Source organism: Schauerella aestuarii (assembly GCF_009866805.1).
Classification (GTDB): domain Bacteria; phylum Pseudomonadota; class Gammaproteobacteria; order Burkholderiales; family Burkholderiaceae_B; genus Schauerella; species Schauerella aestuarii.
Window position 1 is genome coordinate 1 of sequence record NZ_SIZW01000036.1, and the last position, 48099, is coordinate 48099.

The 48099-nt window shown below is 62.5% G+C and carries 40 protein-coding genes and 1 tRNA gene; 32 read left to right on the forward strand and 9 right to left on the reverse strand.

The annotated features are described in order from the left end of the window. The 10 genes from EYW45_RS00500 to rpoC form a co-directional block, all read left to right on the forward strand. Nucleotides 1–202, forward strand: a 202-nt coding sequence (locus tag EYW45_RS00500; RefSeq protein WP_202444523.1) for an EF-Tu C-terminal domain-related protein, incomplete at its 5' end; no start/stop codon positions are given. Nucleotides 203–360: 158 nt separating this feature from the next. After that, a tRNA-Trp gene (locus tag EYW45_RS00505) sits at nucleotides 361–436 on the forward strand. A gap of 52 nt (nucleotides 437–488) precedes the next feature. Then, a complete protein-coding gene (secE, locus tag EYW45_RS00510) occupies nucleotides 489–869 on the forward strand; it encodes a preprotein translocase subunit SecE (protein WP_161133421.1) in 381 nt (126 codons plus the stop codon). 9 nt (nucleotides 870–878) lie between these two features. After that, nucleotides 879–1412 carry a transcription termination/antitermination protein NusG gene (gene nusG, locus EYW45_RS00515; RefSeq protein WP_161133422.1) on the forward strand — a complete coding sequence of 178 codons (534 nt, stop codon included), beginning with the start codon at nucleotides 879–881 and terminating at the stop codon, nucleotides 1410–1412. 61 nt (nucleotides 1413–1473) lie between these two features. Continuing rightward, on the forward strand, nucleotides 1474–1905 hold the full coding sequence (gene rplK, locus EYW45_RS00520) for a 50S ribosomal protein L11 (RefSeq protein WP_161133423.1): 432 nt from the start codon (nucleotides 1474–1476) through the stop codon (nucleotides 1903–1905). Nucleotides 1906–1907: 2 nt separating this feature from the next. Then, nucleotides 1908–2603 (forward strand): 50S ribosomal protein L1, encoded by a 696-nt coding sequence (gene rplA / locus EYW45_RS00525; RefSeq protein WP_161133424.1) that lies wholly within the window; start codon nucleotides 1908–1910, stop codon nucleotides 2601–2603. A gap of 299 nt (nucleotides 2604–2902) precedes the next feature. Continuing rightward, nucleotides 2903–3427 carry a 50S ribosomal protein L10 gene (gene rplJ / locus EYW45_RS00530; protein WP_161133425.1) on the forward strand — a complete coding sequence of 175 codons (525 nt, stop codon included), beginning with the start codon at nucleotides 2903–2905 and terminating at the stop codon, nucleotides 3425–3427. Between the two features lie 83 nt (nucleotides 3428–3510). Further along, complete coding sequence (rplL, locus tag EYW45_RS00535) at nucleotides 3511–3885, forward strand: 50S ribosomal protein L7/L12 (protein WP_161133426.1); 375 nt, start codon at nucleotides 3511–3513, stop codon at nucleotides 3883–3885. A gap of 164 nt (nucleotides 3886–4049) precedes the next feature. Continuing rightward, complete coding sequence (gene rpoB / locus EYW45_RS00540; RefSeq protein ID WP_161133427.1) at nucleotides 4050–8162, forward strand: DNA-directed RNA polymerase subunit beta; 4113 nt, start codon at nucleotides 4050–4052, stop codon at nucleotides 8160–8162. Further along, on the forward strand, nucleotides 8162–12424 hold the full coding sequence (rpoC, locus tag EYW45_RS00545) for a DNA-directed RNA polymerase subunit beta' (RefSeq protein WP_161133428.1): 4263 nt from the start codon (nucleotides 8162–8164) through the stop codon (nucleotides 12422–12424). Before rpoB ends, rpoC begins: the two co-directional genes overlap by 1 nt. Nucleotides 12425–12618: 194 nt before the next feature. Here rpoC and EYW45_RS00550 read toward each other — a convergent pair whose 3' ends face one another. Genes EYW45_RS00550 through EYW45_RS00580 form a run of 7 tightly spaced genes read right to left on the reverse strand, consistent with a single transcriptional unit; the run spans nucleotide 12619 to nucleotide 19724 of the window. Next, entirely contained in the window at nucleotides 12619–13692 is a 1074-nt protein-coding gene (locus tag EYW45_RS00550; protein ID WP_161133429.1) for an ABC transporter substrate-binding protein, read from the reverse strand. Beyond that, nucleotides 13689–14858 (reverse strand): NAD(P)/FAD-dependent oxidoreductase, encoded by a 1170-nt coding sequence (locus EYW45_RS00555; RefSeq protein WP_161133430.1) that lies wholly within the window; start codon nucleotides 14856–14858, stop codon nucleotides 13689–13691. The genes EYW45_RS00550 and EYW45_RS00555 overlap by 4 nt, the downstream gene beginning before the upstream one ends. Next, nucleotides 14855–16531 (reverse strand): FAD/NAD(P)-dependent oxidoreductase, encoded by a 1677-nt coding sequence (locus EYW45_RS24395; RefSeq protein WP_161133431.1) that lies wholly within the window; start codon nucleotides 16529–16531, stop codon nucleotides 14855–14857. The genes EYW45_RS00555 and EYW45_RS24395 overlap by 4 nt, the downstream gene beginning before the upstream one ends. A 5-nt stretch (nucleotides 16532–16536) precedes the next feature. Next, nucleotides 16537–16938 carry a (2Fe-2S)-binding protein gene (locus tag EYW45_RS00565; RefSeq protein ID WP_161133432.1) on the reverse strand — a complete coding sequence of 134 codons (402 nt, stop codon included), beginning with the start codon at nucleotides 16936–16938 and terminating at the stop codon, nucleotides 16537–16539. A gap of 15 nt (nucleotides 16939–16953) precedes the next feature. After that, nucleotides 16954–17748 (reverse strand): ABC transporter permease, encoded by a 795-nt coding sequence (locus EYW45_RS00570; protein WP_161133433.1) that lies wholly within the window; start codon nucleotides 17746–17748, stop codon nucleotides 16954–16956. Between the two features lie 27 nt (nucleotides 17749–17775). Then, on the reverse strand, nucleotides 17776–18636 hold the full coding sequence (locus EYW45_RS00575; RefSeq protein WP_161133434.1) for an ABC transporter permease: 861 nt from the start codon (nucleotides 18634–18636) through the stop codon (nucleotides 17776–17778). A 14-nt stretch (nucleotides 18637–18650) separates the two neighbouring features. Beyond that, nucleotides 18651–19724, reverse strand: a complete 1074-nt coding sequence (locus EYW45_RS00580; RefSeq protein ID WP_161133435.1) for an ABC transporter ATP-binding protein — start codon at nucleotides 19722–19724, stop codon at nucleotides 18651–18653. Between the two features lie 162 nt (nucleotides 19725–19886). Between EYW45_RS00580 and EYW45_RS00585 the strand changes: the two genes are divergently transcribed. The 12 genes from EYW45_RS00585 to EYW45_RS00640 all read left to right on the forward strand — a co-directional run bounded on the left by EYW45_RS00585 (nucleotide 19887) and on the right by EYW45_RS00640 (nucleotide 32915). Then, nucleotides 19887–20762: an IclR family transcriptional regulator gene (locus EYW45_RS00585; protein ID WP_202444524.1), complete on the forward strand. Its 876-nt coding sequence runs from the start codon at nucleotides 19887–19889 to the stop codon at nucleotides 20760–20762. A gap of 232 nt (nucleotides 20763–20994) precedes the next feature. After that, nucleotides 20995–22071 carry a type VI secretion system protein TssA gene (tssA, locus tag EYW45_RS00590; protein ID WP_161133437.1) on the forward strand — a complete coding sequence of 359 codons (1077 nt, stop codon included), beginning with the start codon at nucleotides 20995–20997 and terminating at the stop codon, nucleotides 22069–22071. Nucleotides 22072–22109: 38 nt separating this feature from the next. Then, complete coding sequence (gene tssB, locus EYW45_RS00595; protein WP_161133438.1) at nucleotides 22110–22661, forward strand: type VI secretion system contractile sheath small subunit; 552 nt, start codon at nucleotides 22110–22112, stop codon at nucleotides 22659–22661. 33 nt (nucleotides 22662–22694) lie between these two features. Beyond that, nucleotides 22695–24191 (forward strand): type VI secretion system contractile sheath large subunit, encoded by a 1497-nt coding sequence (tssC, locus tag EYW45_RS00600; RefSeq protein WP_161133439.1) that lies wholly within the window; start codon nucleotides 22695–22697, stop codon nucleotides 24189–24191. A 61-nt stretch (nucleotides 24192–24252) separates the two neighbouring features. Continuing rightward, the gene (locus EYW45_RS00605) at nucleotides 24253–24735 is read left to right on the forward strand and encodes an Hcp family type VI secretion system effector (protein WP_161133440.1); all 483 of its coding nucleotides are present in this window, start codon (nucleotides 24253–24255) and stop codon (nucleotides 24733–24735) included. Nucleotides 24736–24817: 82 nt separating this feature from the next. After that, the gene (locus EYW45_RS00610; protein WP_161133441.1) at nucleotides 24818–25699 is read left to right on the forward strand and encodes a type VI secretion system accessory protein TagJ; all 882 of its coding nucleotides are present in this window, start codon (nucleotides 24818–24820) and stop codon (nucleotides 25697–25699) included. Further along, nucleotides 25699–26259, forward strand: a complete 561-nt coding sequence (gene tssE / locus EYW45_RS00615; protein WP_161133442.1) for a type VI secretion system baseplate subunit TssE — start codon at nucleotides 25699–25701, stop codon at nucleotides 26257–26259. Before EYW45_RS00610 ends, tssE begins: the two co-directional genes overlap by 1 nt. Then, a complete protein-coding gene (gene tssF / locus EYW45_RS00620) occupies nucleotides 26259–28157 on the forward strand; it encodes a type VI secretion system baseplate subunit TssF (protein ID WP_161133443.1) in 1899 nt (632 codons plus the stop codon). The genes tssE and tssF overlap by 1 nt, the downstream gene beginning before the upstream one ends. Before the next feature lie 54 nt (nucleotides 28158–28211). Beyond that, complete coding sequence (locus EYW45_RS00625; RefSeq protein ID WP_161133455.1) at nucleotides 28212–28865, forward strand: DUF3540 domain-containing protein; 654 nt, start codon at nucleotides 28212–28214, stop codon at nucleotides 28863–28865. Between the two features lie 16 nt (nucleotides 28866–28881). Next, a complete protein-coding gene (gene tssG, locus EYW45_RS00630) occupies nucleotides 28882–29964 on the forward strand; it encodes a type VI secretion system baseplate subunit TssG (RefSeq protein ID WP_161133444.1) in 1083 nt (360 codons plus the stop codon). Between the two features lie 11 nt (nucleotides 29965–29975). Further along, on the forward strand, nucleotides 29976–32600 hold the full coding sequence (gene tssH, locus EYW45_RS00635; protein ID WP_161133445.1) for a type VI secretion system ATPase TssH: 2625 nt from the start codon (nucleotides 29976–29978) through the stop codon (nucleotides 32598–32600). Nucleotides 32601–32615: 15 nt separating this feature from the next. After that, nucleotides 32616–32915, forward strand: coding sequence for a YrhB domain-containing protein (locus EYW45_RS00640; protein WP_161133446.1), 300 nt, complete (start codon nucleotides 32616–32618; stop codon nucleotides 32913–32915). A gap of 110 nt (nucleotides 32916–33025) precedes the next feature. Here the strand turns inward: EYW45_RS00640 and EYW45_RS00645 are convergent, their stop codons facing one another. Beyond that, entirely contained in the window at nucleotides 33026–34063 is a 1038-nt protein-coding gene (locus EYW45_RS00645) for an FHA domain-containing protein (protein ID WP_161133447.1), read from the reverse strand. 59 nt (nucleotides 34064–34122) lie between these two features. Further along, a complete protein-coding gene (locus EYW45_RS00650) occupies nucleotides 34123–34530 on the reverse strand; it encodes a TssQ family T6SS-associated lipoprotein (protein WP_161133448.1) in 408 nt (135 codons plus the stop codon). Between the two features lie 254 nt (nucleotides 34531–34784). Between EYW45_RS00650 and tssJ the strand changes: the two genes are divergently transcribed. From tssJ to EYW45_RS00700, 10 genes are all read left to right on the forward strand, one after another. Next, a complete protein-coding gene (tssJ, locus tag EYW45_RS00655) occupies nucleotides 34785–35336 on the forward strand; it encodes a type VI secretion system lipoprotein TssJ (RefSeq protein WP_235938736.1) in 552 nt (183 codons plus the stop codon). A gap of 16 nt (nucleotides 35337–35352) precedes the next feature. Beyond that, a complete protein-coding gene (gene tssK / locus EYW45_RS00660) occupies nucleotides 35353–36687 on the forward strand; it encodes a type VI secretion system baseplate subunit TssK (protein WP_161133449.1) in 1335 nt (444 codons plus the stop codon). A 19-nt stretch (nucleotides 36688–36706) separates the two neighbouring features. Then, nucleotides 36707–37999, forward strand: coding sequence for a DotU family type VI secretion system protein (locus EYW45_RS00665; protein ID WP_407924889.1), 1293 nt, complete (start codon nucleotides 36707–36709; stop codon nucleotides 37997–37999). Beyond that, nucleotides 37996–41610, forward strand: coding sequence for a type VI secretion system membrane subunit TssM (gene tssM / locus EYW45_RS00670; RefSeq protein WP_161133450.1), 3615 nt, complete (start codon nucleotides 37996–37998; stop codon nucleotides 41608–41610). The genes EYW45_RS00665 and tssM overlap by 4 nt, the downstream gene beginning before the upstream one ends. Nucleotides 41611–41618: 8 nt before the next feature. Then, nucleotides 41619–42371 carry a type VI secretion system-associated protein TagF gene (gene tagF / locus EYW45_RS00675; protein ID WP_161133451.1) on the forward strand — a complete coding sequence of 251 codons (753 nt, stop codon included), beginning with the start codon at nucleotides 41619–41621 and terminating at the stop codon, nucleotides 42369–42371. Nucleotides 42372–42396: 25 nt separating this feature from the next. After that, complete coding sequence (locus EYW45_RS00680; RefSeq protein WP_161133452.1) at nucleotides 42397–44229, forward strand: serine/threonine-protein kinase; 1833 nt, start codon at nucleotides 42397–42399, stop codon at nucleotides 44227–44229. A 446-nt stretch (nucleotides 44230–44675) separates the two neighbouring features. Then, the gene (rpsL, locus tag EYW45_RS00685) at nucleotides 44676–45053 is read left to right on the forward strand and encodes a 30S ribosomal protein S12 (protein ID WP_161133458.1); all 378 of its coding nucleotides are present in this window, start codon (nucleotides 44676–44678) and stop codon (nucleotides 45051–45053) included. Between the two features lie 157 nt (nucleotides 45054–45210). Further along, on the forward strand, nucleotides 45211–45681 hold the full coding sequence (rpsG, locus tag EYW45_RS00690; protein ID WP_161133453.1) for a 30S ribosomal protein S7: 471 nt from the start codon (nucleotides 45211–45213) through the stop codon (nucleotides 45679–45681). Between the two features lie 18 nt (nucleotides 45682–45699). Continuing rightward, the gene (gene fusA / locus EYW45_RS00695) at nucleotides 45700–47805 is read left to right on the forward strand and encodes an elongation factor G (protein ID WP_161133454.1); all 2106 of its coding nucleotides are present in this window, start codon (nucleotides 45700–45702) and stop codon (nucleotides 47803–47805) included. 75 nt (nucleotides 47806–47880) lie between these two features. Next, nucleotides 47881–48099 (forward strand): GTP-binding protein (locus EYW45_RS00700; protein WP_235938738.1); only part of this gene is annotated, 219 nt, incomplete at its 3' end.

Sequence of the window (48099 nt, forward strand, 5' to 3'; positions counted from 1 at the left end):
TCCCCAGTTCTACTTCCGCACGACGGACGTGACGGGCACGATCGAACTGCCGAAGGACAAGGAAATGGTTCTGCCGGGCGACAACGTGTCGATCACGGTCAAGCTGTTGGCGCCGATCGCCATGGAAGACGGTCTGCGCTTCGCCATTCGTGAAGGCGGTCGTACCGTCGGCGCCGGCGTCGTGGCGACCATCATCGCCTAAGTAAAAAGGAAGAACGCAGGCGTTCGTCAAGACGTCTGCTGCATTTCTTTTGAAAAAGTAGTATCATGGATGGTTCCGCGAGGGCCATCCAATTTTTGTCAACAGATGCCTGGATGTCGCGGGTCTGTTTTAGAACGATTGAAGTTCATTGAAGTTTTAGGGGCATAGCTCAATTGGCAGAGCGTCGGTCTCCAAAACCGAAGGTTGTAGGTTCGATTCCTACTGCCCCTGCCACCCGCCGGAGAACATCGCGAGCTACGCATTCACGGCGGGCACGTGTCGCAATATGTCGAATACCAGTGTTGAAACCGTAACCAGTACCGCCGATAAGCTCAAGCTTGCGTTGGCCGTACTTGTCATTATCGCGGGTATCGTCGCTTTCTCGATGCTTTCGGCGCAGCCCATGGCGGCTCGCGTAGGCGTCTTCATCGGCAGCCTGATCGTTGCGGCGCTGCTGGCATGGATCAGTGAGCCGGGCCGTCGCACCCTGAGCTTCGGTCAAGAATCGTATAACGAAGTCAAACGCGTGTCGTGGCCGACGCGCAAAGAAACGACCCAGATGACGGGGATCGTTTTCGCATTCGTCGCCGTCATGGGATTGTTCATGTGGGTGCTCGACAAGGGCATCGAATGGGTGATCTACGGCGTATTGCTGGGTTGGAAATAAGGACGGCTGATGAGTAAACGTTGGTATGTCGTCCATGTGTATTCCGGCATGGAAAAAAGTGTGCATAAGGCGTTGGTCGAGCGTATCGATCGTGCCGGACTGCAAACCTCGTTCGGCCAGATCCTGGTCCCGTCCGAGGAAGTCGTCGAAGTGAAGGGTGGTCAGAAGTCGATTACCGAACGTCGGATTTTCCCGGGCTACGTCCTGGTTGAAATGGATCTGACGGACGAGACCTGGCACCTGGTCAAGAATACGAATCGGGTGACCGGCTTCCTGGGTACGAGCAACAACCGTCCCACGCCGATCTCCGCGAAGGAAGTCGAGAAGATCCTCAACCAGATGGAAGAGGGTGTCGAGAAGCCCCGCCCGAAGATTCTCTTCGAAGTTGGCGAGATGGTTCGGGTCAAGGAAGGTCCGTTTGCCGATTTCAATGGCAACGTCGAAGAAGTGAATTACGAAAAGAGCAAGGTGCGCGTGTCGGTGACCATTTTCGGTCGCGCCACGCCCGTCGAGCTCGATTTCAGCCAGGTCGAAAAGACCTGATTTCAACCCCGGGGAGCCGCCGCTTGCGAGCGTCGGCGTTTGTACCCGTTAGGAGCTAAGCATGGCGAAGAAAATCGTCGGCTTTATCAAGCTGCAAGTACCGGCTGGTAAGGCTAACCCCTCCCCCCCGATTGGCCCCGCACTGGGTCAGCGCGGTCTGAACATCATGGAATTCTGCAAGGCGTTCAACGCCAAGACGCAGGGCATGGAGCCCGGTCTGCCGATTCCCGTGGTGATCACGGCTTTCGCCGACAAGAGCTTCACCTTCATCATGAAGACGCCGCCGGCGACTATCCTGATCAAGAAAGCTGCCGGTATTACCAAGGGTTCGGCTACGCCGCACACTGCCAAGGTCGGCACGCTGACGCGCGCCCAGGCTGAAGAAATCGCCAAGACCAAGGAACCGGATCTGACGGCTGCCGATCTGGAAGCCGCCGTTCGCACGATCGCCGGTAGCGCCCGCAGCATGGGCATCACGGTTGAGGGGATCTAATCATGGCTAAATTGACCAAGCGTTCCGCCGCTCTGCGTGAAAAAATCGACCGCACCAAGCTGTACCCGGTGAGCGATGCCTTGACCCTGATCAAGGAAACGGCCACGGCCAAGTTTGACGAGTCGATCGACGTTGCCGTGCAACTCGGTATCGACCCCAAGAAATCGGACCAACTGGTTCGCGGTTCGGTGGTTCTGCCCGCCGGTACCGGCAAGACCGTCCGCGTTGCCGTGTTCGCCCAAGGCGACAAGGCTGAGGCGGCTCGCGCCGCCGGCGCCGACATCGTCGGTCTGGAAGATCTGGCTGAGCAAATCAAGGCCGGCAAGATGGACTTCGACATCGTCATCGCCTCGCCCGACACGATGCGTGTCGTCGGCGCCCTCGGTCAAGTGTTGGGCCCCCGTGGCCTGATGCCGAACCCGAAGGTCGGCACCGTGACGCCCGACGTCGCACAAGCTGTGAAGAACGCCAAGGCCGGTCAGGTTCAGTACCGTACCGACAAGGCAGGCATCATCCACGCAACGATCGGCCGTGCGTCGTTCGGCGTGGAACAGCTGCAATCGAACTTGACGGCTCTGGTCGACGCGCTGCAAAAAGCGCGTCCCGCCGCAGCCAAGGGCGTTTACCTGCGCAAGCTCGCCGTTTCGTCCACGATGGGCGGCGGTGCGCGCGTTGAAATCGCCTCGTTGACCGCCTGAGCCTGATGGCTCGGTGCCGTTGACGGCATAACGTACTTTGGGCCGTACCCATGATTTTATGGGTGCTGCTGTCAAAGACCGCTGGAGCAGCACCGTTTAGTCGTTGGAACATCCGCAGGACTTCATGTCGGGCGGCCAACACGGACGGGGCCACTTAATACCGGAAGTTGACGCTTTCGAATCCAGCGTAGACGGCGCCCAGGAAGAATTCTTTACCCTAAGAACTCGACCAGGTCGCCGCATTCGGTTGATGCAAAAGGGGATTTCCCCCAAGCATCTTTTGATGGAGTGTTCAAACCGTGAGTCTCAATCGTCAAGAGAAAGCGGTGGTGATCGAGGAAGTGTCGAAGCAGGTTTCGACAGCACAATCGATCGTTATCGCCGAGTACCGTGGTCTGGACGTCGCCTCTGTCACCGTACTGCGCAAAACTGCGCGTGAACAGGGTGTGTATCTGCGGGTTCTGAAGAACTCGCTGGCACGCCGCGCTGTTGCCGGCACGGCTTTCGAGCCGTTGTCGGAACAACTGACCGGTCCGCTGATCTATGGTATCAGCACCGACCCGGTCAATGCGGCCAAGGTTCTCGCAACTTTCGCAAAAACCAACGACAAGCTGGTCATCAAGGGCGGTTCGCTGCCCAACAGCTTGCTGACCGCTGATGGTGTCAAGGCCCTGGCCACGATGCCCTCGCGCGAAGAGTTGTTGTCGAAGTTGCTGGGCACCATGCAAGCCCCGATCGCGCAATTCGTGCGTACGCTCAACGAAGTTCCGACCAAGTTCGTCCGCGGCCTCGCAGCCGTGCGCGACCAAAAGGCCGAGGCTTAAGGCCTTCGTCTCGTCGGAGCCGGTTGAACGACCGAGCGACACCCAACCCTGGTTTTATCCCAAATATTTTGGAGTTCTTTTAAATGGCACTGAACAAAGCTGAAATCCTCGACGCCGTTGCTGGCATGACCGTTCTCGAATTGTCCGAACTGATCAAGGACATGGAAGAGAAGTTTGGCGTGTCGGCTGCTGCCGCCGCCGTGGCTGTTGCCGCACCCGCCGGCGCTGCCGCCGTTGCTGAAGAGCAAACCGAATTCAACGTCATGCTGCTCGAAGCTGGCGCGAACAAGGTCAGCGTCATCAAGGCCGTGCGCGAACTGACGGGCCTCGGCCTGAAGGAAGCCAAGGATCTGGTTGACGGCGCTCCTAAGGCTGTCAAGGAAGCTGTGGCCAAGGCTGACGCCGAAGCCGCCAAGAAGAAGCTGGAAGAAGCCGGCGCCAAGGTCGAAGTTAAGTAAGACCTGGTGTCGACGCCCGGGGACAGCGCTGTTAGCCGTCCCCGGGCTTTTGCGTTTCCAGGAAACCCCTCTGACGGTGTCAACTTTCACCCCCAGAGATGTTTCCTGGAGTCGTACCCCAGGGCCGTGGTTGACGGCCTATGTAACCTCGAGTCGGAGTGCTCATGCCTTACTCGTACACCGAAAAAAAGCGCATCCGGAAAAGCTTTGCCAAGCGTGAGGACGTTCAGGACGTCCCCTTTCTTCTGGCAACTCAGCTTCAGTCATATCTCACCTTCCTGCAAGCCGATACCGCGCCTTCCCAACGCGAAAGCGATGGTCTACAGGCCGCTTTTTCGTCCATTTTCCCCATTTCCAGCCATAACGGTATGGCGCGCTTGGAATTCGTCAGCTACGTGCTCGGCGAACCGGTGTTCGACGTCAAGGAATGTCAACAGCGCGGCCTGACCTACGCGTCGCCTTTGCGCGCCAAGGTTCGCCTGGTGCTGCTTGACCGCGAAGTCAGCAAGCCCACCGTCAAGGAAGTCAAAGAGCAGGAAGTGTACATGGGCGAAATTCCGCTCATGACCAGCACGGGCTCTTTTGTCATCAATGGCACCGAGCGTGTGATCGTGTCCCAGCTGCACCGTTCGCCCGGCGTGTTCTTCGAACACGATCGCGGCAAGACGCACAGCTCGGGCAAGCTCTTGTTCTCGGCCCGCGTGATCCCTTACCGCGGTTCGTGGCTCGACTTCGAATTCGATCCGAAGGACGTCCTGTTCTTCCGTGTCGATCGTCGTCGCAAGATGCCCGTATCGATCCTGCTCAAGGCCATCGGCATGTCCGCCGAAGCCATCCTGGCGCACTTCTTCGAATTCGATAACTTCGAACTCAAAGACGAAGGCGCGATGATGGAATTCGTGTCCGAGCGTTGGAAGGGCGAAATGGCCCGTTTCGACATCTCGGATCGCGAAGGCAAGGTCCTGGTCGAGAAAGACAAGCGCATCAATGCCAAGCATTTGCGTGACGTGACCAATGCCGGTATCGAACGCATTTCGGTGCCGGAAGATTTCCTGATCGCCCGCATCCTGGCGAAGAATGTCGTCGACCCCGAAACGGGCGAAGTCATTGCCAACGCCAACGACGAAATCACCGAAGGCGTGCTGGCATCGCTGCGCACCGCCGGTGTACGTGAACTGCAAACGCTGTACACGAACGATCTGGATCGCGGTCCGTACATCTCTCAAACCTTGCGTACCGACGACACCGCCGACCAGCTGTCGGCGCGCGTGGCCATCTATCGCATGATGCGTCCCGGCGAACCCCCGACCGAAGAAGCGGTCGAGGCGTTGTTCAATCGTCTGTTCTACAGCGAAGAAACGTACGACCTGTCGCGCGTTGGCCGTATGAAGGTCAACAGCCGTCTGAACCGTGAGGAAACGACGGCCGGCGCCATGACGCTGACCAACGACGACATCGTCCAGACCATCCAGATTCTGGTTGAACTGCGTAACGGTCGCGGTCAGATCGACGACATCGATCACTTGGGTAATCGTCGCGTGCGCTGTGTGGGCGAACTGGCCGAAAACCAGTTCCGCGCCGGTCTCGTGCGCGTCGAGCGCGCCGTCAAGGAACGTCTGGGCCAGGCCGAGACGGAAAACCTGATGCCGCACGACCTGATCAATTCCAAGCCGATCTCGGCAGCCATCAAGGAATTCTTCGGTTCGAGCCAATTGTCGCAGTTCATGGACCAAACCAACCCGTTGTCGGAAATCACGCACAAGCGTCGCGTTTCCGCTTTGGGACCGGGCGGTCTGACGCGCGAACGTGCGGGCTTCGAAGTGCGCGACGTGCACCCGACCCACTACGGCCGTGTGTGCCCGATCGAAACGCCTGAAGGTCCGAACATCGGCCTGATCAACTCGATGGCGTTGTATGCGCGCCTGAACGAGTACGGCTTCCTCGAAACGCCTTATCGCAAGGTGATCGACGGCCGCGTGTCGGATCAGATCGAATACCTGTCGGCCATCGAAGAAAGCCACTACGTGATCGCTCAGGCGAACGCGGAGCTGGACGACGAAAAGCGTTTCACCGATGACCTCGTGGCTTGCCGCGAAGCCGGCGAAACCATGTTGACGGCCAACGCCAACGTGCACTACATGGACGTGGCGCCGTCGCAGATCGTATCGGTCGCGGCCTCGCTGATTCCGTTCCTTGAGCACGATGACGCGAACCGCGCACTGATGGGCGCCAACATGCAGCGTCAGGCTGTGCCTTGCCTGCGTCCCGAGAAGCCCGTCGTCGGTACGGGTATCGAGCGCACGGTGGCGGTCGACTCCGGTACGACCGTGCAGGCCCTGCGTGGCGGCATCGTCGATCATGTCGACGCCGAGCGTGTCGTTATCCGCGTCAACGACGAAGAGAACGTCGCCGGCGAAGTGGGTGTCGACATCTACAACATGATCAAGTACACGCGTTCGAACCAGAACACCAACATCAACCAACGTCCTATCGTCGCGCGCGGCGATAAGGTCGCCAAGGGTGACGTGCTCGCCGACGGCGCATCGACGGATCTGGGTGAGTTGGCGCTGGGTCAGAACATGCTGATCGCGTTCATGCCCTGGAACGGCTACAACTTCGAGGATTCGATTCTGATCTCCGAGAAGGTTGTTGCCGACGACCGCTACACCTCGATCCACATCGAGGAACTGACGGTTGTCGCGCGCGACACGAAGCTCGGACCTGAGGAAATCACGCGCGACATCAGCAACCTGGCCGAAACGCAACTGAATCGTCTCGACGATTCGGGCATCGTCTACATCGGCGCCGAAGTCAGCGCCGACGACGTGCTGGTCGGCAAGGTCACGCCCAAGGGCGAGACCCAGCTGACGCCGGAAGAAAAGCTGTTGCGCGCCATTTTCGGCGAGAAGGCTTCGGACGTGAAAGATACGTCGCTGCGCGTGCCCTCGGGCATGACCGGCACGGTGATCGACGTGCAAGTCTTCACCCGTGAAGGCATCGTGCGCGACAAGCGCGCCCAGTCCATCATCGACGATGAACTGCGCCGTTATCGCCAGGATTTGAACGACCAGTTGCGCATCGTCGAAAACGATCAGTTCGATCGTATCGAAAAGATGCTGGTGAACAAGACCGTCAATGGCGGTCCGCGCAAGCTCGCCAAGGGTGCCACGGTCACCAAGCCTTATCTGGCCGACATGGACCGCTGGCAGTGGTTCGACATCCGTCTGGCCGACGAGCAGCACGCCGTGGTGCTCGAGCAGGCCAAGGAGTCGCTCGAACAGAAGCGTCACCAGTTCGATCTGGCGTTTGAAGAAAAGCGCAAGAAGCTCACGCAAGGCGACGAATTGCCGCCGGGCGTGTTGAAGATGATCAAGGTTTACCTTGCCGTCAAACGCCGCCTGCAACCGGGCGACAAGATGGCCGGTCGTCACGGCAACAAGGGTGTGGTTTCGCGTATCACCCCGGTGGAAGATATGCCGCACATGGCCGACGGTACCCCCGCCGACATCGTGCTGAATCCGCTGGGTGTGCCGTCGCGGATGAACGTCGGGCAGGTGCTCGAGGTTCACCTGGGCTGGGCTGCCAAGGGCGTGGGCCATCGTATCGGCGACATGTTGCGCGACGAGCGTACGGCGCAGGTCAAGAACGTGCGTGCTTACCTCGACAAGGTCTATAACTCGACCGGTTCGAGCGCGCGCATCGACGAACTGACCGACACCGAAGTCATCGAGATGGCGCACAACCTGAAGAAGGGTGTGCCGTTCGCGACCCCCGTCTTCGACGGTGCGACCGAAGCTGAAATCACGAAGATGCTGGAGCTGGCCTACCCGGACGAGATCGCCACGCGATTGAATCTGACGGAAAGCCGCACGCAGGCTTGGCTGGTGGACGGCCGTACGGGCGAGCAGTTCGAGCGCCCCGTCACGATCGGCTACATGCACTACCTGAAGCTGCATCACCTGGTTGACGACAAAATGCACGCCCGTTCGACCGGACCTTACTCGCTCGTCACCCAACAGCCGTTGGGCGGTAAAGCGCAGTTCGGCGGCCAGCGTTTCGGGGAAATGGAAGTGTGGGCGCTGGAAGCTTATGGCGCCGCTTACACCCTGCAGGAAATGCTGACGGTGAAGTCCGATGACATCAACGGCCGTACCAAGGTATACGAAAACATCGTCAAGGGTGACCACGTGATCGATGCCGGTATGCCGGAATCGTTCAATGTGTTGGTGAAGGAAATCCGCTCACTGGCCCTGGACATGGATTTGGAGCGTAACTAATGAAAGCGCTACTCGACCTCTTCAAGCAAGTCTCGCAGGACGAACAGTTCGATGCCATCAAGATCGGCATCGCGTCCCCCGAGAAGATCCGTTCGTGGTCTTACGGCGAAGTCCGTAAGCCCGAGACGATCAATTACCGTACGTTCAAGCCCGAGCGCGACGGCCTGTTCTGCGCCAAGATTTTCGGTCCCATCAAGGACTACGAATGCTTGTGCGGCAAGTACAAGCGCCTGAAGCACCGTGGCGTGATCTGCGAAAAGTGCGGCGTCGAAGTGACGGTCGCCAAGGTGCGTCGCGAGCGCATGGGCCACATCGAGTTGGCCAGCCCGGTCGCGCACATCTGGTTCCTGAAGAGCCTGCCGTCCCGTTTGGGCATGGTGCTCGACATGACGCTGCGCGACATCGAACGCGTGCTGTACTTCGAAGCATGGTGCGTGATCGAACCCGGCATGACCCCGCTCAAGCGCGGTCAGATCATGTCGGACGACGATTTCCTCGCCAAGACCGAAGAGTACGGTGACGACTTCCGTGCCCTGATGGGCGCCGAGGCCGTGCGCGAACTGCTGCGCACCATCGACATCGATCGCGAAGTGGAAACGCTGCGCGGCGAGTTGAAGGCCACCAGCTCGGAAGCGAAGATCAAGAAGATCTCCAAGCGTCTGAAGGTGTTGGAAGGCTTCCAGAAGTCCGGCATCAAGGCCGAGTGGATGGTCATGGAAGTGCTGCCCGTGTTGCCGCCGGACTTGCGTCCGCTGGTGCCGCTGGACGGCGGCCGCTTCGCGACCTCCGACTTGAACGACCTGTACCGCCGCGTCATCAACCGCAACAACCGCTTGAAGCGCCTGCTCGAACTGAAGGCGCCCGAGATCATTCTGCGCAACGAAAAGCGCATGCTGCAGGAAGCTGTCGACTCGCTGCTCGACAACGGCCGTCGCGGCAAGGCCATGACGGGCGCAAACAAGCGTCAGTTGAAGTCGCTGGCCGACATGATCAAGGGCAAGAGCGGTCGTTTCCGTCAGAACTTGCTGGGTAAGCGCGTCGACTACTCGGGCCGTTCGGTCATCGTGGTGGGCCCGCAGCTCAAGCTGCATCAGTGCGGCTTGCCCAAGCTGATGGCGCTCGAACTGTTCAAGCCGTTCATCTTCAACCGCCTCGAAATGATGGGTCTCGCGACCACGATCAAGGCGGCGAAGAAGCTCGTCGAAAGCCAGGAACCGGTGGTCTGGGACATTCTCGAAGAAGTCATTCGCGAACACCCGGTCATGCTGAACCGCGCGCCGACGCTGCACCGTCTGGGCATCCAGGCGTTCGAGCCGGTCCTGATCGAAGGCAAGGCCATCCAGCTGCACCCGCTCGTCTGCGCGGCGTTCAACGCCGACTTCGACGGTGACCAGATGGCTGTGCACGTGCCGCTGTCGCTCGAAGCGCAGCTGGAAGCCCGCACGCTGATGCTGGCCTCCAACAACATCCTGTTCCCGGCCAACGGCGAACCGTCGATCGTGCCGTCGCAGGATATCGTGCTGGGTCTGTACTACACGACGCGCGAACGCATCAACGGCAAGGGCGAAGGCTTGTTCTTCACCGACGTGGCCGAAGTGCAACGTGCGTACGACAACCGTGAAGTCGAGCTGCAAAGCCGGATCACGGTGCGTCTGACCGAGTATGAACGCGACGAACAAGGCGAATGGCAACCGGTGATCCGTCGTCACGAGACGACGATCGGCCGTGCGCTGCTCTCCGAAATCCTGCCGCGTGGCCTGCCCTTCACCGTGCTGAACCGCGCGCTGAAGAAGAAGGAAATCTCGCGTCTGATCAACCAGTCGTTCCGCCGTTGCGGTCTGCGCGACACGGTGATTTTTGCCGACAAGCTGATGCAATCGGGTTTCCGTCTCGCCACGCGCGGCGGTATCTCGATCGCCATGGGCGACATGTTGATCCCGGCCGCCAAGGAAGGCATTCTTGCCGCCGCCGGCGCCGAAGTGAAAGAAATCGACAAGCAGTACTCGTCGGGTCTCGTCACGTCCCAGGAACGCTACAACAACGTGGTGGACATCTGGGGCAAGGCCGGCGACAAGGTCGGCAAGGCGATGATGGAACAGCTCGCAACCGAACCCGTGACCAACCGTCACGGCGAGGAAGTGCGCCAGGAATCGTTCAACTCCATCTACATGATGGCCGACTCGGGCGCGCGCGGTTCGGCCGCCCAGATTCGCCAGCTCGCAGGTATGCGTGGCCTGATGGCCAAGCCTGACGGCTCGATCATCGAGACGCCGATCACCGCGAACTTCCGCGAAGGCCTGAACGTTCTGCAGTACTTCATTTCCACCCACGGTGCACGTAAGGGTCTGGCCGACACGGCATTGAAAACGGCGAACTCGGGTTACCTGACCCGCCGTCTCGTGGACGTGACGCAGGATCTGGTGATCATCGAAAACGACTGCGGCACGTCGCTCGGTTACTCGATGAAAGCCCTGGTCGAAGGCGGTGAAGTCATCGAACCGTTGCGCGACCGCATTCTGGGTCGTGTGGCGGCGTTGGACATCATCAACCCGGACACGCAGGAAACCGCCATCACGGCCGGCACCTTGCTGGACGAAGACCTGGTCGAGCAGATCGATCGCATCGGTGTCGACGAAGTGCGCGTGCGCACGCCGCTCACCTGCGAAACGCGTCGCGGTTTGTGCGCCCATTGCTATGGCCGCGATCTCGGTCGTGGTTCGATGGTCAACGTCGGCGAAGCGGTCGGTGTTATCGCCGCGCAGTCGATCGGTGAACCGGGTACGCAGCTCACGATGCGGACGTTCCACATCGGTGGCGCGGCCTCGCGTGCAGCCATGGCCAGCGCCGTGGAAACGAAGTCCAACGGTACCGTTGGTTTCGCGAGCACGATGCGTTATGTGACCAACGCCAAGGGCGAGCGCGTCGCGATTTCCCGTTCCGGTGAAATCGTCATCAGCGACGATAGCGGCCGCGAACGCGAACGTCACAAGATCCCGTACGGCGCGACTGTGCTGGTCGGCGACGGCGATGCCGTCAAGGCCGGCGCCCGTCTGGCCACGTGGGATCCGCTGACGCGTCCGATCGTCTCGGAGTACGCCGGTTCCGTCCGCTTCGAGAATATCGAAGAAGGCGCAACGGTGGCCAAGCAGGTCGACGATGTGACCGGTCTGTCCACGCTGGTCGTGATCACGCCCAAGACGCGCGGTGGCAAGGTTGCCGCACGTCCGCAGATCAAACTGGTGGGCGAGAACGGCGAAGACGTCAAGATCGCCGGTACCGACCATGCCGTGAACATCACGTTCCCGGTGGGCGCACTGATCACGGTGCGTGACGGTATGAAGGTGTCGGTGGGTGAAGTGCTGGCGCGTATTCCGCAAGAATCGCAAAAGACGCGCGACATTACCGGCGGTCTGCCCCGCGTGGCCGAACTGTTCGAAGCCCGTTCGCCCAAGGATGCCGGCATGTTGGCCGACGTCACGGGTACGGTCTCGTTCGGTAAGGACACCAAGGGCAAACAGCGTTTGGTCATTACCGACCTCGACGGCCTGAGCCACGAGTTCCTGATTCCGAAGGAAAAGCAGGTACTGGTGCACGACGGCCAGGTGGTGAACAAGGGCGAAATGATCGTGGACGGCCCGGCCGATCCGCACGACATTCTGCGCTTGCAAGGCATCGAGAAGCTCGCGACATACATCGTGGACGAAGTCCAGGATGTGTACCGTCTGCAAGGCGTGAAGATCAACGACAAGCACATCGAAGTGATTGTTCGTCAGATGCTGCGCCGCGTGCACATCAGCGATGCGGGCGACAGCACGTTCATCACGGGTGAGCAGGTCGAGCGTTCAGAACTGTTGAACGAAAACGATCGCCTCGAAGCCGATGGCAAGATCCTGGCCGTGCACGACAACGTGCTGCTGGGTATTACCAAGGCCTCGCTGTCGACCGATTCGTTCATCTCCGCGGCGTCCTTCCAGGAAACCACGCGCGTGCTGACCGAAGCGGCCATCATGGGCAAGCGCGACGATCTGCGCGGTTTGAAGGAAAACGTCATCGTCGGTCGTCTGATTCCTGCCGGTACCGGTATGGCTTACCACCTCGCTCGCCGCGACAAGGAAGCCCTGGAAGCAGCCGAACGCGAAGCCGCTCGCCAGCTGGCCAATCCTTTCGAGGATGCGCCGGCCACGGTGGGCGCCGACGAACCGGCCGAGGACGACGTCGTGTCGCCCGCATCCGTGTTCCGCGACGACACCAGCCCCGAGTAATCGCGGTCATTGGGCGGCTCGCCGCCCAATGTTCGAGCGATGTGAAAAGGCCCCTTCGGGGGCCTTTTTCTTTTGGGTGTTCGGTAGGGAACGCCTATCTGCGGCGTGCGGCGAGTGCGTCGCGATCGACGCGGCCTGGGTGCGCGCGCAGGTATCGCGGCGACGAAAGTATCGTCACGGCGTTCCCACCATGCTTACTGCTCTACCGTGCGGTTCCAGCGCGTATTCAACGCCTGGCGCGTGCTGTTGATGACGTCCCAATCCAACACCTTGGCCGTCTTCATGTAGCCCTGAAACTGATCCAGATAGGGCTTCATGGTGTCGCTTGCCGTGACCTTGGTATTGGACGGGAAATGATTGCCGTATTCCAGCGCCTTGGCTTGCGCTTCCGGCGACAGCAGATAGTGCGCGAGCTTCTGCGACAGATCGGGCTCGGTGTTGTTGGCGATCACGCATTCCGCCACCATCAGGATGACGGAACCTTCCTTGGGCTGCGCATAGGCGACGGGGATGCCGCGCTTCTGCAGGCGGCCGATGGCCGTGGGCGTGAGCGGAAAGATCGCGGCTTCGTTGGTTTGCACCATCTCGGCCACCTTGGCCGAATTCGAGATGTACTCGAGCACGTTTTTGCCGATCGTATCCTGCCACTTCTTGAAGCCTGGATCGGTGTTCTTGTCGTCGCCGCCTTCGATGCGGTTGAACATCAGGAAACCATGCAGGCCGAACGTGCTGCTGGCAGCGGACTGGAACACGACCTTGCCCTTGTACTTGGGGTCGGCGAAGTCCATCCACGACGTGGGCGGCGCCCAGCCCTTTTCTTCGAACATCTTCGTGTTGTAGCCGATGCCGGTCATGCCCATGTCGATGCCCACGGCCATGTCGTCCTTCAAGCGCGACGTGGGATAGAGCTGATCGAGTACGGGCGAGGGCGCCATCTTCTGGCACAGGCCCATCGAGGCGGCGCGCACCATCACGCCGTCGTCGAGAAACATCACATGCATCTGCGGCTTCTCTTTGTACGCCTGCGCCTTGGCGAGGATGTCCGCCGAGGTGCCGGGAACCACCACGACTTTCACATCGTTGGCCTTTTCAAAATCCGGGAATACATGCTGTGTGAACGCGCGTTCCATGTCGCCACCGTTCATGCCGACGTAGAGCGTTTTCTGCTGCGCGAGGGCCGTGCCGCTGCATGCTGCAAGCAACGTCGCACCGGCCAACAACAGGCCTGCGTGACGCCGTGTGGCGTTGAAATGATGTTGACCGCTCATGTTGACTCCAGTGTGTGCCCGACGGGGAGTAAGGGCTCGACGGACGGCCGGGCAGGCGCCGTGAAGCGTGCGATGCCGAATGCATCGATGGGAATATCGGTGGTGCCGGTGGCGGCGAGCGAGGCGAGAACTTCGCCCACGGCCGGGCCGATCTGAAAGCCCGCGCCGGAAAAACCGAAGGCATGAAAGAGATTGGGCGTGGTCAGACTTGGACCCAGCACGGGATTGTGATCGGGCATATTGCCTTCGATACCGGACCAGAAGCGGATCACGCTGGCGTGTCGCAGACGCGGCAGCAGCGCGGCAGTGGCTGCCATCAACGCGTGCATGGCCGCGCTGCTGGGCCGCGCATACGTGCTCGTGTTATCGGCCACGCGGCCGCCACCGATGATGCAGTTGCCGCGATCGATCTGGCGGGCGTAGATGCCGCCGCCCTGAATGCCCAGGCTTGCGGTCATGAACACCGGCAACGGTTCGGTGACCATCATCAATGGGCGGATTACCGTTTCCGGTACGACTTCGCCAAACTGCGCAGCGAACTGCTTGCCCCAGGCACCCGCGCAGTTGAGCACGGTGCGAACGGTGACCTCGAGCGTATCGCCCACGCGCAACACGTAGCGGTCGCCATCCCGGGCCACTTGGGTAACGGCGGCGTGTTCGCGAATATCCGCGCCGAGCTCACGCGCACGTCGCGCGATGGCGGGGGTGACCAGACGCGGATTGGCGTGGCCATCCTGCGGGCAAAAGGAGCCGCCGATGACACCATCGGCCAGCCACGGAAAACGCGCGCGAAACGCCGCACCCGTGACGAGTTCGAGGTTCATGCCGAACCCGCGCGTCTGGTCGCGGTAAGCGGCAAGCGCGGCCATGTCGGCTTCGTTGCGCGCCAGCTTTAGATGACCCGAGCGCACGAACTCACCGTCGGTGCCGATAAGATTGGGCAGATCGTTCCACAGTTCGTGCGCGCGGCGTGTGAGCGGCATCTGGGCAAGCGCGCGCCCTTGGCGTCGCACACCGCCGTAATTCACGCCGCTCGCCCGCGACCCGCAGCGGTCGGCGTCGAGCAGCACCACTGGCACGCCGCGGCGCCGCAAAAAGAGCGCAGCGCTGGCCCCCACGATGCCGCCGCCGATGATGGCGACCTCGGTAGACAGCCGCGTGTTCATGGTGCGCTCCCATCAATGCGCACCGAGAGCGGTTTGACCGGCGGCTGCGCGCGGATGCGACCGATGCTGTCGATTGGAACGTACATGCTTGCCGCGACGACCTCTGCGGCGGCCGCACCGCACATCCGACCCTGGCAGCGGCCCATGCCCACGCGCGTCAGCGCCTTGAGCCGATTGAGTTCCGTCACGCCTTCGGCTGCTGCGGTGGCGCGCAGCGTACCCACGGTGATCTCTTCGCAGCGGCACAGCGTGACGCGGTCGTCGAGCGCGGCGGCCCAATCGTCCGGGAACGGGAAGGCGAGGGCGAGCGCGCGGCGCACGACCGCGGACTGCACGCGGGTGCGTTCGAGGGCCCGCACCCGTGCGGGATCGACGGCGACGCCAATGTCTGCGCAAAGGGCTAACGCAGCACGTTCGCCCGCGACTTCGGCGGCGTCGGCACCGGCAATGCCGGCACCGTCGCCGGCGAGGTAGACGCCCGGCACACTGCTGCGGCCGGCGGCATCGCGGCGCGGCAGCCACGCGCGATCTTGCGCATCGAAGTCGAAGGCGCAGCCGGCGAGGCTGGCGAGTTGCGTTTCGGAGCGCAGTGCCAGGCCGTAGCCCACGGCATCGCATTCGATGCGGTGCACGCGGCCATCGCGATGCCGCACATGAAGTGCGGTGACACGATCGGCAGCCACATGATCGGCAGCCACACGATCGGCAGCCACGCGATCGGCAGCCACACGATCGGCAGCCACGCGATCGGCAGCCACGCGATCGGCAGCCGCACGGCCGGCCGCGTGTGCGGTGGTTTCGGTGTCGATTATCGACGTGCCGCTTTCAGTGCCAGCATGAGCTCGGGCACCTGCTGCAACGCCGCCCTCGGTCGCGTCGTTAGCCCCGCTCTCGATTCGAACCGGGCGCACGTGCGTATGCAACGGCACGCCATGCGCACGCAGCCACGCCATGTAATACAGGCCCTGCGCCAGCAGACGCGGCGCGCGCAGCATGCCGGGCAGGGCACGCAGTCGATTGCTCAAGCCGGCCGTATCCAGGACGGCCACGACCTTGGCGCCTGCCTTGGCGTACTGATACGCCACGAGATACAGCAATGGCCCCGTACCGAGAAACGCCACGCGCGCGCCGATCGCACAGCCTTGATACTTGAGCGCCACCTGTGCGCCGCCCAACGTGTATACGCCGGGCGTGGTCCAGCCGTCGAAAGGCAGCACGCGATCGGTCGCGCCCGTGGCCAGGATCAGATGGCTGAACGGCACGGCGTCGGCCACGCCCGCGCGCACGACGTCGAGCATGCCGGATTCGCAATGCCAGGCGAGTGTGTCGGGCCGGTAGTCGATGTGCGGCAGGAGGTCCTGCATCGTGCGATGCAAGGCGTCGGCCTTGCCGGCTTCCGACCCGTAGCGCTCGCGCGATGTGCGCACGAATCCAGGCGGCGGCTGGCGATAGATCTGCCCGCCCGCACGAGGGGCTTCATCCAGCACCACTGGCCTCAAGCCGGCCGCGACCAGCGTTTGCGCGGCGCGTATGCCGGCCGGGCCTGCCCCGATGATGACGGGGGCGACGCCTGGGATGTTTGAAAGCAACGTCGGTGACGGTGCTTCAGACGCAGCCTGGCGCAAGTCATCCTGCGGTGCCAGCGGCGTGGCCGGTGACGAAACACTCGACATGACGCTCATGACCTACCGCCGTCGAGCAGGACGGGCTCAGCGCTGATTGCGTCGGTGGCATTCGCAACGGCATCAGGTCTCTCACCAGCACCGTGACTTGCCCCCGCACCCGTCTCTGCCGCATCGGTGATCGGCATGGTACGAATCCGCATGCCAGGTTCCACAAAAGTCGAACAGGCGCGCAGCCGTTCGCCAGCTTCGGTGTCGATCCAGCAGTCCTGGCACGCGCCCATGAGGCAGAAGCCGGCGCGGGCGCGATGTTCGAATTCGGACACACGCAAACGTTCGGTTTGCGTGAGGATGGCGGTGAGCAGGGTGTCGCCTTGCAGCGCGCGGCAGGCTTGGCCGTCGATCTCGAAATCGACGGTTGCACGCGCATGTTCGGCAAGGCGGATGAGCAACGGCATGATGCGTCCAGAAAATCAGTGTTGGCCGACCAGCACACGGTCGAGCCCATAAACGCGGTCGAGCAGCAGCATCGTGATGGCCGTCAACGCAATCACCAGCGCCGAGACGGCCGCCATCATCGGATCGATGGATTCGGTGGCGTACATGTACATGCGCACGGGCAGGGTGATCGTGGCAGGCGCCGTGATGAACACCGACATGGTGAGTTCGTCGAAGCTGTTGATGAACGCGAGCAGCCAGCCGCCCGAGATGCCCGGAATGATCAACGGCAGCGTGATCTGGAAGAACACGACCGCGCGGCTGGCGCCCAGCGATTGCGCGGCGTGTTCCACGCTTTCGTCGAGACCCGTGAGTGCGCCGATCACGAGCCGCATCACGTAGGGCGTAATGACCACCACGTGGCTGGCCACCAGCCACGTGAAGCTGCCGCTCGAGCCGATGAGCGCGAAGAAGCGCAGCAGCGCCACCCCCAGCACCAGATGCGGAATCATCAGGGGCGACAGGAACAGCGCGTTGAGTGCATCGCGACCGCGAAAGCGATAGCGCGTAAGCGCAATGCCGGCCGGTACGCCCAGGCACACGGCGATGGTGGCCGAGTAAAACGCGAGCCACAGACTGTTCTTGAACGACTGCATGAAATCGGCGTGCTCGAACACGGCATGGAACCACCGCAGCGAGAACTGCGTGGTGGGCACCGACAAGGTGGTTTCAGGGGTGAAGGCGACGAGGCAAACGATCACCAGGGGCGCCAACACAAAGGCGACGACGAAGGCGTTGAACGCCAGCGCGAAAGGTCCGTTCTTGAGCATGATGGGCAGATTCCGTGTGGGGGCGCGTCAGCCCAGGCTGCGCTTGTACGAACGTTCGACGATGCGGTTGTAGCCCAGCATGATGATCACGTTGGCGATCAAGAGCAGGATGGCGATGCTCGCACCGAGCGGCCAGTTCAACTCCGCCAGGAACTCGTCGTACACGATCGTGGCAACCATCTTCAGTCGTCTGCCGCCCAGGAGTGCCGGGATGGCGAACGAGCTCGCGCTCAAGCCGAACACGATCAGGCTGCCCGAGAGAATGCCGGGCATGGCCTGCGGCATCACCACGCGCGTCAGCGTCTGCAAACGCGACGCGTTGAGCGAGTACGCGGCATGCTCCACCGTGGGATCGAGCTTTTGCAGCGACGTCCACACCGGTATCACCATGAACGGCAGCATCACGTGCACCAGGCCGATGATGATGGCCGTGGGCGTATAGAGGAGCGGTCCCAGGCCGAGGGCATCGGCCGCACGACCCAGCACGCCGGCCGGTCCCAACAGCATGCTCCAGCCGAACGCGCGCACCACGAGCGACACCAGCAGCGGCGAGAGCACCACCAGCAGAAACACCGAGCGCCACGGCCGCTTCATGCGCGACAGAATGTAGGCTTCGGGTGCACCGATCACGATGCAGATCAAGGTGGTGAGCCCCGCGATCCAGAATGTGCGCCAAAAGATGTTGAGGAAATAGGGATCGGTAACGATCGACGCGTAATGCTCGAGCGTATAGCCGGGCTGCACACCGGTGGCGTAGTCGTAATTGCTGAACGACAGCACGAAGGTGAGGATCAACGGCGTCAGCACGAGCGTGAGGAAGACGATGGCCAGCGGCATCGATCCCAGAATCGCAGGCGTGCCGTTCTGGCGGGCGGTGGAGGTGCTCATCGTGGGTGCCCTCCTCAAGCCGAAGTCGCGTGGCTGACCGGCGGCAGCACGCGCACCACGTCCGGCGACCAGTCAAGGTCAACGGGCGATCCCGTATCGCTGGGGGCGGCGCCATCGTTGGGTACCACGACGATCATGCGACCGGCGGCGGTATCGATCTCATACATCCACTGGCTGCCGAGGAAAAAGCGCAACGCGACCGTACCGGGCAGCCGGCCGGTGCCGGCGGCGGCCAAGCGCAGTTTTTCAGGCCGCAGCGAGATCTGCACCCGATCGCCTGCCGCAAGGCCTGCGCTCGGCACGTCGAACGCCAGGCCTGTGGTCTGCACCGTCGCGCGGTCACCTGCGATCGCCCGCACATCGCCACCGAGCAGGTTTGTTTTGCCGACGAACCGCGAGATGAATTCGGTTTGCGGATGTTCGTACATGCGATAGGGCTGGTCGATCTGCGTGGCGCGGCCGTTCTGCATGACCACGACGCGATCGCTGATCGACAAGGCTTCGGCCTGATCGTGCGTCACCATGATGGTGGTGGTGCCCACATGGCGTTGAATGTTGCGCAGTTCGTACTGCATTTCCTCGCGCAACTGCGCGTCCAGATTGGACAGCGGCTCGTCCAGCAACAGCACGGGCGGCGAAATCACCAATGCGCGCGAGAGCGCAACCCGCTGGCGTTGACCGCCGGAAAGCTCACGCGGATAGCGCAGGGCATGCTGGTCGAGCTTCACCAGGGCCAAAGCCTCTTTCACGCGGCGGTCGCGTTCGCTGCGGCCCACGCGGCGCATCTTCAAGCCGAAGCCCACGTTGTCGGCCACCGTCATATGCGGGAAGAGCGCGTAGCTCTGGAACACGATGCCCAGGCCACGGGTATTGGGCTTGGCGCGGGTGATGTCGCGGCCATCCAGCTCCACCGTGCCGCGCGTCACATCGGCAAACCCCGCGATCATCTGCAGGGTCGTCGTCTTGCCGCAGCCGGAGGGGCCCAGCAGCGACACGAACTCGCCTTTGTCGACCGTCAGATCCAGGTCGGCGACCACACAGAGGTCGCCATAGTATTTGGACACGCCATTGAGTCGCAGGAACGCCATGATTTTCCGCCTTGGTATCGATTTTCTTGTGACTCAAGCATAAGAAGCACGCAAATTTGGCGTCAACGTGATTTTTCGCTAATCAGAATTTATTTATAACTAATTTCGGTAGTTGGAATTGTTTTAGAATTTGAGGCTATCGAATTCCAAATGGACGTAACCATGGCCAAAAAAACTCCGCTTTCGGACGACGCGGAAACCGGTTCGGGCGGCTTGCAGCGCGGCTTCGCCGTGATTCGCGCGCTGGCCACCGCCCAGGGGGAAGGGTTGCGGCTTACCGAGGTCGCTGCCGCCACCGGACTGGCCCAGGCCACGGTGCACCGGATTCTTCGGGCGTTGCTGGCCGAAGGCATGGTTGAGCAACCGGACGGCGGCAAGTCGTATCGCCTGGGCATCGATTTCTACGCCTTGGCCGCTCAGGCGGGCGGGCGTCATACCAGTCTGAAGGCGTTATGCCGACCGGCGCTGCTGCGCCTGTCGGGCATGCTCAACGACACGCTCTTTCTCCTGGTGCGCAGCGGCTTCGACGCGGTGTGCCTGGATCGCGTGGAAGGGCCGTTCCCGATCCGCTCGCACACGGGCGACATTGGCGGCCGCGTCCCGCTGGGCGTAGGCCAGGCAGGGTTGCTGATCCTGGCGCTGATGCCGGAGGCGGAGCGCGAAGAAGTCATCCGGTTCAATGTGCCGCGGCTTCTGAATCTGGGCTACTTCGACGAGGTGTTTCTGCGCACCGAGATCGATCGCACGCGCGCGGCCGGCTACGCGGCCACGTGCTCTCCGGGCATCATTCCCGGCATGGCCGGCGTATCGGTGCCGATCCTGGATGCGGACGGCATGCCGGTGGCGGCACTGAGCATCGGCACGCTGGCCGATCGCGTCAACGACGATCGACTGCCGCAGATCGTGCATATCCTGAAGAAGGAGGCCGCGGCCATCAGTGCGCGTCTCAATCCCTTCGATCCCGCGCTGCGGCGGCCCGCGCAGTTTCTGGGCGGCAATGCAGGGGGCGCTGTGCCGCCGGCGTTCGTGGCACTGTGACGCCCGCAGAGCGTCGCCAGACGGGTACTAGTACATCCCGTAAGCAATCGTGAAATTTCTGGTTTGAACGTGTGGAGACGTCACCCAAACGCAAGAAATCGTAAAAGTACAAATGAGTTGTTAGGCGTCCAACAATCGTAAAACCTCGTGCCTAGAATCTGCCCGTCTTAAACCGACCGACATTTTCGGCACATCCAGGCCACCTCATCCGGCCTGGGCGGGTCTTGCAATCATGGACGCTTCCGAACTTCTTTCGCCGCTGGATCACCACGCCCCGTGCGGCGTGGATCTTGAGTACGACCCCACGTTCCTTGCCTTGCAGCAAGCGGCAGTGGGCAAGAGCGAGCAGCAGTTCGGCAATACGATCATTCCGGCCGAGCCGCCCGATTGGCGCGAGGTCGAAAAGCTTTCGCTGGGGCTGATGCAGCGCACCTACGATATCCGGGTGATCGGATTTCTGGCGCAGGCGTGGACCGAGAGTCGTGGCCTTGCTGGTTACGCGGAAGGCTTGAACCTGGTGGCGGAGGCCCTTGCCCGCTATTGGGAAGAGGTGCATCCGCAAGTCGTGATCGACGGCGACGAAGATCCAATGCCGCGCGTGAATGCGCTCTCCGCCTTGGGCGATGTGCAAGGCGCCGGCCGCCGCGCCCGCTCGTCGCGCTTGCTCAATAGCGTGCATGGGCAACTCTCGCTGCGCGATGCCGAAGCCATCCTCGACGGTGGCCGAACCGACAGCGAGGCGTACCCTGGCGGACGTGCCCGCCTGCTCGAGAATCTCCGGCAAGGCTGGCTGGCACGCGATCCGGATCTGGTGGCGGTGAGCGACGCGTTGGCAGCCCTCAAACGCATCCAGTCCATCGTGGTCGATCGCGCCGGTGCGGCCTGGTCGCCCGATTTTCAATCCATCGAACGTACGCTGCAATGCGTGGCGCAGGGCCTGACCGATAGCGTCGACGATTCGGCTGCCGACGATACCGCGGCCATCCTGCTCGAGGCTGACACGCTGGCCTCGTCCGGTGCACAGACGCCGCACGCGGCCGCCGCCGGCAATACGCGTGCGGCTGCCAATGCGCGCAACTGGCTCGATGCAGAAATTCATACACGCGACGAGGCGGCAGCGATGCTCATCAAAGTCGCGAGCTATTTCGAAACGCACGAACCCAGCCACCCGGCCCCGTATTTGTTGCGCCGGGTTCAGCAACTGGTCTCACTCAATTTTCACGACATCGTCAAGAACCTGGCGCCGCAAGGCCTCGATCAATTCGAAGCCTGGTTGCCACGCGATGCCGACGGCCAGCCCATCCGCTGAATCCGGCCACTTAAAACATATCGACAGGAGAACCTTTTATGGCAACCGTTTCAAAGGGCAGCGGCCAGAAGTTCATCGCCCGTAATCGCGCACCGCGCGTGCAGATCGAATACGACGTCGAACTCTACGGCGCCGAACGCAAGGTTCAGTTGCCTTTCGTGATGGGCGTGATGGCCGATCTCGCCGGCAAGTCGGCCGATCAACTGCCCGAGATCGCCGAACGCAAGTTTCTCGACATCGACATCGACAACTTCGATGAGCGCATGAAGTCGATCAAGCCGCGCGTGGCGTTCCAGGTGCCCAACACTTTGACCGGTGAAGGCAATCTGAATGTGGACATCACGTTCGACAGCATCGACGACTTCTCGCCCGCCACGGTGGCGCGCAAAGTGGATGCGCTGAACTCGCTGCTGGATGCGCGCACGCAATTGTCCAATCTGCTGACCTACATGGACGGCAAGTCGGGCGCAGAAGAGTTGATCGGCAAAGTGCTTCAGAACCCTGCGCTGTTGAATTCGCTGGCGCTGGCACCCAATCCCGAAGCCGCCAAGCCCGCCGATGACGCGGCCAAGCCGGCTGGCGACGCATAACGCGTCCGGCGACCACGATTTCGGAGAACACACATGACCGCAGTGGCCAAACAGGGCGAACACGTCGCCCAGACCGCAGTAGGCGACGATCTATCCGCTTTGCTGCAGAAAGAATTCAAGCCCAAGACCGACCAGGCGCGCGAGGCCGTCGAGCACGCGGTGAAAACGCTTGCACACCAGGCCCTCGAAAACTCGGTGACGTTGTCGTCGGACGCTTACCGCACGATCCAGGCGATCATCGCCGAGATCGACCGCAAGCTTTCCGAGCAGATCAACCTGGTGATGCACAACGCCGAGTTTCAAAAGCTCGAAGGTGCGTGGCGCGGGCTGCACTACCTCGTGAACAACACCGAGACCGATGAGCTCTTGAAGATTCGCGTGATGTGCCTGTCCAAGAAGGAACTGGGCCGCACGCTCAAGCGCTACAAAGGTGTGGGCTGGGATCAAAGCCCGATCTTCAAGCGCGTGTACGAAGAAGAATACGGCCAGTTCGGGGGCGAGCCGATCGGCTGCCTGGTGGGCGACTATCACTTCGACCACAGCCCGCCGGATGTCGAGCTGCTGGGTGAAATCGCCAAGGTATCCGCCGCGGCGCACTGCCCGTTCATCTCGGGCGCAGCGCCCTCGGTGATGCAGATGGAATCGTGGCAGGAACTCGCCAATCCGCGCGACCTGACCAAGATTTTCACCAACACCGAATACGCTGCGTGGCGCAGCCTGCGTGAGTCGGAAGATTCGCGCTACATCGGCCTGGCCATGCCGCGTTTCCTGGCGCGGCTGCCTTACGGTGCGCGCACGAACCCGGTCGACGAATTCGATTTCGAAGAAGAGACCGACGGCGCCAATCACGACCGCTACACGTGGGCCAACTCGGCCTACGCCATGGCGGCCAACGTCAATCGCTCGTTCAAGATGTATGGCTGGTGCACGTCGATCCGTGGCGTGGAATCGGGTGGCGCGGTGGAGAATCTGCCTTGTCACACGTTCCCGACCGACGACGGTGGCGTGGATATGAAGTGCCCCACCGAGATCGCGATCAGCGACCGCCGCGAGGCCGAGTTGGCCAAGAATGGTTTCATGCCGCTGGTCCATCGCAAGAACTCGGACTTCGCCGCTTTCATCGGTGCGCAGTCGCTGCAGAAGCCGCATGACTATTACGACGCCGACGCATCGGCCAACGCCAAGCTGTCTGCGCGTCTGCCGTACCTGTTCGCCTGCTGCCGCTTTGCGCACTACCTGAAGTGCATCGTGCGCGACAAGATCGGCTCCTTCCGCGAGCGCGACGACATGGAGCGTTGGCTCAACGACTGGATCATGAATTACGTCGATGGCGATCCGGTCAATTCGTCGCAAGAGACCAAGGCGCGCAAACCGCTTGCGGCCGCAGAAGTGCAAGTTCAGGAGATCGAAGACAACCCGGGCTACTACTCGGCGAAGTTCTTCTTACGGCCGCACTATCAGCTCGAAGGGCTGACGGTGTCGCTGCGTCTGGTGTCCAAACTGCCGTCGTTGAAGCAAAACGAAGGTTAAGGGCACTTTCTTATCGCGGTGGGGCCCATGCCCGACCGCTCATCTTTGCTAGGAGAAATCAGTGGCTGTTGACATGTTCATGAAGATCGATGGCGCCAATGGCGAATCGAAAGACGCCAACCACAAAGACTGGACCGACATTCTGTCGTTCTCGTGGGGCGCAACGCAACCCGGCAACATGGCCGGCGGCGGCGGTGGCGGTGTGGGCAAGGCCAGCTTCAACGACCTCCACGTCGTGACGCGTATCGACAAGGCGGCACCTGCCGTGATGAAGCACTGCGCAAGCGGCAAGCACTTGAGCAAGATCGAGATCTCGGTCTGCAAGGCTGGCGGCACGCAGATCGAATACTCGAAGATCACGCTGGAAGACGTGCTGGTGACGTCGACGCAAATCTCGGGTGACCAAGGTTCGGAAGCGGTGCTCGTGAACTACGCGTTCCAGGCCGGCAAGGTCAAGCAGCAGTACTGGGAACAGACGGCGTCGGGCGGCAAGGGCGCAGAAAGCCTGGTCGCTTGGGATATCAAGCAAAACAAAGAAGCCTGATACGTCCTGACGTAGAGGCGCGGGCGGCGCTTTCAAGCAGCCGCCCGTCTTGCTTTTCAAAACGAACTCATACCGGCTTGCCATGACGCTCACTTCGCTCACCTCACTGCATCGCACGCCGATCGCGACTCGGATCGACGACGTGCAGCAACGCATCCGGCGCGCGCCGGGCGATGCGGATCTGCGTGCGCAACTCTTTCAGTTGCTCGCCGTGCGGGGAGACTGGGATCGTGCCGTCGAACAACTGCGCTTGAGCGCCAAGCTCAATCGGCAAGCCGTACCTACAGCCATGGCGTACGAACAGGCCATCGAGGCGGAGCGGCAACGCGAGGCGGTGTTTGCCGGCGCGGCCGAGCCCACCGTGTTCAGCGATTCGCCCGGCTGGCTGGAAGGCCTGCTGCTGGCATTGCGCAGCACGGCCGAGCCGGCGGAGAAGGTTGCGCAGTTGCGTGCCACCGCGCTCGATCTCGCGCCGGCCGTGGCGGGAGTGCTCACGCACGCGCCCGACGACGCCGAAGCCGCGTTCGCGTGGGTCACCGATGGCGACAGCCGCCTGGGCCCCGTCTGTGAGGTGTTCTTCAACGGCCGCTATGGGTGGGTGCCGTTCTCGGCACTCGCCACGGTACGCTTCATCGCGCCGCAGGGGCTGTGCGACCTGGTGTGGGCGCAAGCCGAACTTACCCTGCGTGACGGGCGGGTGCAGCAATGCCTGGTGCCGGCGCGCTATCCCGCCGGGCCGGGCCGGGCACATGCCACCGATGACGATGCGATCGTGCTGGGCCGGTTGACGGAATGGCTGCCGCTGCATGGCGAGACGTACGCCGGCATCGGACAGAAAATGTGGCTCACCGATACCGGCGAGTACGGCGTGCTGGATGTGCGCGAAATCCGCTTCGATGTGGCTGCCGAGACGACGCCTGAGCACAACGACGACGCCGCGCAAGCGCCGGGGCAGGCCGGATAATGGGTGCGCCTATCGATGCCGATCGGCTCAAGGGGGCGACGCCGCCCACGCGCGATTTGCGCCTGGGTCGCGATCGCCTGCAGCCGGCGCTGCTCGACCGGTTGATGGACGATACCCCGCAGCAACGGCGCGAGGCGTTCGACGCCGGCATGATCAGTCATACCGCGTTGCGCCAGGCCGTGTTGCGCGATCTGCGCTGGTTGCTCAATACGGTCAACCTCGCAACAACGGACGACCTTTCGGCCTTTCCCGAAGTATCGCAATCGACCGTGAACTATGGCGTCTCGGCACTTGCCGGCAAACGCATGTCCGAGATCGATTGGGTCGATATGGAAGACACGATCCGCCGCGCGATCATCGCGTTCGAGCCGCGTTTGCTGGCCAGCACGATCGACGTGCGATGCGTGAGTGAAACCAATACGCTCGAGCACCACAACATCCTCAGCCTCGAGATACGCGGCATGCTGTGGTGCGTTCCGCACGCGCAGGAATTCCTGTTCCGCACCGACATCGATCTCGAAAGCGGACACATGGATCTGCAGGATCTGGGAGGCCTCTGATGGATGCCCGCCTGCTGGATTACTACAATCGCGAACTGAGCTACATGCGCGAAATGGGTGCCGAGTTCGCCCAGCAGTATCCCAAGGTGGCGGGCCGCCTGGGGATGAATGGGATCGACGTGTCGGATCCCTACGTCGAGCGGTTGCTGGAGGGCTTCAGCTTTCTCTCGGCGCGCATCCACATGAAAATGGATGCCGAGTTTCCGCGCTTTTCGCAGCGCTTGCTCGAAGTCGTTTTCCCGAATTACCTGGCGCCCACGCCTTCCATGACGGTGGTGCAGATGACGCCGAGCATGAACGAGGGCACGCTGTCGAAAGGCTTCGAGTTGCCGCGCGGCACCGTGCTGCGCGGTCGACTGCCCAAGGGCGAGCAAACCCCGTGCGAGTTTCTGACGGCGCATGCAATGACGCTGTGGCCGTTGCGGGTTACGCAGGCTGAAGTGACCGGCGTGCCGACCGATCTGCCGCTGACGCGATTGGGGTTTGGCGGACGCAACATGCGCGTGCGCAGTGCCTTGCGGGTGCGCATCGAAGTCTGCGGCGGGATGCGTGTGCAGGATCTGGATCTCGATCAGTTGATGTTTCACCTGAACGGCCAGGATCTGCAGATGAACCGGCTCCTCGAGCAGGTCATGCAGGATACGGTTGCCGTGCTGTGCCACGACACCGCCCGGCCGTTGTCATGGGTCAACCGGTTGCCGGCCACGGCATTGCGTCATGAAGGGTTCGATGACGAGCAGTCGCTGCTGCCCAACGACGCGCGCGTGTTTCAAGGCTACCGGCTGCTGCAGGAGTACTTCGCGTTTCCGCAGCGTTTCCTGTTTTTCAGTGTGAACGATCTGAAGCGCGGCCTGCGCGGCGCCGGCGGCGCCGACGACCAGCGGGAAACCAAGTCGTTCGATCTGACGTTTCTGTTTTCACGCGACGCGGTCGATCTCGAAGGCGCAATCACCGCCGAAAATCTGGCATTGCATTGCACCCCGGCCATCAATCTGTTCCCGAAGCGGGCCGATCGGATTGCGGTCACGCCGCGCACCAACGAGTATCACCTGGTGGTCGATCGCACGCGGCCGATGGATTTCGAAGTGTTCGGCGCGCGCACCGTCCATGGTCATGGGGCCGGGCAGAGCGAGCGCGAATTTCGATCGTTCTACGGGTCGCTCGGCACCGACGACGATGAGTACGGCGCGTATTACTCGCTCAGGCGCGAGCCGCGACTCGTGTCGGACACCGCACAGCGCAACGGTACACGCACGGGCTACATCGGCAGCGAGGTATTCGTCTCGCTGGTTGATCGGCATGAAGCGCCGTTTTCGGATCAGCTGCGGCATGTGGTGGTCGATACGTTGTGCACCAATCGCGATCTGCCGATGCTGCTGCCGCTGGGCACCGACTCCGATTTCACGCTGCGAGTGTCGGCGCCCGTGGCGCAGATCAAAGTGCTGCGCGGGCCGTCGCGCCCGCGCGCGGCATTGGCCGAGAACGCCGCCACCTGGCACCTGATCAGCCACCTGGGGCTGAACTACCTGAGCCTCGTGGATCTCGATCCCGAGGAGGGCGCGAAGACGTTGCGCGAGATGCTCAAGATCTATAGCAATCTCGCCGATCCAGTGATCGCCAAGCAGATTGCCGGTGTGCGGCATGTGGACATCGCGCCGGTGCATCACCGCTTGCCGATTCCCGGGCCGATCCTGTACGGCCGCGGCGCGCGCGTCTCGCTGACGCTGGACGACGTCGCATTTTCAGGTATCACCCCATTCGTGTTCGGTGCGGTGCTCGAGCAGTTCTTTGCGCGTCATGTGTCCATCAACATGATGTCCGAGCTCGTTCTTTCCACCTTGCAGCGTGGCGAAGTCGCGCGCTGGGCGCCGCGTATGGGCGGACGCCCGGTTATCTGACCGGGGCCTCGTCCTTGCGCTCCTCACTGCCTCTTTCGGAATGCTCATATGAAAATGTCAACGCTCAATCATCGCCTTCCTGTTTACGATCCCGTGCATTTGATCGGTTCGATCGAGGCTGCTGCAGTGGACGGCGTATTCGCCGTGCAATGCGATGGCCGCGTGTGGCATGCGCGCCGCGCGGCGAGCTGCCTGTTGGCACCCGCCGTGGGCGATACGGTGTTGATCAGCGGCCCGGATCGTGCGCGCGTGTATCTGATCGCCGTGATCGAGCAAGCCGATCCCTCCGTGCATCGCATTGAAGTCGAGGGCGATCTCACGCTTGCCACGCGGTCGGGGGCGATCGCTTTCGATAGCGCGCAGGATCTGCATCTGAAGAGTGCGTCGGCAGTGCGGCTGGAATCGGAAACGTTGGCAATGCGCACCAAACAAGCGGACTGTGTGGTGGACGGCATGCGCTACACCGGCCGTGAGGTGACGGCCACCGTGGGCAAGACGCGCCTGATCGGGAAAGTGTACGAAGCGGTGGTGGATCGATTGGTACAGATGAGCCGCAATGCCTTTCGCACGACCGATGAAGTCGAGCACGTGCGGGCCGGCAATCTGGATTACCAGGCTGAGCAAAGCGCGCGCGTGCATGCCAAGTACACGATGGTGACGGGTGACGATCTGGTCAAGGTCGACGCCAAACAGATCCATATGGGTTGATCGAGTCTCGCGCCCCATGACGCTCACCGCCGATCCGATTGCGGTCACTGACGCTTCCCTGCCGGCCGACTTCTGGCACAGGTTGACGCAGGAACCCTACGCACACGATCTCTTTCACGTGCTGCGCTGGATCGACGCGCGTGGCGGGGCCAAGGTGCCGTTGGGCCGGGCGGCGTCGCCGCGTGGCGAGCCGGTGCGAATGGGGCAGGAGCCGTCGATGGCCTTTGCGCCGTCGACGCTGGCGCAGGTGAAACCGGGCTGGGCGGGCGGGCCGCGCAAGGTGTCGATCTACAGTTTCGGTTTGTTCGGCCCGAACGGCCCGTTGCCGTTGCACATGACCGAGCACGTGCGCGAGCGACAGCACCACCACGGCGACGGCACGTTGGCGGCATTCGCCGATATGTTCCATCATCGGCTCACACTCTTGCTCTATCGCGCGTGGGCCGACGCGCAAAGCACCGTCAGCCTGGATCGGCCGGAAGGCAATTTCACGCGCTATGTGGCCAGCCTGCTGCATATGGGGCAGCCGTCGCTGCAACGGCGCGATGCGGTGCTGGACCATGCGAAATATCACATGGCCGGCCATCTGCTGCGCCAGACGCGCAACCCGGAAGGGTTGAAGCACAGCCTGCAAAAATACTTCGGCGTGCCCGTGCGCATCCACGAATTCGTGCCGCACTGGATTCGGCTCGAGCCCACGCAGCAACTGGCGCTGGGCGCCTCGTTGGGGTTGGGCCAGAACACTGTGCTGGGCTCGGCTGTGCGCGATGCGCAACATAAGTTCCGAATCGAGATCGGACCGCTGCGCGCGCCTGAGTATGCGGGCTTCCTGCCCGGCGGCAAGCCAGCCGAGCAGCTGACGCATTGGGTGCGGCAATACACCGGCATTGAATTCGCCTGGGATCTGCAGCCGGTGCTCGACCGGCGCGATGCGGCCGGCATGCGGCTCGGTCAACCGCAGCCCCTGGGGCTATCGACCTGGCTGGGGACGCGCCCCGCCGATGCGGGCGATGCCCGCGACGTCATCCTCGATCTCGAACAACGTTTTGCCCGCCCGCGGTCCGTGCCGCAGGCGGTGTCCGACTCACCTGTAGCCTGAGACACTCGAACATGGCCGATATCAGCCGCAGCGAACTCTTCGCCAAGCTCGACCCTTTGCTGTACAAAGCCCTCGAAGGCGCCACGGCCTTTTGCAAACTGCGCGGCAATCCCTATGTGGAGCTGGTGCATTGGTTGCACCAGATCGCCAGCGCGCAAGACAGCGATCTGCATCGCATTCTGGCGCACTTCGATATCGACACCGGTCGCGTACAAACGGATCTCGTCACGGCGCTGGATCAATTGCCGCGCGGTGCGGGGTCGATCTCGGATCTGTCGGAGCATATCGATCACGCGGTCGAACGCGGCTGGGTGCTGGGGTCGCTGCGGTTCGGCGGCGCGCGCATCCGCAGCGGTCATCTGATCGCCGGCATCGTCAAAACGTATTCGTTGCGCACGGTGCTGTTGGGCATCTCGCCGCTGTTTGCGCAGATCGTGCCGGATGTGTTGCTCGAAAACTTCGACGCCATCGTGGCCGCGTCGCCCGAGAACGGTCCCACCGCGGAAACTGCCGGTGCCGGGGCCGAGGCGAGTGCTGGCGGCGGCGATCAATCGGTGTTGGCGAAGTACACGGTGGACATGACGGCGCGTGCGCGTGCCGGTGAAATCGATCCCGTCACGGGCCGCGACGAAGAGATCCGTCAGATCGTCGACATCCTGATGCGCCGCCGCCAGAACAATCCGCTGTTGACGGGTGAGGCGGGCGTCGGCAAGACGGCCGTGGTCGAAGGCCTGGCGCTGCGGCTGGCCGCGGGCGATGTGCCGCCCTCGATGCAGGACGTGTCGCTGTACCTGCTGGACATCGGCTTGCTCTCGGCCGGCGCCAGCATGAAAGGGGAATTCGAGGCACGGCTGCGCGGCGTGATCGATGCCGTGCAGGCAAGTGAAAAACCCATCGTGCTGTTCATCGACGAAATCCATACGCTGGTGGGCGCCGGCGGCAATGCCGGCACGGGCGACGCCGCCAACCTGCTCAAGCCCGCATTGGCGCGCGGCCTGCTGCGTACGATCGGCGCCACCACGTGGTCCGAGTACAAAAAATATATCGAGAAAGATCCTGCGCTCACCCGTCGCTTCCAGGTCGTGCAGGTGCATGAGCCGTCCGAGGACCGCGCCCTCATCATGTTGCGCGGTCTGGCGGGAAAACTCGAGCAGCACCATCGTGTGCTGTTGCTCGATGAGGCGATCGACGCTGCCGTGCGGTTGTCGCACCGCTACATTCCTGCCCGCCAGTTGCCGGACAAAGCCGTGGCGCTGCTCGATACGGCCTGCGCTCGCGTGGCTGTGAGCCAGCATGCCGTGCCGCCGCAACTCGAAGACGTGCAACGGCGCATCGAGGCGTTGCGCATCGAGCAGGATATCGCGCAACGTGAAGCCCGCCTGGGTGCCTGCACACCCGAGCGCGAGCAGCGCATCGCGGCGTCGCTCACCGAGGCATTGGCCGAAGCCGACACACTGGATGCGCGCTGGACGCACGAGCGCGGCCTGGCCGATGCCGTGCTGGCGTTGCGCGCACGTATCGAAGCCGATGACGCCGATCCCGCGGCGCTTGCCGGGCTGCAGGCCGAACTGGCCGGTGCCGCCGCTGCGCTGGAAACCTCGCAAGGCGAGTCACCGTTGATCTTCCCGTCGGTGGACGCCAATGCGGTGGCGGCCGTGGTGGCCGACTGGACCGGCATACCGGTGGGCCGCATGGTGAAGGACGAGGCGGCCTCGGTGCTCAATCTTGCCGATACGCTGGAGAAGCGCGTGATTGGCCAGCGTCACGGTCTGGAGGCGATTGCCCGCCGCGTGCAGACCTCACGCGCACGCTTGACCGATCCCAACAAGCCCGTGGGCGTATTCATGCTCTGCGGCCCGAGCGGCGTGGGCAAGACGGAAACCGCCTTGGCGCTGGCCGAGTCGCTCTACGGCGGCGAGCAGAACGTGATCGCCATCAATATGAGCGAGTTTCAGGAATCGCATACGGTGTCCACGCTCAAGGGCGCGCCACCGGGCTATGTGGGCTACGGCGAGGGCGGGGTGCTCACCGAGGCGGTGCGCCGGCGGCCCTACAGCGTGGTGCTGCTGGATGAGGTGGAGAAGGCGCATGCCGACGTGCACGAGCTCTTCTTCCAGGTGTTCGACAAAGGCTGGATGGAGGATGGCGAAGGCCGCTACATCGATTTCAAGAACACCATCATCATCCTCACTTCCAATGTGGGTTCGGACCTGGTCATGAATCTCTGCGCCGACCCCGCACTGATGCCCGAGCCGGACGCGTTGGCGGGCGCATTGCGCGAGCCGTTGCTGCAAACCTTCCCGGCCGCCTTGCTGGGGCGCCTGGTGGTTGTGCCGTATCTGCCCCTCTCGGACAGCATGCTGGCCAATGTCGTGTCGCTGCAGCTGGCGCGCATCCAGCGTCGCATTGCCGACAATCATGGTATCGCTTTGACATACAGCGAAGCGGCAATGGGCCTTATCGTGTCACGTTGCACCGAAGTCGAGTCCGGTGGCCGGATGGTCGATGCGATTCTCACCAACACGGTGCTGCCGCGCGTGAGCCGAGAGTTGCTGGGGGCCGCCGCCGATGGGCGCAAGATTCAAACGATTGCACTCGATGCCGCCGAGGGCGAATTCACTTACGCATTCGCATAGCATAGGAGTTTGACCATGATCGATAAGCAACGTGCAGCCGGCATCGCCGATGCCTACCTTGAGAAGATCGCCGCGCGCCTGGACGATCCCGTCGAGATCATCGAATCGCAGGAGAAGCCGGAAGGCTGGGTGTTCTTTTACGAATCCAGGACCTATCTCGAAACGCAGAACCTGAGCGCCATGTTGGCCGGCAACGCGCCGTTTCTGGTGTCGCGCGAGGATGGCACATTGCATCTGCTGAGTACGGCAAAGCCGCTCGAGGATGCCTTGGCCGAAGCACTGGCCTCCAGCGCCCGGCCTGCACCGGGAGCCTGATACCGTACGCCGTGTGCGGGCATCGACAAAAAAGCCGCTTGAAATGGCATTCAAGCGGCTTTTTAACGGATGTCGCCAATGCGACGCAGCGATAAGCCGCGCGCAATACCTCAGCGGCGGGGCATGTCGTCCCGATCGGCAGGCGCAAAGCCGGTGGGACGCTGCGCATCGCCATTGTCGCGCCGCACGGCCGCCGGCCGCATATGACCGCCGAATTCCTTGGTGCGATCGGGGTTGCCGCCCGGCGCACTGGATGACACCGGCGTGAGCGTGCCGCCGATGGCGTCATCGCGGTAACCCGTCAAGGCGTCCTGCTGACGCAACGTGGTGGGCGTGTCGTCCGTGAAGATGTGATGGGTATCGGCCGCTTCCCGGCTGTCGAACGCCGCGAGCGGGTCACGCGACCGGTGGGCGTCCAGATCCGCGGGCACATGCTGATCGAGCGGATTGACGGGGTTCAAGCGCGCGTCCGACGCCAGGTCGAAGGGGTGCGCCGATACGTCGGGCACGCTACCCACGGGCAATGTGCCCGGGCCCAACAGGTCGCTGAAGATGTCCACAGGCGGCGCTTCCTCGGGGGGCGTGGGCAGCAAGGGATCGTCGGTATCGGGGTCGACCGGCTGATGCGCAGGCGCGGGCTCGTCGGGCAGACCGTGAGATGCCGGGAAGGCCGCAGCCGCGTCGGTTGCGTCGCGCGTCTCGATCGGGAGCGTGGCCGCGGCAACGGTCGCGGCGGCCACCGCCGGCATGGCATGGGGCACCGCTACCGGTGGCGTGGCGGCCCAGGGATCGTCTTCGATCGCGGCCGGCGGGGCGATGTTGCCGTTGGCGGCGGCACGATTGTCTTCCGATTGCAGTACGTAGCCGCCGATCGCAACCTCATCGCCCTCATGCAGCAAGACTTCGCTGCGTGGCAACACCGGTTGACCGTTGACCGACACCTGCGTCATGTCGCTCATGTTGAGCAGGTAGCAGTCGTTGTTGCTGATGCGAACCACCGCTTGCAGCCGGCAGATCTCGTCGTTGGCACTGGGCAGTACCAGCGCATTGCCAGGGCAGCGACCGATCGTGCCGCCGGGGGCTTGAAAGTCGGCGGAGAACGGCGTGAAGTCGCTGGATTCTTTACGGCGGATAGCGGTGAGTTTCATCTGCGTCTGTCCTTGAACGTAAGCGCGGCCGGCATGGAAGCCCGCCGCGGTGCGCGGCATTAGCGCGTCGGTGCGGCGGCCGCCGGCCGGGTGGCTTCGTATACGGGGCCCCACTGGGGATGCCCCCGCTCTGCCGCGCTCAATTCGAAGTTGGGATCGAGTGCGAAGATGCGCTCGAATTGTTCTTCGCACAGGGTGCGGTGCTTGGTCAGGCAATAGCTGAACGCCTGCAGCTTCATCGCTTCGATACGCACGTCGCGCGGCGACTGGGCCAGGTCGCCCGAGCGTGCCACTGTGCGGATCACGTCGCCATAATTTCCGGCCGCATAGCTGTCGCGCACCTTCTGCAGGTCACTCAGCGCGGCCGCAGTAGGCGGGCTTTCGACGACCTGTTTCGGCGGCTGTGCGCAGCCGGCGAGCGCCAGAGAAAGGGTGAGACCGGCAAGAGCGGCGTGCAGTTTTTTCATGATCCGTTCAGGGTGAAAAGAAGCGGGATTGGCCCGCGAAGAAACCCGCCTGCAGGCAGTGGGTTCAAGGGCCGAATCATAGGCATGAATCGTGTCAGGAGTTATTCGTTTCGTGTCACCGGTGTTTCGGTTTCAGCAGGGTTGTATCCGTGCCGTAACTGTCGTAACCCGATTTGTTTTTTAACCAAAGTCTCATTTTTTTCTCGTGTCATGTCGCCCTTGATAGCAGTGGCAACCACGATGGGAGGGGTGAGATGGCGGGCAAGTGCGAACGCAGCGGGAGATCGGTATGGACGGTCTTCGCGATGGCAGCCGCAGCGGTGATGATGCTGGCCGCTTGCTCATCGACGGCCAAGCGCGTGCCTGTGCCGTACGTGATCGCATTCAAGGCGGATGACGCCGTCAATCCCGATCGACATGGCCGACCATCGCCCATCCAGGTGTCCGTATTCGAACTGAAGTCCACCGACAAGTTCGAGTCGACCGATTTCTTTACCTTGCAGTCCAATCCGCAGCAAGCATTGGGCACCGATCTGATCAACGTTGAGCGCATCGTGCTCAAGCCTGGCGAGACGAAGAAGATTGCACACGAGGGCAGCGCCGAAGGCCGCGTGGTCGGCATCGTCGGTGGCTATCGCGACCTCGAACACAGCAGGTGGCGCCTGGTGCTGCCGCTGCCCGAAGCGCAGCGCACCAACGCCTACAAAATCTGGCAGTTCTCGCCCAACGAAGAACAAGTCGCCGTGGCCGTCGAAAAAGGCGGTCTCGTGCTCACGGGGCGCGAAACCCCGTGGTGGCCTTTCTGATATCGATACATCGATCATGGCATCCAACAACAAAGTCGTCTGGTCCGAGGGGATGTTCCTTCGTCCGCAGCATTTTCAACAGTTCGAGCGTTATCTCGAGCACCGCTTGCAGGCGCGCACCGTCGCACAGCAATCGTTTTTCTGGGGCTTCTCGGCGCTCGAACTCGACCTTGACGCGCTGGCGGTCGGCAAGCTTGTGTTGCGCCGGGCGCAAGGTGTGTTTCCCGACGGCACGCCGTTTGATTTTGCTGGCCTCGATCAGGCCCCGCCTGCTTTCGAGGTGCCCGTGCAGACGCTCGATGCACGCGTGGTGCTGGCCGTGCCGCGCAGCCGTCCCGGCACCGAAGAAGTCGTGTTCGAGGACGGTGACGACACCCTGGCGCGATATCGCGTGACTGAAGTGGAAGTGGCCGATACCAGCGTGATGTCGCTGGAGCCGGCGCTGGTGCAAACCGGTGCCTTGCGCTTGCGGATCATGCTGGCTGCCGATCTCTCCGACGAATGGATCGCCATCGACTTGGCGCATATCGCCGAGCGCCGCTCGGATAATCGCGTGGTGTTGCGCGATGCGTATATCCCGCCCTGGCTGGCCGCCGGCGATCACGCCATCCTGGATGGCTACACCAACGAATTGTCGGGGTTGCTCGACGCCCGTAGCGAAGCCTTGGCGGCACGGTTGTCACAGCCGGGACGCGGCGGCGTGGCGGAAGTCTCGGATTTCATGCTGCTCGAAGCGGTCAACCGCTACATGGGTGCCTTGTGGCATGCCCGGCAGATCCGCGGCGTGCATCCCGAGCGCCTTTATCACGACTGGTTGATGCTGGCCTGCGACCTGGCCACGTACACCGCCGTGACGCGTCGGCCCACGGTGATGCCCGACTACCGCCATGACGATCTGTTCGGCACCTTTTCGGCCTTGATGACCGAACTGCGCCGATCACTCTCCGCCGTGCTCGAGCAGAACGCTTTGGAGATTCCGTTGCAGGACCGCGGGCAAGGCGTGCGCGTGGGCCAGATCCCCGATCTCGAACTCATGCGCAGCGCGGCTTTCGTGCTTGCGGTGCACGCCGATCTGCCTTCGGAAGTGGTGCGCTCGCGTTTCCCGTCGCAAGTCAAAATCGGCCCGGTCGAGCGCATTCGCGATCTCGTGCATCTGCAGTTGCCCGGCGTGGCCGTGCGCGCGTTGCCGGTGGTGCCGCGTCAGATCCCGTATGCCGCAGGCTACGTCTATTTCGAACTGGACAAGGCCGGCGAATTCTGGCGCCAACTCGAAAAAACCGGTGCATTGGCGCTCCATCTGGCCGGCGAATTTCCGGGCCTGTCGATGGCGTTCTGGGCCATCCGCGACTGACCACTAGGAATCCTTCGTGATAGATGCAACTTCCTTCCCGCCCAACGGCGGGAGTTTTTCCGGTGGACCGGGCGGCCCCGAGGCCCTGGCGTCGCAGCGCATGCGGCCCGACGAGTACGTCATCAGCGGGTCGAACCCCCTGGTGGCGGCGGCCAATCCCCTGCTCGATCTGATTCCGCAGATCCGGGCGACCGCGTCGCACCCGTCGCCGGCCATGTTGCGCGAGCATTTGCTGGATGAAGTGCGGCAGTTTGAACTGCGCGCGCAGCAGGCCGGCATTCCCAACGAGACGATCCTGGGTGCCCGCTATTGCCTGTGCACGGCGCTGGACGAAGCCGCCGCCTTGACGCCTTGGGGCGGGCAGGGCGTGTGGTCGGCGCATAGTCTGCTCGTCACGTTTCACAACGAGACCTGGGGCGGCGAAAAATTTTTCCAGCTGCTCGCCAAGCTGTCGCAGAATCCCAGCCAGCATCTGGATCTGCTGGAGTTGCTTTACTACTGTTTGCTCCTGGGTTTCGAGGGCCGCTATCGCATCTCGGAAAATGGCCGTTCCCAACTGCAGACGCTGCGCCAGCGCCTGCTTCAGATCCTGCGCGGCGCGCGCGGCGAGTATGCGCGCGAGCTGTCGCCGCATTGGCGCGATGCGCCCACTCAAGCGGAAGTGCGTCGTCTGCCGATTCCGCTGTGGGTGTTTGCCGCGTTGGCCGCAGTGCTCGCCTTGCTCGTTTATTTCGGGCTGAGCTGGCGGCTGGGCGGGCAGTCGGATGTCACGTTTGCCGCCGTCTCGGGTTTGAAGCCGCCGACGCTGCAGATCGCACCGCCACCGGCACCCGCGCAAGCCTTGCAACCGCGTCTGGCGGGATTCCTGGCGCCGGAAATCCGCGAGAACCTGCTCACCGTGCGCGACGAAGCCGATCGGAGTGTGATCGTGCTGCGTGGCGATGGCTTGTTCAGCTCGGGCGAGGTCAGCGTCAACGATCAATACCTGCCGGTGCTTTCGCGCGTGGCCGATGCGCTCAACGGCACGCCGGGCGCCATCCTGGTCAGCGGCTATTCCGACAATATCCCGATTCGCAGTGCGCGATTCCCGTCGAACTGGCATCTGTCGCAAACGCGCGCCGATGCGGTCAAGAAAATACTCGACCAGCGTTTGACGCAACCCAATCGCGTACGCGCCGAAGGCCGCGGCGATGCGGACCCCATCGCGCCCAACGACACGGCTGAAAACCGGGCCCGCAATCGCCGGGTCGAAATCACGCTGCTGGTCTCGCCAGTGGCCGTCAATCCCTCGCTTGAGGGCAGGCAACCATGATCTACCGCGTATTCGGATTTTTGTTCAGCCGCGGGCTGTGGAATTTTCTGGGGCTCGTCGCGCTGGCGCTGCTGGTGTGGATCGCCGGGCCGCTCCTGGCCATCGGCACCACCCGGCCGCTCGAAAGCGAAACGGTCCGCATCATCGTCATCGCCGTCATGTTCGGCATATGGTTGCTGCGGCTCCTGTGGCGCAAGTGGCGTGAGGGCCGCCTGAACGCGCAACTGTTGGGCCAATTGCGCAAGCCGGCCAAGACAACGTCGAAGGATGAAAAGACGCCGGAGAACGCCGAAGTGCGTGAGCTGGCGGAGCGCTTCGACGAGGCCGTGGATCTGTTGAAGAAGACGCGGTTCGAGAACGGCGAGCGCGCAGCGCCCTGGGAGCGCTTCTCACGCCAGTATCTGTACCAGTTGCCGTGGTATGTGTTCATCGGCGCACCGGGTTCGGGCAAGACGACGGCGCTGGTCAATTCGGGATTGAATTTTCCGTTGGCCGATCGTTTCGGCAAGGTCGGCTTGCGCGGCGTGGGCGGCACACGTAATTGCGACTGGTGGTTTACGGATGACGCGGTGCTGCTGGATACGGCGGGCCGCTACACCACGCATGAAAGCGATCCCACCGGCGACGAAGAAGAGTGGTCGGGCTTTCTGGGCTTGCTCTCGAAGTTTCGTGGCCGCCAGCCGATCAACGGCGCCATTCTGACGATCAGCGTAGCGGATCTGCTGTCGTCTTCGGATAGCGAGCGGGTGCAGCAGGCGGCGGTGCTGCGCAAGCGCCTGCAGGATCTGCGGCAAAAGCTCGGCATCCAATTTCCGATCTACGTGCTGGTCACCAAGGTCGATCTGCTGTCAGGTTTCGAAGAATATTTCGCGTCCTTCTCGCGTGATGATCTATCGCAGGTGTGGGGCTTCACGCTGCCGTATGCGCGCACGCAGGAAACCGATTTCGAACTGTATGAAGCGTTCCACGCCGAGTACCGCCTGCTGCAACGGCGTCTGGACGATGCGTTGCCTGAGGTGCTCGCCGCCGAACCCGACGAAGCGCGGCGCGCGCTGGCCTACATGCTGCCGCAGCAGTTCGCCGGGCTGCAGAATCTGCTGGGCCATTTCCTGAGCGATGTGTTTGCCACGTCGAAGTTCGACGCGCGCCTGTTGCCGCGCGGGGTGTACTTCACCAGCGGCACACAGGGCGGCGAAACGTTCGATCAGGTCACCGGGCGATTGAAGCGCTATCTGCGCATCGACGGCGGCGCGCCCACGGTGACTCCCGCGCCGGTGGAAGGCGAAGGCCGCAGCTTCTTCCTGAAGAATCTGCTGCAGGATGTGATCTTCAAAGAGTCCGGCCTGGCGGGCCGCAATCTGCGCTGGGAACGCCGCAACCGGCGCCTGCACTTTGCCGGCTACGCGCTGATCAGCCTGGCGTTGGTGGCGCTGATCGTGGGATGGGCCACCAGTTATCGCAACAACACCAACTACATTGCCGATATCGATGGGCGGGTACCCACCGTCGAGCGACTCGGCCGCGACATCAAGATCACGAGCGCGGGAGATGTACTCGGCCTCATGCCCTTTCTGGATAGCCTGTGGTACTTGCCGCAAGGCCGTGATTTCGATCTCGACAGCCCACCGGTCAGCCATCGCTTCGGGCTCTATCAAGGGCTGAAAATGCGGTCGGCCGCGCAGGGCGTGTATCGCACTACGCTCGATCAGGTGTTGTTGCCGCAAGTCGCGCGACGCGTGGAAGCGGCGTTGCGCCGGGCCGCGCCCAACGATCTCGAATATCAGTACGAAGCGCTGCGCGCCTATCTGATGCTGTACGAATCGGATCACTACGATCCCGAGTTCATGCATGCCTGGCTGCTCTCCGACATGCAGAGCACATTGCCGGCCGGCTATACGCGTCAGCAGTACGGTCAGTTGTCGCTGCACTTGCGCAATCTCGTGCAGGGCCGGATTCTGGCGTCGCCGTTTCCGGTAGATGAAGCGTTGGTGCGGCAGTCGCGCGAACGTCTGGCGAGCTTCACATTGGCCGATCGCGCGTATAGCCGCTTGCGCCGCATTCTGACCAACGCCGAACCCGGGCCGGACACCACCGCGATCACGTTGGGTGGTCCCCAGGCAACGTCCGTGTTTACGCGCAAGAGCGGCAAGCCGCTCACGGCCGGCATTCCCAGCCTGTACAGCTATCGCGGCTACTGGAACGTGTTCAACAAGCGCGCGGCCACCGTGGCCGGCGTGCTGCGGCAGGATGACGCCTGGGTGCTCAACATCGCGCCGCCCGGCATGCTGGACGACGCATCGCAGCGGCAGCTGGTCACCGAGATCAAGCGGCTCTATCTGAACGACTACGTGATGCAGTGGGACACGTATCTGAACGATCTGCGCCTGCCGCCCAGTCAGTCGCTGCTGCAGAGCATTCAGTTGGCGCGCACGTTGTCGGCGCCCGATTCGCCGTTGACGCAGTTGGTTCAGAACGTGGCGCGCGAAACCACGCTGATGCGCGATGAGAACACCGAACGGTCGCTGGTCGATCAGGCGCGCGATCGCGTGAGCACGACGCGGGATGCGTTGGAGCAAATGTTTGGTCCTACCGGACCGGGCGGCGCCACCCGTGCCGATGCTTCCGGCGAGAAACTCGAGTTGATCGTCGACAAGCATTTCGAACCCTATCGTCGTCTGGCCACGGCCGGCCCCAACGGTCAGCCTGCGATTTCGGCCACGAGTGGCTTGATCAATGAGCTTTACACCTATCTGACCGCGACCGACGCGGCCTTGCGTAGCGCCAGTCCGGCACCCAATTCGGATGTGGTCACAAAGCTGCGTGCCGAAGCCGGGCGCATGCCCGAGGCGTTGCGCGGCGTGCTCAACGATCTGTCGGTCAATGCGGTGGGGGAGATTTCGGGCGTGGTGCGCGAACGGCTGGGCGACAACGTTACCGCGACCGTGGGTCTGACGTGCCGCCAGTCGATCGCCGGCCGGTATCCGTTTTCGCAGAACGCCACGCGCGACGTGGCCCCTAACGACATGGCCCGCCTGTTTGCTCCTAACGGGCTGATGGACGATTTTTTCCAGAAAAATCTGGTGAGCCAGGTGGATGTGTCGAGCACGCGCTGGCGCTTCAAGCCAGGTATCGACGGCGAACCGGGCGCGCCGTCGGCGTTTCTGGATTCGTTTCAGCGCGCTGGTGTGATTCGCGATGTGTATTTCGCCGCCGGCAGTCAGACGCCATCGTACCGGGTGTCGATTCGCCCCATCGAGATGGACGCGGAAATCACCCAATTTCTGATGGACGTCGACGGGCAGACGTTCACCTACACGCACGGTCCGCAAGTGGCAACGTCCGTGGCTTGGCCTGGGCCGCGCGGCGCCAATCAGGTCCGCATTTCGCTCTCGCCTCAGGTGGGCACCGCCGGGATGGTGACGTCGGGCCCGTGGGCCTTGAATCGCATGCTCGATCGCGCCCGCCTCGAACGGGGCGCGTCGCCTGAGATCATGCGTGCCACCTATGACTTCGATGGAAAAAAAGTCGTGCTTGAAATTACTGCCAATAGCGTCAAAAGTCCCTTCCGCCTACCAGAGATGCAGGGCTTCAGTTGCCCGAGCCGGTCGTGAGGGGGCGCATGGCACCCCCGTCCGCAACCGCGATCGAACCCTTCGGCTGGTATGGCAAGATTCCTGCCGGGGGCGACTTCATGCACCGGCGCTTGCCGCGCGACCTGATCGGATGGTGGGATCGCTGGCTGCAGCATGGATTGAACGGCTTGCGCCATTCGCCGCCTGAAGAGGGCTTGCGCGCGTTTCAGTCGGCACCGATGTGGAATTTTGCGATTCCCTCCGGGTTGGGCGCGGGACGCGTCCAGTTCGGCTGCATCTCGCCCAGCCGCGATCGGGTGGGGCGCGCCTATCCCGTGTGTGCGATTCTGCAGGTGGCCAACGAAGATTACGAACCCGGCATGCTGCATCGCGCCGCACGGTTCTATCGCGCAATCGGTGAAGGATTGCTGACGGCAGTACGTCACGGATGTAGTCCCGAGCAGCTCGACCAGACGTTGCTGCAGGCACGTGGCGACATGATGCATATGCTGTCCGCGCCCCGGGCGCCCGCCATGCCATTGGCGGGCGGAGGGGGCGGCAGCGACATCATGGATATCCTGAACAGCGGCATGCCGGTGGCTGCGGCCGCGCCCGTGGCCCAACCCGTTGGGTTGGGATGGGAGGATCTCGCCGACTGCTTCAACCCCGGTTCGCACACCAGCTATTGGTGGACCAATCAGGCCGACGGCGCCGGGCTCTACACCTATCTGCATGGCGGCGCGCTCAACGTCACGCTGTTTTCGAAATTATTTGCCTCCACGGCCGGCCTACGGCGATAAGATCACCGCTTCGGAATTCACAATCATGTTCAGCCCTTTCGCCATGACCTCACTCCGCGCATTGCCCGAAGGTTCGGCTGCCGTGCCGCCCCGGCCGTTGTCGGCGATCGCCGCCACACGAGCCGGCGCCGTGCCGCAGGCCCGTATCCGCCAGGTGATCGCCGAAATGATCGCGCCGCTCTCGGCGTTGCATGCCGAGGGCCGGATCCATGGCGGCATTTCTACCGACACGATCGGGCTGGCAGAAGGTGGCCATGCTCAATTGCTGGCGCCGGCATCGCTTGCACCGCGCAGCGCCGGCGATACCGCGTTGCGCGAAGGGCGTGCCACGGGTTTCAACGCATTCGAGCAGTACACGGACGACCCGGCGTGGGCGGTGGGCCCCTGGACCGACATCTATGCGCTGAGTGCAGTGGCGTGCAGCCTCGTCTCGGGCACGGTGCCCCCGTCAGCCATCGATCGCTGCGTCCGTGACGATTACGTGCCGCTCACTGCGCGCGCCATCGTCGGTTACGAAACCGCCTTTCTTTCGGCCATCGACGCCGGCCTGTCGATGCCGCCGTCGGGCCGGCCGCAGTCGCTGCAAGCCTTTGCCGATGCACTTGGCATCTTTTTCGCACCGGCTCCGGTGGCGGCGCCCGTGCGGCCCGCCGCTGCGTCGGCGGCGCCCTTGAGCGCCTTGCCCGCCGCGGTGCCCGACGGTTCGACCCCGCCAGACAGCGCCGCGCAGTATGCGGATTCGGCAGCGGTTCCAGCGCCACTGGCGCCCGCAGCCCCGGCCGTTGCCGCGTCTGCACCCATCGCCGTACCGGCCGCCTCGTCCACGCCGCCTGCAGACCGTGCCGCCACGGCGACCGAGCGGACCGCGCCTACCCGACCGGCCGCCACGCCGCCGGTCGGCGTCAAAACCTCGGCGAAGAAGCGCAGCAGCAGTGCGCCGTGGCTGTTGATTCTGCTGGTGCTGGTCGGCGGTGGCATCGGCATCTATATGTGGTTGCAGGATGGTTTTCCGCATGACACGCGCACGGTGAACGCCGGTGCGAGCTCCGGCACGCCCGCCCCGCGTGCGCCCGAGCCGGTCGCGGGCGCGACGGGTCCGGCCGGCGTCCGACCGGCAGCCTCCTCTGCAGCGGCGCCGATGGCCAGCGGTAGCGCAACAAACGGGGGCGCCATCAACGGAAGCGCCGCCAATGCCGGGTCGACGGCGACACCTGCCGCAGCCGCCACGCCGCCCGAACCGCCGCCGCTGGATTCGGCGGGCCGGTATGTGGGGCCGACCGGAAGTGGAGCAACTGCGGGTGGCGCCACGGTGGGTGGAGCAACACCTGGCGTGTCTCCCTCTGCCTCTGCCGCGGCAGGAACGGCTGTGCCGGGCGCAGCACCGGTCATGGGCGCCGATGGCCGCCCGGCCGCGAACGGTGCAGGGGGTACTGGTGCAGGTGCGAATGGTGCCAATGGCGCGAACGGTGTGAGTACCGCCACGGGCGTTGCCGGCTCGGCGGGTGCCGCGACCGGCGGCGTTCAGGGCGGGGCCGTCGAAGGGTCTAATGGGGCCATCGCTGCGGCCGGTACCGCAGGCGCGCCCGTCGATCCCAATGCGTTGCCGCCGCTGGCCGGCGTGGAACCGCCGATCGAGAAGCCGGTGGTGGTGCCGCAGGCCGTATCCATCAATGTGCAGCCGTGGGGCGAAGTGTTCGTCAATGGCGCATCGCGCGGCGTGAGTCCGCCGCTGCGGCAATTACGCCTGGCACCCGGCCAGTACACGATTTCGATCCGGAACAGCGCCTCCGAGCCGTATACGACGCGGTTGACCGTCCAGGCCGGCCGTCCCGCAAGCATCTCGCATACGTTCAAATAGGCCCGGTGCGTCGCCTCGTCACGGGACCCCGTGTCCCGTCTCTCGGCAACCGCCGCAGCAACATTCACGGATGATGCCAGGGCCACAGCATCGGGCGCCGCCGCCCGCTGTGGCAGTCCAATCACACCCGGTGCGGGTAAATACCAACACCCATTGACAACCTCAGGTCACAACGGGTACTCTCACGGGCTAACTGCAGCTCAAGGCATCTTCTCACCGTGCCTCGCGCTCCAGTTCTAATTTGCATGACTCCGCTCTTTTACGACTACGCGTGTTGATGTTTGCGCAGCGTTTTTGAGCGGGTTTTGCTCAAACTGCCTCCAGATCACGCGGTTTCCGGGTTGTTGTTCTTCCAGCCGCCCGGACTGCCGTTTTGGGTGCAACCCCCAAGAACGGGAACAGGCTTTCAGGCCTGCCAGTGGTACGTAAAAGGGATTTCAAAGGTTATGCCAACCATCAGCCAACTCGTGCGCAAGCCGCGCGAAGTCAGCGTCATCAAGAGCAAGAGCCCCGCGCTCGAAAATTGCCCTCAACGACGCGGTGTGTGCACCCGTGTGTACACCACCACCCCCAAGAAGCCGAACTCGGCACTGCGTAAAGTCGCCAAGGTGCGCCTGACCAACGGTTTCGAGGTCATCTCGTACATCGGCGGCGAAGGCCACAACCTGCAAGAGCACTCGGTTGTGCTCGTGCGTGGCGGCCGTGTCAAGGATTTGCCGGGTGTGCGTTATCACGTCGTCCGCGGTTCGCTTGACTTGCAAGGCGTCAAGGATCGTAAGCAAGCGCGCTCGAAGTACGGCGCCAAGCGTCCGAAGAAAGCGTAATTGTTGTTGTGCCTGGAAGCGCTCAGCGTATCCGGGTTGTGCAGCCGCCGCGGCAATGATGCCGGGCAGGCGGTATGTAAGGGGTCGTCTATCAATGGATGACCACGGCCGTGTCACTGACGCGGTTCAACTGAACTGACACAGATAGGAAGCTGAAATGCCCCGTCGTCGCGAAGTACCCAAGCGTGAGATTCTGCCCGATCCTAAATTCGGCAGCGTCGAGCTCGCAAAATTCATGAACGTTGTCATGCTTGATGGCAAGAAGGCAGTCGCAGAGCGCATCATTTACGGTGCACTCGAGCAAGTCGCGACCAAGACCGGCAAAGAGCCGATCGAGATCTTCTCCACGGCAATCAACAACATCAAGCCGATCGTAGAAGTGAAGAGCCGTCGAGTCGGCGGTGCCAACTACCAAGTGCCGGTTGAAGTGCGCCCTGTGCGCCGCCTGGCCTTGGCAATGCGTTGGCTCCGCGAAGCCGCGAAGAAGCGCGGTGAGAAATCGATGGATCTGCGTTTGGCAGGTGAGCTCATTGACGCAGCTGAAGGTCGTGGCGCCGCGATGAAGAAACGCGAAGACACGCACAAGATGGCCGAAGCCAACAAGGCATTCAGCCACTTCCGCTGGTAATTTAAGGAATAAACCATCATGGCCCGCAAAACCCCGATCGAGCGCTATCGCAACATTGGCATCTCTGCGCACATCGATGCAGGGAAGACCACCACCACGGAACGCATCCTGTTCTACACCGGTGTGAATCACAAGATCGGTGAAGTTCACGATGGCGCTGCCACCATGGACTGGATGGAGCAGGAGCAGGAGCGCGGCATCACCATTACGTCGGCGGCAACGACGGCGTTCTGGAGCGGCATGGGCAAGAACTACCCTGAGCACCGCATCAACATCATCGACACCCCGGGTCACGTGGACTTCACCATTGAGGTGGAACGTTCCATGCGCGTGCTCGACGGTGCCTGCATGGTGTATTGCGCTGTGGGTGGTGTGCAGCCGCAGTCGGAAACCGTATGGCGTCAAGCCAACAAGTACGGTGTGCCCCGTCTCGCCTTCGTCAACAAGATGGACCGTACGGGCGCCAACTTCTTCAAGGTCTATGACCAGTTGAAGATGCGCCTCAAGGCCTCGCCCGTGCCGATCGTGATTCCCATTGGCGCCGAAGACACCTTCACCGGTGTGGTCGACCTCGTCAAGATGAAAGCAATCATCTGGGACGAAGCCGGTCAAGGCATCACGTTCTCGTACGTCGACATTCCCGCCGAACTGCAAGACTCGGCTGAAGAATGGCGTGAAAAGCTGGTCGAATCGGCTGCCGAATCGTCCGAAGAGCTGATGAACAAGTACCTCGAAGAGGGCAACCTCTCCGAAGAAGACATCACCTTGGGCATTCGTACGCGTACCATCGCTGGCGAAATCCAGCCGATGCTGTGCGGCACCGCGTTCAAGAACAAGGGCGTGCAACGCATGCTCGACGCCGTCATCGACTACCTGCCTTCGCCCGTGGATATTCCCCCGGTCAACGGCATGGACGACGAAGGCGCAGCGATCCAGCGTTCGGCCAACGACAGCGAAAAATTCTCGGCATTGGCATTCAAGCTGATGAGCGATCCGTTCGTGGGTCAATTGACCTTCGTGCGCGTTTACTCCGGCGTGCTGAAGTCGGGCGATACCGTGTTCAACCCCATCAAGGGCAAGAAAGAACGTATCGGCCGTATTCTGCAGATGCACGCGAACGAGCGTGAAGAAATCAAGGAAGTGTTGGCCGGCGACATCGCCGCCGTTGTGGGTCTGAAAGACGTCACGACCGGCGAAACGCTTTGCGACGTCGATTCGCACATCCTGCTCGAACGCATGATTTTCCCCGAGCCCGTCATTTCGCAGGCTGTTGAGCCCAAGTCGAAGGCGGATCAGGAAAAGATGGGTCTGGCGCTGTCGCGTCTGGCTCAGGAAGATCCGTCGTTCCGCGTTCGTACCGACGAAGAATCCGGTCAAACCATCATTTCGGGTATGGGCGAGCTCCACCTCGAAATTCTGGTCGACCGCATGAAGCGTGAGTTCAGCGTCGAAGCCAACGTGGGCAAGCCCCAGGTGGCTTACCGCGAAACCATCCGCACCGTTTGCGAAGAAGCCGAAGGCAAATTCGTCAAGCAGTCGGGCGGCCGCGGTCAATACGGTCACGCCGTGCTCAAGGTCGAACCGCTCGAACCGGGTGGTGCAGGCTTTGAATTCGTCGACGCGATCAAGGGTGGTGTGGTTCCTCGCGAATTCATTCCGGCCGTTGAAAAGGGTGTTCGCGACACGCTGAGTTCCGGCGTTATCGCGGGTTACCCGATCGTTGACGTCAAGGTCACGCTGTTCTTCGGTTCGTACCACGATGTGGACTCGAACGAAAACGCGTTCCGCATGGCGGGTTCGATGGCTTTCAAAGAAGGTCTGCGTCGCGCCAAGCCGGTGCTGCTCGAGCCGATGATGGCCGTTGAAGTCGAAACGCCCGAAGATTATGCCGGTACGGTGATGGGCGATCTGTCCTCGCGCCGCGGTATGGTTCAAGGCATGGATGACATCATCGGTGGTGGCAAGATCATCAAGGCTGAAGTTCCGCTGGCCGAGATGTTCGGCTACTCGACTTCGCTGCGTTCGGCCACGCAAGGTCGTGCGACGTACACGATGGAATTCAAGCAATACGCTGAAGCGCCTAAGAACGTCGCTGAAGAAGTCATTGCTGCGCGTACCAAGTAATTTTCAATCAATGCTTCGCTCCGGGTGTCCGGGGCGAGGCTCTAAAGTTTCCTTGATAGTTAAAGGATAGAGATCATGGCAAAAGGTAAGTTCGAACGCACCAAGCCGCACGTGAACGTGGGCACGATCGGTCACGTTGACCACGGCAAGACCACGCTGACGGCAGCGATCACGACGGTTCTGTCGGCGAAGTTCGGCGGCGAAGCCCGCGGCTACGACCAGATCGACGCGGCTCCGGAAGAAAAGGCACGCGGTATCACGATCAACACGGCACACGTCGAGTACGAAACGGAA

What these genes read in the sequence shown, in the direction of transcription:
- EYW45_RS24395 (WP_161133431.1), bottom strand. Translation starts at nt 16,531, where the DNA reads ATGTCGAGTGTTTCGTCACCGGCCACGCCGCTGGCACCGCAGGATGAC.
- rpsL (WP_161133458.1), top strand. Translation starts at nt 44,676, where the DNA reads ATGCCAACCATCAGCCAACTCGTGCGCAAGCCGCGCGAAGTCAGCGTC.
- tssB (WP_161133438.1), top strand. Translation starts at nt 22,110, where the DNA reads ATGGCAACCGTTTCAAAGGGCAGCGGCCAGAAGTTCATCGCCCGTAAT.
- tssH (WP_161133445.1), top strand. Translation starts at nt 29,976, where the DNA reads ATGGCCGATATCAGCCGCAGCGAACTCTTCGCCAAGCTCGACCCTTTG.
- rplA (WP_161133424.1), top strand. Translation starts at nt 1,908, where the DNA reads ATGGCTAAATTGACCAAGCGTTCCGCCGCTCTGCGTGAAAAAATCGAC.
- rplL (WP_161133426.1), top strand. Translation starts at nt 3,511, where the DNA reads ATGGCACTGAACAAAGCTGAAATCCTCGACGCCGTTGCTGGCATGACC.
- EYW45_RS00550 (WP_161133429.1), bottom strand. Translation starts at nt 13,692, where the DNA reads ATGAGCGGTCAACATCATTTCAACGCCACACGGCGTCACGCAGGCCTG.
- EYW45_RS00565 (WP_161133432.1), bottom strand. Translation starts at nt 16,938, where the DNA reads ATGCCGTTGCTCATCCGCCTTGCCGAACATGCGCGTGCAACCGTCGAT.
- EYW45_RS00585 (WP_202444524.1), top strand. Translation starts at nt 19,887, where the DNA reads ATGGCCAAAAAAACTCCGCTTTCGGACGACGCGGAAACCGGTTCGGGC.
- tssA (WP_161133437.1), top strand. Translation starts at nt 20,995, where the DNA reads ATGGACGCTTCCGAACTTCTTTCGCCGCTGGATCACCACGCCCCGTGC.
- EYW45_RS00555 (WP_161133430.1), bottom strand. Translation starts at nt 14,858, where the DNA reads ATGAACACGCGGCTGTCTACCGAGGTCGCCATCATCGGCGGCGGCATC.
- tagF (WP_161133451.1), top strand. Translation starts at nt 41,619, where the DNA reads ATGGCACCCCCGTCCGCAACCGCGATCGAACCCTTCGGCTGGTATGGC.
- EYW45_RS00580 (WP_161133435.1), bottom strand. Translation starts at nt 19,724, where the DNA reads ATGGCGTTCCTGCGACTCAATGGCGTGTCCAAATACTATGGCGACCTC.
- tssC (WP_161133439.1), top strand. Translation starts at nt 22,695, where the DNA reads ATGACCGCAGTGGCCAAACAGGGCGAACACGTCGCCCAGACCGCAGTA.
- tssE (WP_161133442.1), top strand. Translation starts at nt 25,699, where the DNA reads ATGGGTGCGCCTATCGATGCCGATCGGCTCAAGGGGGCGACGCCGCCC.
- EYW45_RS00680 (WP_161133452.1), top strand. Translation starts at nt 42,397, where the DNA reads ATGTTCAGCCCTTTCGCCATGACCTCACTCCGCGCATTGCCCGAAGGT.
- tssF (WP_161133443.1), top strand. Translation starts at nt 26,259, where the DNA reads ATGGATGCCCGCCTGCTGGATTACTACAATCGCGAACTGAGCTACATG.
- tssK (WP_161133449.1), top strand. Translation starts at nt 35,353, where the DNA reads ATGGCATCCAACAACAAAGTCGTCTGGTCCGAGGGGATGTTCCTTCGT.
- tssJ (WP_235938736.1), top strand. Translation starts at nt 34,785, where the DNA reads ATGGCGGGCAAGTGCGAACGCAGCGGGAGATCGGTATGGACGGTCTTC.
- EYW45_RS00610 (WP_161133441.1), top strand. Translation starts at nt 24,818, where the DNA reads ATGACGCTCACTTCGCTCACCTCACTGCATCGCACGCCGATCGCGACT.
- EYW45_RS00640 (WP_161133446.1), top strand. Translation starts at nt 32,616, where the DNA reads ATGATCGATAAGCAACGTGCAGCCGGCATCGCCGATGCCTACCTTGAG.
- EYW45_RS00650 (WP_161133448.1), bottom strand. Translation starts at nt 34,530, where the DNA reads ATGAAAAAACTGCACGCCGCTCTTGCCGGTCTCACCCTTTCTCTGGCG.
- EYW45_RS00575 (WP_161133434.1), bottom strand. Translation starts at nt 18,636, where the DNA reads ATGAGCACCTCCACCGCCCGCCAGAACGGCACGCCTGCGATTCTGGGA.
- rpsG (WP_161133453.1), top strand. Translation starts at nt 45,211, where the DNA reads ATGCCCCGTCGTCGCGAAGTACCCAAGCGTGAGATTCTGCCCGATCCT.
- fusA (WP_161133454.1), top strand. Translation starts at nt 45,700, where the DNA reads ATGGCCCGCAAAACCCCGATCGAGCGCTATCGCAACATTGGCATCTCT.
- rpoB (WP_161133427.1), top strand. Translation starts at nt 4,050, where the DNA reads ATGCCTTACTCGTACACCGAAAAAAAGCGCATCCGGAAAAGCTTTGCC.
- tssG (WP_161133444.1), top strand. Translation starts at nt 28,882, where the DNA reads ATGACGCTCACCGCCGATCCGATTGCGGTCACTGACGCTTCCCTGCCG.
- nusG (WP_161133422.1), top strand. Translation starts at nt 879, where the DNA reads ATGAGTAAACGTTGGTATGTCGTCCATGTGTATTCCGGCATGGAAAAA.
- EYW45_RS00570 (WP_161133433.1), bottom strand. Translation starts at nt 17,748, where the DNA reads ATGCTCAAGAACGGACCTTTCGCGCTGGCGTTCAACGCCTTCGTCGTC.
- tssM (WP_161133450.1), top strand. Translation starts at nt 37,996, where the DNA reads ATGATCTACCGCGTATTCGGATTTTTGTTCAGCCGCGGGCTGTGGAAT.
- rplK (WP_161133423.1), top strand. Translation starts at nt 1,474, where the DNA reads ATGGCGAAGAAAATCGTCGGCTTTATCAAGCTGCAAGTACCGGCTGGT.
- EYW45_RS00625 (WP_161133455.1), top strand. Translation starts at nt 28,212, where the DNA reads ATGTCAACGCTCAATCATCGCCTTCCTGTTTACGATCCCGTGCATTTG.
- EYW45_RS00645 (WP_161133447.1), bottom strand. Translation starts at nt 34,063, where the DNA reads ATGAAACTCACCGCTATCCGCCGTAAAGAATCCAGCGACTTCACGCCG.
- secE (WP_161133421.1), top strand. Translation starts at nt 489, where the DNA reads ATGTCGAATACCAGTGTTGAAACCGTAACCAGTACCGCCGATAAGCTC.
- rpoC (WP_161133428.1), top strand. Translation starts at nt 8,162, where the DNA reads ATGAAAGCGCTACTCGACCTCTTCAAGCAAGTCTCGCAGGACGAACAG.